Annotated in this window: 43 protein-coding genes, 2 tRNA genes, 3 rRNA genes and 1 pseudogene (1 of these 49 running past the window's edge); 15 read left to right on the top strand and 34 right to left on the bottom strand. The window is 63.5% G+C overall.

All coding sequences use genetic code 11. The features are described 5' to 3' along the window. The 6 genes from pilB to ACTJK4_RS23815 form a co-directional block, all read left to right on the top strand. Positions 1 to 162: the final stretch of a type IV-A pilus assembly ATPase PilB gene (gene pilB, locus ACTJK4_RS23840; RefSeq protein WP_232041069.1), read on the top strand. Its footprint begins 1,566 nt before the window's first position; only the last 162 of its 1,728 coding nucleotides appear in the window; the start codon falls outside the window, past its left edge; its stop codon occupies positions 160 to 162. Positions 163 to 206: 44 nt separating this feature from the next. Continuing rightward, a complete protein-coding gene (locus ACTJK4_RS23835; protein ID WP_433865366.1) occupies positions 207 to 1,484 on the top strand; it encodes a type II secretion system F family protein in 1,278 nt (425 codons plus the stop codon). Then, entirely contained in the window at positions 1,484 to 2,365 is an 882-nt protein-coding gene (locus tag ACTJK4_RS23830) for a prepilin peptidase (RefSeq protein ID WP_440819113.1), read from the top strand. The genes ACTJK4_RS23835 and ACTJK4_RS23830 overlap by 1 nt, the downstream gene beginning before the upstream one ends. 13 nt (positions 2,366 to 2,378) lie before the next feature. Then, complete coding sequence (gene coaE, locus ACTJK4_RS23825) at positions 2,379 to 2,993, top strand: dephospho-CoA kinase (protein ID WP_260802255.1); 615 nt, start codon at positions 2,379 to 2,381, stop codon at positions 2,991 to 2,993. 135 nt (positions 2,994 to 3,128) lie between these two features. Next, complete coding sequence (gene zapD / locus ACTJK4_RS23820) at positions 3,129 to 3,887, top strand: cell division protein ZapD (RefSeq protein WP_232041072.1); 759 nt, start codon at positions 3,129 to 3,131, stop codon at positions 3,885 to 3,887. Positions 3,888 to 3,895: 8 nt separating this feature from the next. After that, complete coding sequence (locus ACTJK4_RS23815) at positions 3,896 to 4,099, top strand: DNA gyrase inhibitor YacG (protein ID WP_232041073.1); 204 nt, start codon at positions 3,896 to 3,898, stop codon at positions 4,097 to 4,099. Here the strand turns inward: ACTJK4_RS23815 and ACTJK4_RS23810 are convergent. From ACTJK4_RS23810 to ACTJK4_RS23790, 5 genes are all read right to left on the bottom strand, one after another. Further along, a complete protein-coding gene (locus ACTJK4_RS23810; RefSeq protein ID WP_316881901.1) occupies positions 4,092 to 4,541 on the bottom strand; it encodes an NUDIX domain-containing protein in 450 nt (149 codons plus the stop codon). The two genes, ACTJK4_RS23815 and ACTJK4_RS23810, sit on opposite strands and share 8 nt — an antisense overlap. Beyond that, entirely contained in the window at positions 4,531 to 5,415 is an 885-nt protein-coding gene (locus tag ACTJK4_RS23805) for an ATP-binding protein (protein ID WP_440819112.1), read from the bottom strand. Before ACTJK4_RS23805 ends, ACTJK4_RS23810 begins: the two co-directional genes overlap by 11 nt. 16 nt (positions 5,416 to 5,431) lie before the next feature. Further along, on the bottom strand, positions 5,432 to 6,661 hold the full coding sequence (gene argJ / locus ACTJK4_RS23800; RefSeq protein ID WP_440819111.1) for a bifunctional glutamate N-acetyltransferase/amino-acid acetyltransferase ArgJ: 1,230 nt from the start codon (positions 6,659 to 6,661) through the stop codon (positions 5,432 to 5,434). A 75-nt stretch (positions 6,662 to 6,736) separates the two neighbouring features. Continuing rightward, a complete protein-coding gene (secA, locus tag ACTJK4_RS23795) occupies positions 6,737 to 9,541 on the bottom strand; it encodes a preprotein translocase subunit SecA (protein ID WP_232041077.1) in 2,805 nt (934 codons plus the stop codon). Between the two features lie 250 nt (positions 9,542 to 9,791). Next, entirely contained in the window at positions 9,792 to 10,754 is a 963-nt protein-coding gene (locus ACTJK4_RS23790) for a M23 family metallopeptidase (protein ID WP_260802228.1), read from the bottom strand. A 69-nt stretch (positions 10,755 to 10,823) separates the two neighbouring features. Between ACTJK4_RS23790 and ACTJK4_RS23785 the strand changes: the two genes are divergently transcribed. After that, positions 10,824 to 11,345, top strand: coding sequence for a DciA family protein (locus ACTJK4_RS23785; protein ID WP_045204768.1), 522 nt, complete (start codon positions 10,824 to 10,826; stop codon positions 11,343 to 11,345). Between the two features lie 48 nt (positions 11,346 to 11,393). Here the strand turns inward: ACTJK4_RS23785 and lpxC are convergent, their stop codons facing one another. The 18 genes from lpxC to coq7 form a co-directional block, all read right to left on the bottom strand. After that, positions 11,394 to 12,311, bottom strand: a complete 918-nt coding sequence (gene lpxC, locus ACTJK4_RS23780) for a UDP-3-O-acyl-N-acetylglucosamine deacetylase (RefSeq protein WP_440819110.1) — start codon at positions 12,309 to 12,311, stop codon at positions 11,394 to 11,396. Positions 12,312 to 12,556: 245 nt separating this feature from the next. Further along, positions 12,557 to 13,057 (bottom strand): peroxiredoxin, encoded by a 501-nt coding sequence (locus ACTJK4_RS23775; protein WP_252690551.1) that lies wholly within the window; start codon positions 13,055 to 13,057, stop codon positions 12,557 to 12,559. A gap of 390 nt (positions 13,058 to 13,447) precedes the next feature. Then, on the bottom strand, positions 13,448 to 14,647 hold the full coding sequence (gene ftsZ, locus ACTJK4_RS23770) for a cell division protein FtsZ (RefSeq protein ID WP_012436466.1): 1,200 nt from the start codon (positions 14,645 to 14,647) through the stop codon (positions 13,448 to 13,450). Between the two features lie 139 nt (positions 14,648 to 14,786). Beyond that, a complete protein-coding gene (gene ftsA / locus ACTJK4_RS23765; protein ID WP_024979178.1) occupies positions 14,787 to 16,019 on the bottom strand; it encodes a cell division protein FtsA in 1,233 nt (410 codons plus the stop codon). Further along, the gene (locus ACTJK4_RS23760; RefSeq protein WP_232041080.1) at positions 16,016 to 16,927 is read right to left on the bottom strand and encodes a cell division protein FtsQ/DivIB; all 912 of its coding nucleotides are present in this window, start codon (positions 16,925 to 16,927) and stop codon (positions 16,016 to 16,018) included. The genes ftsA and ACTJK4_RS23760 overlap by 4 nt, the downstream gene beginning before the upstream one ends. Before the next feature lie 37 nt (positions 16,928 to 16,964). Beyond that, positions 16,965 to 17,960: a D-alanine--D-alanine ligase gene (locus ACTJK4_RS23755; protein WP_260802230.1), complete on the bottom strand. Its 996-nt coding sequence runs from the start codon at positions 17,958 to 17,960 to the stop codon at positions 16,965 to 16,967. After that, positions 17,957 to 19,408 (bottom strand): UDP-N-acetylmuramate--L-alanine ligase, encoded by a 1,452-nt coding sequence (gene murC / locus ACTJK4_RS23750; protein ID WP_232041082.1) that lies wholly within the window; start codon positions 19,406 to 19,408, stop codon positions 17,957 to 17,959. The genes ACTJK4_RS23755 and murC overlap by 4 nt, the downstream gene beginning before the upstream one ends. A 14-nt stretch (positions 19,409 to 19,422) precedes the next feature. Beyond that, on the bottom strand, positions 19,423 to 20,523 hold the full coding sequence (gene murG / locus ACTJK4_RS23745; RefSeq protein WP_232041083.1) for an undecaprenyldiphospho-muramoylpentapeptide beta-N-acetylglucosaminyltransferase: 1,101 nt from the start codon (positions 20,521 to 20,523) through the stop codon (positions 19,423 to 19,425). Next, positions 20,520 to 21,761, bottom strand: coding sequence for a putative lipid II flippase FtsW (gene ftsW, locus ACTJK4_RS23740; RefSeq protein ID WP_232041084.1), 1,242 nt, complete (start codon positions 21,759 to 21,761; stop codon positions 20,520 to 20,522). Before ftsW ends, murG begins: the two co-directional genes overlap by 4 nt. Beyond that, positions 21,758 to 23,257, bottom strand: coding sequence for a UDP-N-acetylmuramoyl-L-alanine--D-glutamate ligase (murD, locus tag ACTJK4_RS23735; RefSeq protein WP_232043054.1), 1,500 nt, complete (start codon positions 23,255 to 23,257; stop codon positions 21,758 to 21,760). Before murD ends, ftsW begins: the two co-directional genes overlap by 4 nt. A 146-nt stretch (positions 23,258 to 23,403) precedes the next feature. Then, entirely contained in the window at positions 23,404 to 24,573 is a 1,170-nt protein-coding gene (gene mraY / locus ACTJK4_RS23730) for a phospho-N-acetylmuramoyl-pentapeptide-transferase (RefSeq protein ID WP_232041085.1), read from the bottom strand. Positions 24,574 to 24,588: 15 nt separating this feature from the next. Continuing rightward, positions 24,589 to 26,025: a UDP-N-acetylmuramoyl-tripeptide--D-alanyl-D-alanine ligase gene (locus ACTJK4_RS23725; protein ID WP_440819107.1), complete on the bottom strand. Its 1,437-nt coding sequence runs from the start codon at positions 26,023 to 26,025 to the stop codon at positions 24,589 to 24,591. After that, positions 26,022 to 27,566 carry a UDP-N-acetylmuramoyl-L-alanyl-D-glutamate--2,6-diaminopimelate ligase gene (locus tag ACTJK4_RS23720; RefSeq protein WP_316871841.1) on the bottom strand — a complete coding sequence of 515 codons (1,545 nt, stop codon included), beginning with the start codon at positions 27,564 to 27,566 and terminating at the stop codon, positions 26,022 to 26,024. The genes ACTJK4_RS23725 and ACTJK4_RS23720 overlap by 4 nt, the downstream gene beginning before the upstream one ends. Beyond that, positions 27,563 to 29,350, bottom strand: coding sequence for a peptidoglycan D,D-transpeptidase FtsI family protein (locus ACTJK4_RS23715; protein WP_232041088.1), 1,788 nt, complete (start codon positions 29,348 to 29,350; stop codon positions 27,563 to 27,565). The genes ACTJK4_RS23720 and ACTJK4_RS23715 overlap by 4 nt, the downstream gene beginning before the upstream one ends. Then, positions 29,347 to 29,691, bottom strand: a complete 345-nt coding sequence (gene ftsL / locus ACTJK4_RS23710) for a cell division protein FtsL (protein ID WP_232041089.1) — start codon at positions 29,689 to 29,691, stop codon at positions 29,347 to 29,349. The genes ACTJK4_RS23715 and ftsL overlap by 4 nt, the downstream gene beginning before the upstream one ends. A 17-nt stretch (positions 29,692 to 29,708) precedes the next feature. Further along, entirely contained in the window at positions 29,709 to 30,668 is a 960-nt protein-coding gene (rsmH, locus tag ACTJK4_RS23705; protein WP_112183567.1) for a 16S rRNA (cytosine(1402)-N(4))-methyltransferase RsmH, read from the bottom strand. 9 nt (positions 30,669 to 30,677) lie between these two features. Next, positions 30,678 to 31,106, bottom strand: coding sequence for a division/cell wall cluster transcriptional repressor MraZ (mraZ, locus tag ACTJK4_RS23700; RefSeq protein ID WP_024979191.1), 429 nt, complete (start codon positions 31,104 to 31,106; stop codon positions 30,678 to 30,680). A 393-nt stretch (positions 31,107 to 31,499) separates the two neighbouring features. Continuing rightward, positions 31,500 to 32,150, bottom strand: coding sequence for a 2-polyprenyl-3-methyl-6-methoxy-1,4-benzoquinone monooxygenase (gene coq7, locus ACTJK4_RS23695; RefSeq protein WP_316871842.1), 651 nt, complete (start codon positions 32,148 to 32,150; stop codon positions 31,500 to 31,502). Between the two features lie 379 nt (positions 32,151 to 32,529). Here coq7 and ACTJK4_RS23690 point away from each other — a divergent pair, with 379 nt between their 5' ends. Both ACTJK4_RS23690 and ACTJK4_RS23685 read left to right on the top strand, forming a co-directional pair. Next, on the top strand, positions 32,530 to 33,711 hold the full coding sequence (locus ACTJK4_RS23690; protein ID WP_232041092.1) for a porin: 1,182 nt from the start codon (positions 32,530 to 32,532) through the stop codon (positions 33,709 to 33,711). 186 nt (positions 33,712 to 33,897) lie between these two features. After that, positions 33,898 to 35,214, top strand: coding sequence for an MFS transporter (locus ACTJK4_RS23685; protein ID WP_232041093.1), 1,317 nt, complete (start codon positions 33,898 to 33,900; stop codon positions 35,212 to 35,214). Between the two features lie 22 nt (positions 35,215 to 35,236). Here ACTJK4_RS23685 and arfB read toward each other — a convergent pair whose 3' ends face one another. Then, positions 35,237 to 35,671 carry an alternative ribosome rescue aminoacyl-tRNA hydrolase ArfB gene (gene arfB, locus ACTJK4_RS23680; RefSeq protein ID WP_232041094.1) on the bottom strand — a complete coding sequence of 145 codons (435 nt, stop codon included), beginning with the start codon at positions 35,669 to 35,671 and terminating at the stop codon, positions 35,237 to 35,239. A 43-nt stretch (positions 35,672 to 35,714) separates the two neighbouring features. Here arfB and trhA point away from each other — a divergent pair, with 43 nt between their 5' ends. Continuing rightward, positions 35,715 to 36,332 (top strand): PAQR family membrane homeostasis protein TrhA, encoded by a 618-nt coding sequence (trhA, locus tag ACTJK4_RS23675; protein WP_232041095.1) that lies wholly within the window; start codon positions 35,715 to 35,717, stop codon positions 36,330 to 36,332. Positions 36,333 to 36,408: 76 nt separating this feature from the next. Here trhA and ACTJK4_RS23670 read toward each other — a convergent pair whose 3' ends face one another. The 4 genes from ACTJK4_RS23670 to ACTJK4_RS23655 all read right to left on the bottom strand — a co-directional run bounded on the left by ACTJK4_RS23670 (position 36,409) and on the right by ACTJK4_RS23655 (position 42,551). Beyond that, positions 36,409 to 38,118 carry a long-chain fatty acid--CoA ligase gene (locus ACTJK4_RS23670; protein ID WP_232041096.1) on the bottom strand — a complete coding sequence of 570 codons (1,710 nt, stop codon included), beginning with the start codon at positions 38,116 to 38,118 and terminating at the stop codon, positions 36,409 to 36,411. Positions 38,119 to 38,268: 150 nt separating this feature from the next. Next, entirely contained in the window at positions 38,269 to 39,366 is a 1,098-nt protein-coding gene (locus tag ACTJK4_RS23665; RefSeq protein ID WP_440819105.1) for an aminopeptidase, read from the bottom strand. 10 nt (positions 39,367 to 39,376) lie between these two features. Next, entirely contained in the window at positions 39,377 to 41,473 is a 2,097-nt protein-coding gene (locus ACTJK4_RS23660) for a molybdopterin-containing oxidoreductase family protein (RefSeq protein WP_260802236.1), read from the bottom strand. An 82-nt stretch (positions 41,474 to 41,555) separates the two neighbouring features. Continuing rightward, positions 41,556 to 42,551 (bottom strand): LacI family DNA-binding transcriptional regulator, encoded by a 996-nt coding sequence (locus ACTJK4_RS23655; RefSeq protein WP_440819104.1) that lies wholly within the window; start codon positions 42,549 to 42,551, stop codon positions 41,556 to 41,558. A 215-nt stretch (positions 42,552 to 42,766) separates the two neighbouring features. Here ACTJK4_RS23655 and ptsP point away from each other — a divergent pair. From ptsP to ACTJK4_RS23635, 4 genes and pseudogenes are all read left to right on the top strand, one after another. Next, a pseudogene (gene ptsP, locus ACTJK4_RS23650) lies at positions 42,767 to 45,307 on the top strand (phosphoenolpyruvate--protein phosphotransferase). Further along, positions 45,304 to 46,257: a 1-phosphofructokinase gene (gene pfkB / locus ACTJK4_RS23645; RefSeq protein ID WP_316871848.1), complete on the top strand. Its 954-nt coding sequence runs from the start codon at positions 45,304 to 45,306 to the stop codon at positions 46,255 to 46,257. Before ptsP ends, pfkB begins: the two are co-directional and overlap by 4 nt. 50 nt (positions 46,258 to 46,307) lie before the next feature. Continuing rightward, on the top strand, positions 46,308 to 48,023 hold the full coding sequence (locus ACTJK4_RS23640) for a PTS fructose transporter subunit IIC (RefSeq protein WP_440819103.1): 1,716 nt from the start codon (positions 46,308 to 46,310) through the stop codon (positions 48,021 to 48,023). Between the two features lie 147 nt (positions 48,024 to 48,170). Next, positions 48,171 to 49,328 (top strand): ABC transporter substrate-binding protein, encoded by a 1,158-nt coding sequence (locus ACTJK4_RS23635; RefSeq protein WP_260802241.1) that lies wholly within the window; start codon positions 48,171 to 48,173, stop codon positions 49,326 to 49,328. A gap of 55 nt (positions 49,329 to 49,383) precedes the next feature. On the opposite strand, the gene argE is transcribed toward ACTJK4_RS23635, so the two are convergent. Then, positions 49,384 to 50,580 (bottom strand): acetylornithine deacetylase, encoded by a 1,197-nt coding sequence (argE, locus tag ACTJK4_RS23630; protein ID WP_440819102.1) that lies wholly within the window; start codon positions 50,578 to 50,580, stop codon positions 49,384 to 49,386. Between the two features lie 266 nt (positions 50,581 to 50,846). Between argE and ACTJK4_RS23625 the strand changes: the two genes are divergently transcribed. After that, a complete protein-coding gene (locus ACTJK4_RS23625; RefSeq protein ID WP_440819101.1) occupies positions 50,847 to 52,037 on the top strand; it encodes a M20 aminoacylase family protein in 1,191 nt (396 codons plus the stop codon). Between the two features lie 176 nt (positions 52,038 to 52,213). On the opposite strand, the gene rrf is transcribed toward ACTJK4_RS23625, so the two are convergent. From rrf to ACTJK4_RS23600, 5 genes are all read right to left on the bottom strand, one after another. Then, positions 52,214 to 52,326, bottom strand: a 5S ribosomal RNA gene (gene rrf / locus ACTJK4_RS23620). A 117-nt stretch (positions 52,327 to 52,443) separates the two neighbouring features. Beyond that, positions 52,444 to 55,322: ribosomal RNA gene (locus ACTJK4_RS23615) — 23S ribosomal RNA — on the bottom strand. A gap of 265 nt (positions 55,323 to 55,587) precedes the next feature. After that, a tRNA-Ala gene (locus ACTJK4_RS23610) sits at positions 55,588 to 55,663 on the bottom strand. Between the two features lie 36 nt (positions 55,664 to 55,699). Then, positions 55,700 to 55,776 (bottom strand) — tRNA-Ile (locus tag ACTJK4_RS23605). A gap of 60 nt (positions 55,777 to 55,836) precedes the next feature. Then, a 16S ribosomal RNA gene (locus ACTJK4_RS23600) occupies positions 55,837 to 57,376 on the bottom strand. Together the 16S, 23S and 5S rRNA genes with 2 tRNA genes alongside form the textbook arrangement of a ribosomal RNA operon. Positions 57,377 to 57,671 lie beyond the last annotated feature (295 nt).

Raw genomic sequence — 57,671 nt, 5'->3', positions numbered from 1 at the left:
ACCGAAGCGATCCAGGAGATCATCCTGACGCATGGCACTGCGCTGCAGATCGCCGAGCAGGCGCGTAAAGAGGGCGTACTGTCGCTGCGCGAGTCGGGCTTGCGAAAAGTGAAGCAGGGGCTGACTTCCCTAGAGGAAGTGCTGGCCACAACAAACCAATAACCTTCTCGATCAATCGTTCCCATACCGGGGGGTAGGAACCAACCATGGCTACACGAGCACCTGCCGCGAGATCGGCCCCAAAGAGCGCGGCCGCCGCGCCAGCGCGAAAGACCGCCAAGACAAAGGCGCCCACGCAGTACATCTTCGAGTGGGAAGGCAAAGATCGCAAAGGCAAGATCTTCAAGGGCGAGATGCGCGCCGAGAGCATCACCGAGGTGAATGCCGTCCTGCGCAAGCAAGGCCTGTCGATCACCAAGTCCAAGCGCCGCCGTGCGGCCCGCGGCAAGAAGATCACGCCGAAGGACATCGCCTACTTCACGCGCCAGCTCTCAACCATGTTGAAGGCCGGCGTCCCGCTGCTGCAGTCGGTCGACATCATCGCGAAGGGCCACGCCAATCCGAATTTCACGCAACTGCTGACGGAAATCCGTTTCGATATCGAGTCGGGCAGCAGCATGGCGCAGGCCTTCCGACGCCATCCGCAGTACTTCGACACGCTGTACTGCAACCTGATCGACGCGGGCGAACAAGGCGGTATTCTGGATGCGCTGCTCGAGCGGCTTTCGCTGTACATGGAGAAGTCGATCGCGCTGAAGGCGCAGATCAAGTCGGCGATGATCTATCCGATCTCGGTGCTGACGGTGGCCTTCTTGGTGACCGTAGTGCTGATGGTTTTCGTGGTGCCGTCCTTCAAGAGCGTATTCTCAAGCTTTGGCGCCACACTGCCCGCGCCGACTTTGGTCGTGATGGGCATTTCCGACTTCTTCGTGCAATGGTGGTACATAATCGTCTTCGCGCCCCTCATTGCCATTACGCTATTCGTCCGGGCATTTAAGCGCTCGGAGAACGTCCAACGCTCCACACATCGCTGGATTCTGCGCATGCCGATCTTCGGCAGCATCATCCGCAAGGCCACCATCGCCCGCTGGACGCGCACCCTGGCCACTATGTTTGCAGCCGGCACGCCGCTCGTGGAATCGATGGAGTCAGTGGCTGGCGCAGCCGGCAACTGGATTTATTACGATGCCACGATCGAGATCCAGCAAGCCGTGCGCATCGGTACCAGCCTGACCAACGCCATGCAAGCCACGCATGTGTTCGACAACATGGTGCTGCAGATGACCCAGATCGGTGAGGAATCCGGTGCCCTCGACAGCATGCTGCTCAAGGTGGCCGAGTTCTACGAGCGCGAGGTCGATGACGCCGTGGCCAACATATCCACGCTGATTGAACCGCTCATCATCGTGATTCTCGGCGTGCTGATCGGCGGCATGGTCGTGGCGATGTATCTGCCGATCTTCAAGCTGGGTCAGGTGGTCTGATGCCGGAGTTGTTTGTCATTCCCACGCTGGCGCAACTGCCGGCGTGGTTTGTCATTGCGGCCGGGGCGCTGGTTGGCTTGCTGGTCGGCAGCTTCCTCAACGTGGTGATCCACCGCCTGCCGCGCATGATCGAGCGAGAGGAAGCCAACTACATCGCCGAGCTGCGCGAAGAGCCGCTCCCTCATCCCGACGCGTACAACCTGATCGTGCCGCGCTCGGCGTGTCCGTCGTGCGGTCATCAGATCAAGGCGATCGAGAATATTCCCGTGATGAGCTGGCTGGCGCTACGCGGCCGCTGCAGTGCCTGCAAGACACCTATCTCGTGGCGCTATCCCGCTGTGGAACTGGTGACCGGCCTGCTGACGGCGGCCTGCCTGTGGCACTTCGGCCCGACCTGGGTGGCGGTCGCGTCGGCGGTGCTGCTGTGGTTCCTGATCGCCGGCACGATGATCGACGCCGACACGCAACTGTTGCCCGACGCCATCACCCAGCCGCTGCTCTGGCTTGGGCTGGGCGTGAATCTGTTTGGCATGTTCACGCACCTGCACGACGCCGTGATTGGTGCGATGGCCGGCTACCTGTTCCTGTGGTCGATCTACTGGGCCTACAAGCTTCTGCGCGGCCGTGAAGGCATGGGCTACGGCGACTTCAAGCTGATGGCTGCACTCGGCGCGTGGTTCGGCTGGCAGGCGCTGCCTCTGCTGGTGCTGCTCTCGTCGGTCGTGGGACTGGTGTTTGGGCTCGTGCGGATTGCGCGGGGTGCGACTAGCGAATCGCCGTTCTCGTTCGGGCCATTCATTGCCGGGGCTGGCGTGATCGCCCTGCTGGCCGGCCCGCAATTGCTCATGATGGCGGGCTTCGGTCCCCTGCTTGCGCCATAGGGGCATGGCCAGCATGCGTGTGATCGGCCTGACCGGCGGCATCGGCAGCGGCAAGAGCTACGTGGCGGACCGCCTGGCGGAGCGCGGCGCCGCCATTGTCGACACCGATGCCATTGCCCACGAGATCACCGCGCCGGGCGGCGCCGCCATTCCCAAGCTGGTCGAGACCTTCGGCGCCGGCATCCTGCGCGCAGACGGCGCCATGGACCGCGATGTCATGCGCGCCCTCGCCTTCTCGGACGCCACCGCCAAATCGCGACTGGAGCAGATCACGCACCCGCTCATCCGCGAGATTGCGCTGGCGCGCGGGGCCGCCGCACAGGCATCGGACGCGCATCCGTACCTTGTCTACGTCGTCCCCCTGTTGGTGGAATCCCTCGCCGGGCATCAAAGTTGGCGCACGCTGGTCGACCGCATTCTGGTGGTCGACTGCCCGGTTGAGTCGCAGATTGCCCGCGTGATGGCCCGCAACGGGTTGCCGCGCGCGCAGGTGGAAGCGATCGTCGCGCGCCAGGCTTCGCGCGAGGCACGCCTTGCCGCCGCCGACGACGTGATCGACAACAGCGGCACGCTGGCCGACCTGCTGCCGCAGATCGATCGTCTGGACCTAACCTACCGGTCGAATTGAAACGATCTGAAAGCGGCCGTCACAGCCCTTTGCATTGTGATGAACGAGGGTCTCGCATAGAATGCGGGCAGATCGAGGCCAAATGGGCTTCGGGGCCGCATATGCCAGCGGGCCAGCACACCGGGCACCCAAGTTTTGATCCTGTACGAATATCCCTTCAACGAACGCATTCGGACGCTGCTGCGCCTCGAAGACCTGTTCGAGCGGCTGGATTTCTTTCTCGTGCAGGAACATCCGCTGCAGCACCATGTAGCGCTGACCACCCTGTTCGAGGTGGTGGACGTAGCCGGGCGAGCCGACCTCAAATCCGATCTGCTGAAAGAACTTGATCGCCAACGCCAGACGCTCACCGCGCTGCGCGCCAACCCGCAGATCGATCAGGACGCGCTCGACGCCGTCATCAGCGAGTTGGAAACCGCCTCGAGCAATCTCACTGCCACGCATGGCAAGGCCGGCCAACTCATCGCCGACAACGAGTGGCTGACGAGCATCCGCAGCCGCGCCATCATCCCCGGCGGTACGTGCGAGTTTGATCTGCCGGCGTATTTTGCTTGGCAGCATCACCCCGCCGAGCGCCGCCGCGCCGACATCATCAAATGGGCCCAACCGCTGGTGCCGCTGCGCGACGCCACGATGATCGTGCTGCGCCTGCTGCGCGAATCAGGCCAGAGTGGCAAGGTGATTGCTAACGCTGGGAGCTATCAGCAGATGCTGTCGGGCCGCGTGTACCAGCTGATGCAGGTGCGCCTGGATGAGTCGGCGCTGGGGTTCATTCCCGAGATCAGCGCCAACAAGTACATGCTCTGGGTGCGCTTCACCCAGCAGGATGGCGACCTGCGACCCAAGCCGGTCGATGCGGATATCCCGTTCCAGTTGAAGCTCTGTAATTTCTGAGCCGCACCATGAATGTGAAGACCGTCAAATGCCCCAGCTGCGGCAAGCCCGTGCCTTGGGTGCCTGAGAGCCGCTACCGTCCCTTCTGCTCCGAGCGCTGCAAGCAGATCGACCTGGGGGCCTGGGCCGCCGAGCAGTACACCATCCCCGTGGTCGAAGAAGACGATCTGCCCGACGCACCTGGCGGGGATACGACCGGCAAGCTCAACTAGCCGTCGCTTCCTCGCGCATCCATTCGAAGACGGGCAACGTTGCCGGCAGCACCGGGTCGACGCTGATCGGCAGCGTCTGCCAGGCGAAATCCTGGCCTTCCAGCGCGCGCAATGTCCCATCCCAAGCCGTTACCTTGCAGAAGTGCAGGCGCACGTACGCGTGCGGGTAGTCGTGCTCGATGGTGTGCCAGGGCACGCAGGCGCGTAGCGTTACGTCCAGCTCTTCCTTCAGCTCACGCGTGAGCGCGGCTTCCACCGATTCGCCCGCTTCCAGCTTGCCGCCAGGAAATTCCCAGTAGCCCGCGTAAGGCTTGCCTTCTGGACGCTGGGCCAGCAAGAACTGGCCGTCCGGCTGCACCAGCACGCCAACGGCCACTTCGGTGATCTTGCGGCCGTCGGGCGTGTGCGTGGGTGGCACTTGCGTCAGATTGTCAGTCGACATGCTGCCGCCCATGCTTGCCGCCCCAGTCGCGGGCAAATTGCCATGCCACGCGGCCCGAACGCGAGCCACGCTCGAGCGCCCAGACCAGCGCGTCGCCACGTGCAGCGGCGATGTCCTCGTCGCTGCAGCCGAAATGCTTGAGCCAGTGGCCAACGATGGTCAGGTATTCGTCCTGCTTGGGCGGGTAGAACGACAGCCACAGCCCGAAGCGCTCCGACAACGAGATCTTCTCTTCCACCACTTCGCCCGGATGGATTTCGCCGTCAGACGTGTGCTGATAGGTCTCGTTGTCCTTCATGTATTCCGGCAGCAGATGGCGCCGGTTGGACGTCGCGTAGATCAGCACGTTGTCTGATTGCGTTGCCACCGAGCCGTCCAGCGCAGACTTCAGCGCCTTGTAGCCCGATTCGCCTTCTTCAAACGAAAGGTCATCGTAGAAGATCGCGAAGCGCTCGGGGCGCGTCGAAAGCTGCTCGACGATATCGCCCAGATCGGCCAGATCATCCTTGTCGACTTCGACCAGGCGCAGCCCGTCTTTCACGAATTCGTTCAGGCACGCCTTGATGAGCGACGACTTGCCGGTACCACGTGCGCCCGTGAGCAGCACGTTATTGGCCGGCAGCTTGCTGACGAACTGGCGCGTGTTGGCGACGATGGCGTCTTTCTGGCGTTCGATGTTGTGCAGATCGCTCAGGTGGATCGGCGGCAGTTGGCGGATCGGCGCGAGATAGCCGATATTGCCGAACAGGCTCTGACGTTTTCGCCAGCGGAAGGCAACGGCCTCGTTCCAATCCGCCTCGGTCAGTTCGGGCGGCAGCCATTGCTCGAGCCGCCCAAGAAAGCGGTCGAGCCGTGCGGAAAGGTCGGACGACATGGAGGCAGACTCCGGATTACGAACGGTAGTCCGCGTTGATCGACACGTAGTCGTGCGAGAAGTCGCACGTCCACACGGTGGCGGTGGCGTCGCCGCGGCCGAGCGCGATGCGCACGGTGATCTCCGCCTGCTTCATCACACGCTGGCCGTCTTCTTCGCGGTACTCGGGGTTGCGGCCACCGTCACGCGCGACCCACACGTCGTCGAGCCACAGATTGACGCCGTTTACGTCAAGGTCCGTCACGCCAGCGTAGCCCACGGCCGCCAGGATACGGCCGAGGTTGGGGTCCGAAGCGTAGAACGCGGTCTTGACCAGCGGCGAGTGCGCGACCGCATAGGCGATCAGGCGACACTCCTCAACATTGCGGCCGCCCTCGACCTGGATGGCCATGAACTTCGTCGCCCCCTCGCCGTCGCGCACGATCTTCTGCGCAAGCTCTTGCGCGAGGCCCGTCAGCGCATCGCGCAGCGCCGCGTAATCAGGGTGCGATTCGGAATCGATGCGCGGCGTGCCGGCGCGGCCCGTCGCGATGACGACGAACGAGTCGTTGGTCGACGTATCGCCGTCCACCGTCACGCTGTTGAACGAATGATCGGCGGCGTGGCGCACCAGACCTTGCAGCACAGCTTCGTCCACATTGGCATCGGTGGCGATGAAGCCCAGCATCGTCGCCATGTTCGGACGGATCATGCCCGCGCCCTTGCTGATGCCCGACATGCGCACCGTCTTGCCCGACAGCGTGCACGTGGCGGATGCCGCCTTGGGTACGGTGTCGGTGGTCATGATGGCCTCAGCGGCGGCCAGCCAGTTGTCCGGCTTGGCGTTCGCCTCAGCCGCAGGCAGTCCGGCGATGATGCGGTCGACCGGCAGCGGCTCCAGAATTACGCCCGTGGAAAACGGCAGCACCTGCTCCGCCGACACGCCCAGCAGCTTGGCCACGGCATCGCAGGTCTGGCGTGCATGCGCGAGGCCCGGCGCGCCCGTGCCGGCATTCGCGTTGCCCGTGTTCACAACGATCGCCCGCGCCCCCTTGCCGCTCGCCAGATGCTCGCGGCACACCTGCACTGGCGCCGCGCAGAAACGGTTCTGCGTGAACACACCAGCCACCGCCGAGCCATCGGCGATACGAACGAGCAGCACATCCTTGCGATTGGCCTTGCGTACACCGGCCTCGGCCCAGCCGAGTTCCACGCCGTCGATCGGCAACAGTGAGTCAGCGGCGGGCGCGACGAGATTCACAGCCATGGAGCACACCTTTCAAAATGAGGATGCCCGCATTGCGGGCATCATGAATCAACAGAAAACAGGTTCTAAGCGGCGTCAGACGAGTTTGCCGTGGCACTGCTTGTACTTCTTGCCCGAACCGCATGGGCACGGGTCATTGCGGCCAACCTTCGGCACTTCGCCGGCCAGTGCGGCAGCAGCGGCAGATGCCGCCGAACGCGGTGCGGCCATAGCCGGCGTTGCGCCATGGATCTCTGCATCGCCGGCGGCCACTTCGGCGAGTTCACTGAACTCGTCGTGCTTGTACTGCAGGTTGCTCAGCGCGGAAAGATCTTCTTCGATCTGCTCGGAAGCCTGCTCCAGCTCTTCCTGCGACTGGATACGCACCGTGAAGACAATACGCGTGACTTCGTTGCGGATGGTATCGAGCAAGCGGCCGAACAATTCGAACGACTCGCGCTTGTACTCTTGCTTCGGGTCCTTCTGCGCATAGCCGCGCAGGTGGATGCCCTGTCGCAGCATGTCGAGCGCAGCCAGGTGCTCACGCCAGTGCGTGTCGAGGCTTTGCAGCATCACCGAACGCTCGAAGCCGGCGAACGACTCGCGGCCCACTTGCGCCACCTTGCCTTCGTACACCGCTTCGGCAGCCTCCAGCACCATCTTGAGCAGGTCTTCGTCTTCGATCGACTGCGCGTCTTCCAGCGTCTTCACCAGCGGCTGGTCGACACCCCAGTCTTCGCGCAGAATCTTCTCCAGGCCGGCAACATCCCACTGCTCTTCCATGGTCTCGGCCGGCACATACGTGCGGAACAGCTCGGTGAACACGGACTCGCGCAGGTTCTTGACCAGATCGCCCACGTCCTGCGCTTCGAGAATCTCGTTACGCAGCTTGTAGAGTTCCTTGCGCTGATCGTTGGAGACGTCGTCGTACTGCAGCAGTTGCTTGCGGATATCGAAGTTGCGGCCTTCGACCTTGCGCTGCGCCGATTCGATCGAGCGCGTGACGATACCGGCTTCGATCGGCTCGCCCTCGGGCATCTTCAGGCGATCCATGATCGCGCGCACGCGGTCGCCCGCGAAGATGCGCAGCAGCTGATCGTCCAACGACAGATAAAAGCGCGACGAACCCGGATCACCCTGACGGCCGGCACGGCCCCGCAACTGGTTATCGATCCGGCGCGATTCGTGGCGCTCGGTACCGACGATGTGCAGACCACCGGCGGCCTTCACCTGCTCGTGCAGCGATTGCCATTCGTCCTGCAGTTGCTTCACGCGTGCGGCCTTCTCTTCATCAGAGAGCGATTCGTCCGCCATCACGAAAGCGGATTGCTTCTCCACGTTGCCGCCCAGCACGATGTCGGTACCGCGACCGGCCATGTTGGTGGCGATGGTGATCGCCTTCGGCCGGCCCGCTTCCGCGATGATGGCGGCTTCGCGCTCGTGCTGCTTCGCGTTGAGCACCTGGTGCGGCAGCTTGACCTGGTTCAGCAGGTTCGACAGCAGCTCGGAGTTTTCGATGGACGTCGTGCCCACCAGCACCGGCTGACCACGCTCGTAGCAATCGCGAATGTCGCGAATGACGGCGTCGTAGCGCTCCTTCGAGGTCTTGTAGATCTGATCCTGCAAGTCCTTGCGCTGCGGCGTGCGGTTGGTCGGGATCACCACGGTCTCAAGGCCGTAGATCTCCTGGAATTCGTACGCTTCCGTGTCCGCCGTGCCGGTCATGCCCGACAGCTTGTTGTACATGCGGAAGTAGTTCTGGAACGTGATGGTCGCCAGCGTCTGGTTTTCCTGCTGGATCTGCACGCCTTCCTTGGCCTCCACGGCCTGGTGCAGACCGTCGGACCAACGGCGGCCCGACATCAGGCGGCCAGTGAATTCATCGACGATCACCACTTCACCGTTCTGCACCACGTAGTGCTGATCGCGGAAGAACAGGCTGTGCGCACGCAGGGCGGCGTACAGGTGGTGCATCAGCGTGATGTTCTGCGGCGCGTAGAGCGACTCGCCCTCGCCAATCAAGCCGGCTTGCAGCAGGATCTGCTCTGCCTTCTCGTGACCGGATTCGGTCAGGTAGACCTGGTGCGATTTCTCGTCGACGTAGTAGTCGCCCGGCTTCTCGACGCCCGTGCCATCCGACTTCTCTTCGCCGATCTGGCGTGTGAGCTGCGCGGGGATGCCGTTCATGCGGCGGTACAGGTCGGTGTGATCTTCGGCCTGGCCAGAAATGATCAGCGGGGTACGCGCTTCATCGATCAGGATCGAGTCCACCTCGTCGACGATCGCGTAGTTCAGCGGACGCTGCACGCGCTGGCCGGCGTCGTACACCATGTTGTCGCGCAGGTAGTCGAAGCCGAACTCGTTGTTGGTGCCGTAAGTGATGTCCGACGCGTAGGCGGCCTGCTTCTGGTCGTGGTCCATGGTGGTCAGGTTGACCCCCACCGACAGGCCCAGCCAGTTGTACAGGCGGCCCATCCACTCGGCATCGCGCTGTGCCAGGTAATCGTTGACCGTCACGACGTGCACGCCCTGGCCGGAGATGGCGTTCAGGTACACGGCCAGCGTCGCGGTCAGCGTCTTGCCTTCACCCGTGCGCATTTCGGCGATCTTGCCGTCGTGCAGCACCATGCCACCGACCAGCTGCACGTCGAAGTGCCGCATCTTCATCACGCGCTTGCTGGCCTCGCGGCACACGGCGAACGCTTCGGGCAACAGCGCATCGAGCGTCTCGCCCTTGGCAAAACGTTGGCGGAATTCCTCGGTCTTGGCCTGCAGCTCGGCATCGGAGAGCGCTTCGAACTTGGGCTCGAGCGCGTTGATCTGCGCCACCTTGCGGCGGTACTGTTTGATCAGCCGTTCATTACGGCTGCCGAAAATCTTCTTGAGAAGGCCCGTGATCATCGATGGCTAGGGCTGGTGAGCCACCCGGAAAGCGCGTCGAGGAGACCGCGAAACATAGGCAGCACAACGGCCCGGAAAGGGTTGGCGCAAAGGCGGGAGTTTAGCATGTGCAAAACTCCCGCTTGATGGCGGCAGACGCGCCGGATGTGGCAGGAACGCCGCACTTTAACGCCGCACCGAACGCCGTTCGGGCGGCTACACACTCACGCTGAACTGGGGACGGGCGCCCCCGATTGCAACCCGGGCCAGATCAATGGCCGGCCGCCGCCATGCTCTTTCCGATATCGGCCGCCGCAACTTTCGGCGCGGGCGCATTGGCCGCCATCTTGGGTTGCCCCGCGTTCTCCAGGAAAGCCACCGGATTCTGCGGGACGTCATTGACATGCACCTCGAAGTGCAGATGCGGGCCTGTGGCGCGGCCTGTGCGGCCGATCAGCGCGATGCGCTCTCCCGCCTTCACGATGTCACCGACCTTCACGAAGACCTTGGACGCATGCGCATAGCGCGTCTTCAGGCCGTTACCGTGGTCGATGTCGATCATGTTGCCGTATTCGTGGTGGAATTCGCTGGCCACCACCACGCCGCCAGCAGCCGCCACGATGGGCGTGCCGACGGGCCCGACAAAATCGACACCATCATGCTGCGTGCGCCGGCCCGTGAACGGATCGATCCGCGTGCCAAACCCGGAGGAATCGTAGCCCGTGGCCACCGGGCGCACGGTGGGCATCATCTTGGCGTGGATCTGCCGGTCCATCAGGGTGCTCTCCAGCACGCTGAGGTAATCGGTGCGCTGGTCGGCCGAGCGCGTCAGGCGGTTCAGCTCGGACTGAATTTCCGGCATCGACATCGGCCGAGAGAATGCACCCTCCGGCCCGCCGCGGCTCGGCTGCGATTTGAAATCGAACTCGCGCGGCGGCACACCTGCCAGCCCTGACACACGGGCGCCCAGGGCGTCCAGGCGCGCGATCTGCGCCTGCATTTCGCCAATGCGCGCAGCCATCAGGTTGAGGTTTTCGCGGGTGACACGCTGGTCAGCGCCGGCAACCGCGGAAGCGGTTGCGCCAGGCAGCAGGCCTTGCTTGGCCGCCAGCCACGTCCCACCGACGGACAGAGCCGCCACGGTCAGCAGTGCCGCACCAATAGCCACGAAGACGCCGCGTCGCGACAGGTGCGTCGCGCCGGCCTTGCGTGGGTGAATCAGGATGATCTGCATCGCTCGTTTTCCGGACAAAAAAGCTGCCCACCGGCACGAAAGCGCGATGAAGCGCCCTACAATGCCGGCATGCGAATCTTTGTTCATCCCGCTCTCAAGACGCCTGTGGCAAAACCCGTCCAGGACTGGCTTTCGGGTGCCGGTTCGGTCGGCCCGCTGATGCAGGCGGCCAGGCAATTGGCGTCGTTGGAAGCGGAGGTGTTGTCGCTGTTGCCGCCCGGCTTGGGCGGCGGTGTGGCCATCGGCGGCATCAAGAACGATGCGCGCGATAGCCGGGAAGCGACTCTGGTGTTGCTCGCCGCACATAGTGCGGCTGCGGCGCGCTTACGGCAGGTGGTACCCACCTTGCTGGAGCGTCTGCAACGCCGGGGATCGCAGATTACCGCAATTCGTGTACGGGTACAACCGCAGGGCGGCAGCGACAGTTTATGGCCACAAGAGACCGAAAAGCCGCCTAAACGCGCCAAGATGACGGCAGTTGGGGTCAATAGCTTGGCGGCGCTGGCCAACGAACTGCCTGATTCGCCACTCCGCCAAGCGTTGGCTGAAATGATTGCCCGGCACGTGCCCCCTGTCGCAGGACCTAAATAAAAAGCGCCCCGTGGGGCGCTTTTTCATGGCGACGATCGCCTCGGCCGGTCAAGAAAACGCTGGTTGCAACTGGGGCAAGAACGCGCGCGGCGCCTCTTCCACCTTGTCGAACGTCACCATCTCGTAGGCCGTTTCGTCCGCCAGCAGCGCGCGCAGCAGCGCGTTGTTCAGGCCGTGGCCCGACTTGTGCGCCGTGTACGCGGCAATCAGCGGATGGCCGACCACATACAGATCGCCAATCGCGTCGAGAATCTTGTGACGGACGAACTCATCGCCATAGCGCAGTTCGTCGTTGTTCAGCATGCGGTGCTCGTCGAGCACGATGGCGTTGTCGAGGCTGCCGCCGCGTGCCAAGCCGACCTCGCGCAGCATTTCAACTTCGTGCGCGAAACCGAACGTGCGGGCGCGGGCAATTTCGCGCGTGTAGCTGGTATCGGCAAAGTCGATTTCGAACGTCTGGCCGGTTTTATCGACGGCCGGATGGCGGAACTCGATGGTGAACGACAGCTTGAAGCCGAAGTATGGGTCGAGGCGGGCAAGCTTGTCGCCCTCGCGGATTTCCACCGGCTTGATCACGCGGATGAACTGCTTGGCTGCGCCCTGCTCTTCAATGCCCGCCGATTGCAGCAGAAACACGAACGAGGCTGCACTGCCGTCCATGATGGGAATTTCTTCGGCGTCGACGTCGACATAGAGGTTGTCGATGCCGAGGCCGGCGCACGCGGACATCAGATGTTCGACGGTCGACACACGTGCACCGTCCTTCTGCAGCACAGACGCCAGGCGTGTATCGCCGATGGCGCTGGCGGTGGCGGGAATCTCGACGGCCGGGTCGAGGTCAACGCGCGTGAAGACGATGCCGGTGCCTGCGGCTGCCGGGCGCAACGTCAACGTCACCTTACGGCCCGAGTGCAACCCGATACCGACGGTCTTGACGAGGGACTTGATGGTGCGTTGTTTCAACATGGCCGCCCTCAACTCACGAAATTTCTACGATTGTTTTTATCTATGCAGTCTGCATAGGTGATAACCCTAAGCATACCATTTTCACATCCCTGCCTTCAAAACGACTTTTGTATCGGGATGTTAGGCGTCCTCATACTTTGCTCAACCTTAGCCCACGCACATTCAGCGCCACGGACCAGTCAGTTGCGTGGCGAGGCGGCATAGCGGGCGGTACTCCGCCATTCGGGGGAGCCGCGCGGGTGGCGTCAGAGTATCGCCAGGATCGATTCGGCGCTGCTGACGGCGAACTGTCCGGGCGCTTCCACCTGTAGCGCTGTTACCACACCGTCCTTCACGACCATCGCGTAGCGCTGTGAACGCACGCCCATGCCGCGCTTGGAGAGGTCCTGCTCCAGGCCGAGCTTGCTGGTGAACTCAGCACTACCGTCACCCAGCATGCGGATTTTGTCGTCCGTGCCCTGCGCGCGGGCCCAGGCCCCCATCACGAAGGCATCGTTGACGGACACACACCAGATCTCGTCGACGCCCTTGGCGCGCAACGCGTCGAAGTGGGCAAGGTAGCCGGGCACATGCCGCGCCGAGCAGGTCGGCGTGAACGCGCCAGGCAGCCCGAAGATGACGATCGTCTTGCCCTCGGCCAGGTGCTGGACGGAGAAAGCGTTGGGGCCGAGCGCGCAGCCGTCCTTTTCCACTTCAAAGAACTCGTAGAGCGTTGCGTCGGGCAGCGGTTGACCAGGCTGGATCATGATCGTCAGGGAGCGTGCGCGGATATCGCGATCATAGAACTTGCCACGCGAGCGCGCAGCCGGTTCGAAAAAACAAGACCGCCCGCGTGAACGAATCACGCGGGCGGTCTTGGGAGACAACACCATCAGGCAGCTTGGGGCGGAACGCACCGCGCGCGGCACAACGAACGGATACACCCGCCGGGCGGGGTGAACCCTTCCGGGGAGGCGGCCAGAGGCCAACCTGCCCGGCGGCAACGACTGTGTCCGGTTCGTCGAGCGCTGTCGACTGGCGAGCGGCGGGCCATCACACAACGGCGATCACGGGAGGGGAGCCGTGAATCGCGCGCGGCGTGTGGTGCCGCAGGCAGTCGGACGTGCGCGAGCGCTATCGAACCAACGCAGGCCCGATCAGTCCGCCTGCTTGCGCAGGAATGCCGGAATGTCGTACGTGTCGACGCCCTTCTCTTGCAGTGCTGCCACGTGAGCCGATGCCGACTCACGCGAGCTGCGCCACACGGCCGGGGTGTCGAAATTGCTGTAGTCCGGCGCAGCTGCCACCGAGTGACCGGCGCCACCGCCGAAAGCCACTGGCTGGTTGTCGGTACCGGTCTTCAGCAGCGTCATCGTCTGCTGCTGTTGTTGCTTGTTGCGAGCGGCGCGGCCCAGGCCCGTGGCAACCACGGTCACGCGCAGCGCGTCGCCCATGGCGTCGTCGTAGACCGTACCGAAAATGACGGTGGCATCTTCCGCGGCATAGCTGCGGATGGTGTTCATCACTTCCTTGGTCTCGGACAGCTTGAGCGAGCGGCTGGCCGTGATGTTCACCAGCACGCCACGCGCACCCGACAGGTCCACGCCTTCCAGCAGCGGGCTGGCCACGGCTTGCTCAGCGGCCAGACGCGCACGGTCGACGCCGGACACGGTGGCCGTGCCCATCATCGCCTTGCCTTGCTCGCCCATCACGGTCTTCACGTCTTCAAAGTCGACGTTCACCAGACCATCGACGTTGATGATTTCCGCAATGCCGGCCACCGCGTTGTGCAGCACGTCGTCGGCGCACTGGAAGCACTTGTCCATCTCGGCGTCGTCGCCCATGACTTCGAAGAGCTTTTCGTTCAACACGACGATCAGCGAATCGACGTTGCCTTCGAGGTCGTTCGCGCCATGTTCGCCAACCTTCGAGCGGCGTGCGCCTTCGAAGTCGAACGGCTTGGACACCACGCCCACGGTCAGGATGCCCATTTCCTTGGCCACCTGTGCAACCACCGGTGCTGCGCCCGTGCCCGTACCGCCGCCCATGCCGGCAGTGATGAAGACCATGTGCGCGCCACGCAGTGCGTCGGCGATCTGCTCACGGGCTTCCTCTGCGCAGTGCTTGCCCACTTCCGGCTTGGCCCCAGCGCCCAGGCCGGTGCTGCCGAGTTGCAGCACGCGCGATGCGGTCGAGCGCTTGAGCGCCTGCGCATCGGTGTTCATGCAGATGAATTCCACGCCTTGCACGCCGCGGTTGATCATGTGCTGCACGGCATTACCGCCCGCGCCGCCGACGCCGACCACCTTGATGATGGTGCCGTCCTGCATTTCCGTTTCAATCATGTCGAAGTCCATCATTGCCTCCAGAAGTGATCAGTCCCAGACGATGCAGCCTCCCCGCCGCAACTCCTGGTTCCTGAACAAAAAACATCAAAACAAGAAACTCAACTTGCCCCCCCAGGGAGCACATCGTCAACGCCTGGCACACGCGTGCTCAGAAGTTGCCGATGAACCATTCCTTCATGCGCGTCCAGATCTGCTTGGCCGACCCGGACTGCACGACGACCTTGCGCCCGCGCACGCGCTGCACGCGGCCTTCCTGCAGCAGGCCCATCACCGTGGCGTAACGCGGGCTCTTCACCACTTCGTGCAGATTGCCGCGGTACTCGGGCACGCCCACACGCACGGGCTTCAAGAACATGTCTTCACCCAGCTCGACCATGCCCGGCATCATTGCGGTACCGCCAGTGAGGACCACGCCGCTCGAGAGCAGTTCCTCATAGCCGGATTCGCGCACCACTTGGTGCACGAGCGAGAACAGCTCTTCCACACGCGGCTCGATCACGGCAGCCAGCGCCTGGCGCGAAAGCGTGCGAGGGCCGCGATCACCGACGCCCGGCACATCGATCATCTCGTCCGGATCGGCCAGCACCTGCTTAGCGATGCCGTACTGGATCTTGATGTCTTCAGCATCCGGCGTCGGCGTGCGCAGGGCCATGGCGATGTCGTTGGTGATCTGGTCGCCGGCGATGGGGATCACGGCCGTGTGGCGGATCGCGCCTTCGCTGAAGATGGCGATATCGGTGGTGCCGCTGCCGATGTCGACCAGCACCACGCCGAGTTCCTTCTCGTCTTCGGTCAGCACCGCCAGGCTCGACGCCAGCGGCTGCAGGATCAGGTCGTGCACTTCCAGGCCGCAGCGGCGCACGCACTTGACGATGTTCTGGGCGGCACTCACCGCGCCCGTCACGATGTGCACCTTCACCTCAAGCCGGATACCGCTCATGCCGATCGGCTCGCGCACGTCTTCCTGGCCGTCGATGATGAATTCCTGCGTGAGGATGTGCAGGATCTGCTGATCGGTCGGGATGTTGACGGCCTTGGCGGTCTCGATCACGCGCGCCACGTCGGTGGAGGTGACCTCCTTGTCCTTGATCGCCACCATGCCGCTCGAATTGAAGCTGCGGATGTGGCTGCCCGCGATGCCGGTGAAGACCTCGCTGATCTTGCAGTCGGCCATCAGCTCCGCTTCTTCGAGCGCTTTCTGGATCGACTGGACGGTCGCCTCGATGTTGACGACCACGCCCTTTTTCAGCCCCTTCGATTCGGTCTGGCCCATGCCGATGACCTCGTAGGCGCCGTCGGGGCGAAGCTCGGCCACCACCGCCACCACCTTGGAGGTGCCGATGTCCAGGCCGACCAGAAGATCCTTGTATTCCTTGCTCATCGCGTTTTCTCTGTGCTTCGCGTTGCTTTGTTGTTGGCCGCCGGCTTACCCCCCAGCGTGGCTTTCGGCTTTGCAGCACTGCTGGTGCCATTCGCGGTGCCAGGTAGCTTGCCCCCCTTGGCCAGCACCGCAGCCTGCGCATCGGTCAGGAAGCGCACACCCGCCGCCCGAACTGCGAATCCGTTGGGATACCGCAGATCGGCGTATTCGATCTGACCGCCCCAGCGCTTGGTTACCTCGGGCCAGGCACGCACAAAGCGGCGGGCACGCGCGGCCAACGCGGTGCGGTCATCGTCATTCAGTTCTCGGCCCAGCTCGATGACCGTGCCGTTGGACAACCGCGCGCGCCAGGCGTAGCGGTCGGTGAGCGTCACGCTCAGCGGCTCGACATTCATCGGCTTGAACCACTCGGTCATGGTCTCCAGCTTGTCGACCACGTCCTGCTCGGTTCCTTCGGGGCCAGCCAGCGCAACCAGGTCGGTGTCGTCTTCAGCTTCGGCTAGGTTGGCCACGAAGACTTCGCCATACGTGTTGACCAGCTTGCCGGACTCATTGCCGCCCCAGGTGCCGAGCGCTTCGTGTTCCTGCACTTCCACCAGCAGCCCGTTGGGCCACACGCGACGCACGCTCGCACGCCGCACCCACGGCACCGATTCGAACGCGGCACGTGCCTCATCCAGATTCAGCGAGAAGAAATTGCCGCGCAGCTTGGGCAACGCGTTAGCGCGCAGACTCGGTACGTTCACGTGGCGCAACTCGCTGCCAGCCATCGGCATTACCCGCACCTGCTGCAGCTGGAACATCGGTCGCTGCATCAGCCAGACCGCCCCAACGCCCAACGCGCCAAGCGCGAGCAGCGCATACAGCGCACTCGCGACGGCGTTGAGGAGACGGGTGTTGTGCCACATAACGTTGTGTTGTCCGGTTTCGCTGACGTTGCGTTGATTACTCGGGTTTCCAGTCGGTGCTCGCGTGCAGCTCCAGCGATGCGCTCGCCGCCAGTTGCAACACGAAATCTTCATAGCTGATGCCGGCAGCGCGTGCCCCCATCGGCACCAGCGAATGGCCGGTCATGCCCGGCGACGTGTTCATCTCCAGCAGGAACGGCGCGTTGTCCGCCTTGCGCAGCATGATGTCGGCGCGGCCCCAGCCACGGCAGCCCAGCCCGCGATATGCCTGCACCACCAGCGCCTGCACGCGCGCGGCCACGTCGGCGGGAATCGGAGCCGGACATTCGTAGCGCGTGTCGTCGGTGAAGTACTTGTTCTGGTAGTCGTAGTTGGCCTGCGGTGCAACGATGCGGATGAGCGGCAATGCCGTAGCGCTCTCGCCCTCGCCGATGATCGGGCAGGTCAGTTCGTCGCCTTCGATGAACTGCTCGGCCATCACATCGCGGTCCAGGCGCGCAGCCTTTTCGTAAGCGGCGGGCAGCTCGGCGGCGCTCGCGACCTTGGTCAGGCCGATCGACGAACCTTCGCGCGCCGGCTTGACGATCAGCGGCAGGCCAAGGCGGTCGGCCACGGCCTGCCAGTCGGCGCCGGCATGCAGCATCACGAAATCGGGCGTGGGCAGGCCGTGGGTCTGCCATTGGCGCTTGGTGGCTTCCTTGTCCATCGCCAGCGCAGACGCGAGTACGCCGCTGCCGGTGTACGGAATGCCGAATTGTTCGAGCAGGCCCTGGATCGTGCCGTCTTCACCAAAGCGGCCGTGCAGCGAGATCACCACGCGGTCGAATCCTTGCTTGGCCAGATCGGCCACGGCCTGCAGGCCCGGGTCGAACGGGTGCGCATCGACGCCGCGCGCGCGCAGCGCAGCGAGCACGCCGTTGCCGGACATCAGCGAGATTTCGCGCTCGGCGGAACGGCCGCCCATGAGCACGCCCACCTTGCCGAGAGACTTCGGGTCGATCGTCGGATTTGGAACAAACGGACCGGTCGTCATGCTGCGGCGCCTCCGTTCAGATCCACGACGTTGGCGGTGCGCACCTGCGCCTGCAACGCAACCACTTGACCGGGCACCTGCCCGATCGACCCAGCGCCCATGGTGATGACCACGTCGCCGTCCTGCGCCGCATCCAGAATCGCTTGCGGCATGTCTTCAATCTGTTCCACGAATACCGGCTCGATCTTGTTGGCCACGCGCAGCGCACGCGTCAGCGCGCGCCCGTCGGCGGCAACGATGGGCGGTTCACCGGCGGCGTACACCTCGGCCAGCAGCAGCGCATCTACGGTGCCGAGCACCTTCACAAAATCTTCGAAGCAATCGCGCGTGCGGGTAAAGCGGTGCGGCTGGAACGACAGCACGAGGCGGCGACCGGGGAACGCACCGCGCGCCGCGGCCAGCGTGGCGGCCATCTCGACCGGGTGATGGCCGTAGTCGTCGATGAGCGTGAAGCGGCCCTTGCCGTCCGCGGTCGGCACTTCGCCGTAGCGCTGGAAGCGACGGCCCACGCCGTTGAACTCGGCCAGCGCCTTGACGATGGCCTCGTCCGGCACTTCCAGTTCGGTAGCGATGGCGATGGCGGCCAGCGCGTTCTGCACGTTGTGCATGCCCGGCAGGTTGAGCGTGATCGACAGCGGCGGCTCGGCATGACCGTTGAGCTGGCGGATCACGGTGAATTCCATGCGGCCATCGACGGCGCGCGCATTGACGGCGCGCACCTGCGCGTCTTCGGCAAACCCGTAGCGCACGACAGGCTTGGAGACGAACGGCAGGATTTCGCGCACGTTGGGGTCATCCACGCACAGCACGGCAATGCCGTAGAACGGCAGACGCTGCGTGAACTCGATGAACGCCTGCTTCAGACGCGCGAAGTCGTGCCCGTAGGTGTCCATGTGATCGGCATCGATATTGGTGATGACCTCGATCACGGGGAACAGGTTGAGGAACGACGCGTCGGATTCGTCGGCCTCGGCGACGATGAAATCGCCCGTGCCCAGCCGCGCGTTGGCGCCGGCCGAGTTCAGGCGGCCGCCGATCACGAAGGTCGGGTCCAGGCCGCCTTCGGCCAGCACAGACGCGACCAGGCTGGTGGTGGTTGTCTTGCCGTGCGTGCCCGCAATGGCGATGCCCTGCTTCAGGCGCATCAGCTCGGCCAGCATCACCGCACGCGGCACGATGGGGATGCGCTTGGCGCGCGCGGCCAGCACTTCGGGGTTGTCGCCGCGCACGGCGGTGGAGACCACCACGGCATTGGCGCCGATCACGTGCTCCGGCGCGTGGCCCTGCATGATCGTTGCGCCCAGCGATGCCAGACGCTGCGTAGTCGCGCTGCTGCCCAGATCCGAGCCTGTCACGCGGTAGCCCAGATTCAGCAGCACCTCGGCGATGCCGCTCATGCCTGCGCCGCCGATACCTACAAAATGGATGTTCTTGACGATGTGCTTCATATCGATTCGATTCCCTATGCCCGTGCCACCGCTACACACACGTCGGCGACACGCTCGGCCGCTTCGGGCCGTGCCTGCTCACGTGCTTTAGCCGCCATATCGGCCAATTGCGCACGCGTCAGGGACGCGAGTGTATCTGCCAGCGATGCCGGACCCAGTTCCTGCTGCGGCACCAACAGCGCTGCGCCGCGCTCGGAGAGGAAGCGCGCGTTGGTGGTCTGGTGATCGTCCACGGCATGCGGGAACGGCACGAACAGCGCCGCGACACCCGCCGCGGCCACTTCTGAAACGGTCATTGCCCCCGCGCGGCAGATCACGAGATCGGCGTGCGCATACGCAGCCGCCATGTCGTCGATGAAGGGCACGGGCTGCGCGTGGGCATCGTCAATGCCGGCGGCGGCATAGTTGGCGCGCAGCGTGTCGATCTGCTTGGCACCCGCCTGGTGAATGACGATCGGGCGCGTATCGGCCGGCAGCAACGCCAGCGCCTTGGGCACCACGTCGTTGAGGGCCGCGGCGCCAAGGCTACCGCCCACGACCAGCACGCGCAGCGGGCCGGTTCGCTCGGCATAGCGCGCTTGCGGCGAAGCCAGCATGGCCAGGTCAGCGCGGATCGGGTTGCCAACCCACTCGGCGCCAGACAGCGCATTCGGAAACGCGCACAGCACGCGATCGGCCACGCGCGCGAGCACGCGGTTGGCCAGACCTGCGATGGAATTCTGTTCGTGCAGCACCAGCGGGCGCCCCAGCAGCACGCTCATCATGCCGCCCGGGAACGTGATATAGCCGCCCATGCCCAGCACCACGTTCGGACGCACACGGCGGACCACGCCAAGGCTCTGCCAGAACGCGCGCAGCAGATTGAGCGGCAGCAGAAACTTGGTGACCAGGCCCTTGCCACGCAAACCACCAAACTGCACCGACTCCAGCGGAAAGCCGTGCTTGGGTACGAGTTGGCCCTCCATGCCATTGGCGTTACCAAGCCACACCACCCTCCAGCCGCGCCCGGCCAGCAGCTTGGCCACCGACAGCGCGGGGAAGATGTGACCGCCCGTACCGCCGGCCATGACGAGGAGCGTGCGCGGCGCCAGATCGGCCGAAACGCGTGCCGTCATACCTTGCCCCCACGCATCAGCACGCGGTTTTCATAGTCGATACGCAGCAACAGCGCGAGCGCCACGCAGTTCATCAGGATGCCCGAGCCACCGTAGCTGACCATCGGCAGCGTCAGACCTTTGGTCGGCAGCAGACCGAGGTTCACACCCATGTTGATGAAGGCCTGCCAGCCGAGCCAGATACCCAGGCCCTTTGCGACCAGGCCGGCAAACGTGCGGTCTAGCTGCAGCGCAGTGCGGCCGATCTCGAACGAGCGGCGCACCATCCAGTAGAACAGCAGGATCACGATCAGCACGCCGACAAAGCCCAGCTCCTCGCCGATGACGGCCAGGATGAAGTCGGTATGCGCCTCGGGCAGGTAATGCAGCTTCTCGATGCTGCCGCCCAGACCAACGCCGGTCCACTCGCCACGGCCGAAGGCGATGAGCGAGTGCGTGAGCTGGTACGCCTTGCCTTGCGCGTATTCCTCTTGCCACGGGTTGAGGTACGCGAAGATCCGCTCACGCCGCCAGGGCGACGCCACGATCAGCAGCGAGAAGGTCGAAATTGCCGTCAGCACCAGTCCGCCGAACAGCTTGCCGTTCACGCCGCCCAGGAACAGGATGCCCATGGCCACGGCCGCGATCACCAGGAACGCGCCCATGTCCGGCTCCAACAGCAGCAGCGAGCCGACAAACGCCACGGCCACGCCCATCGGCAGGAAGCCCTTGCGCACGCTCTGCATCCAGTCCTGCTTGCGCACGGTGTAGTTGGCGGCGTACAGCACCACCGCCAGCTTCATCAGTTCGGACGGCTGGAAGTTCATGACGCCCAGCGGCAGCCAGCGCCGCGCGCCGTTCACGCCCTTGCCCACGTGCGGCACGAGCACGATCACCAACAGCACCAGCGCGATGATGAAAAGCTTCGGCGCGTACTTGTCCCAGAACTTGACCGGAATCTGGAATGCGACGATCGCGCCGATGAGCCCGATCACCAGCGAGAAAATGTGGCGAATCAGGAAGTGCCCGTTGCTGTAGTTGGCGTACTTGGGCGAATCGGGCAACGCGATCGACGCCGAATACACCATCACCAGCCCGAGGCCGAGCAGCACGATCGCCACCCACATCAGCGGCTGGTCGTACTCCATCATCTTCGAGCGCGTGGGCTTGACGCCCGAAACCGCATCGCGCAAACCCTCCCACGCATTGCCGATGGTCGCGCCGATGAAGCCGCTGCGCTTGATCTGGGTGTCGCTCATAGGAGGACTCCTCGGTCTGCCGCCAATGCGGCCACGGCCTCGTGGAACACCTGGGCGCGGTGTTCGTAGTTGCGGAACATGTCAAAGCTGGCACATGCCGGCGACAACAGCACGGCATCGCCGGGTTGAGCGATCGCCGCGGCTTCTCGCACCGCAGCTTCCAGCGTCGGGGCATCGACCAGCGTGACGCCGGTATTCGCCAGCGCCTCACGAATCAGCGGCGCATCGCGACCGATGAGCACGACGGCACGCGCGTATTGCCCGACCGGCTCGGCCAGCGGCGAGAAGTCCTGACCCTTGCCGTCGCCACCTGCGATCAGCACAACATGCTTGGACAAGCCCGAAAGCGCAGCCACCGTCGCCCCGACGTTGGTGCCCTTGCTGTCGTCGAAGAATTCGATGTCGTCAAACGCGGCGATCAGCTCGACGCGGTGTGGTTCGCCGGCGTAGTCGCGCAGGCCGTGCAGCAGCGCGCTCACGGGCAGGCCGATCGCGCGGCACAGTGCCAGCGCAGCCATCGCGTTGGTCGCGTTGTGCAAGCCGCGGATGCGCAGTGCATCAGCTGGCATCAGGCGCTTGAGGCGCACCGGCACCGGCGCGGCGGGCGCGGTGTCACCCTTCTTGCGGCGCGTGGGCTTGGGCAGATCGTCCTCGTCGGCTTCGGCCAATACGATCCAGGGCATGCCGCCATCGCGCAGCAGGCCGAGCGCATCAGGCGTGCCCGGCTCGTCGATGCCGAACGTGACATCGCGACCGGTCTTGCTGGCGAATGCCATCACGCCGGCGTCCTGACGATTCAGCACCCGCACGGTGTTGGCGCCGAAGATGCGGCCCTTGGCTGCGGCATAGGCGTCCATCGTGCCGTGCCAGTCGAGGTGGTCCTGCGTGATGTTCAGGACGGTGGCGGCGTCTGCGTCCAGCGTATGCGTGGTTTCGAGCTGAAAACTCGACAGCTCAAGCACCCACACGTCGGGCAGCGTGTCGGCATCCACGCATTCGCTCAGCTTGTCCAGGGCCGATGGGCTGATGTTGCCTGCCACGCCGACGGTCTTGCCGGCGCGCTCCACCAAGGCACCCGTGAGCGCCGTAGTGGTGGTCTTGCCGTTGGTCCCGGTGATGGCCAGCACGCGGGGCGCATAGCCTTGCGCGGCCTTGAGACCCGCCAGCGCGCGCGCAAACAATTCGATCTCACCCCACACCGGCACGCTGTGCGTATTGGCGGCGCTCAGTAGCGCAGCGACGTTGGCATCCAGCGGCGACAGGCCCGGGCTGATCGCCACCAACGTCACACCGTCCAGCAGAGACACGGCGAACGGGCCGCCCACGAATTCGGCGTCCGGCACATGCGCGCGCAGCGCCGGTAGGTTGGCCGGGGCCTCGCGCGTATCAGCCACGCGCACTTGGGCGCCGTGACGGGCGCACCAGCGCGCCATTGCCAGCCCGGATTCACCGAGGCCGAGCACCAGCACCACCGGCGCGTCGAAGTCGCCGAACATGCGCGGCTCCTGCGCGGTTTCAGCAGCGGGCATCGGCTCGGCGGAATCGAGCGTCGCGATCACGGCGTCCACGGCGGCTTCAGGCTGCGTGGCGGCCACGTCGTCGTCCGGGTTGATGGATTCGGTCACGTCGGTCATGTCCGTGCTCACCGCAGCTTCAGGGTCGACAGGCCGATCAGCACCAGCATCATGGTGATGACCCAGAAGCGCACGACCACTTGCGTTTCCTTCCAGCCGGAGAGCTCGAAATGGTGATGCAGCGGCGCCATGCGGAACAGGCGCCGGCCTTCGCCATAACGTTTCTTGGTGAATTTGAACCACGTGACCTGCAGCATCACGGAGACGGTCTCGGCTACGAAGATGCCGCCCATGATGAAGAGCACGATTTCCTGGCGCACGATCACGGCGATGGTGCCCAGCGCCCCGCCCAGCGCCAGCGCGCCGACGTCACCCATGAACACCTGGGCCGGATGTGCGTTGAACCACAGGAAGGCAAGCCCCGCCCCGGCCATCGCCGAACAGAAAATGAGCAGTTCGCCCGCGCCCGGAATGTGCGGGAACAACAAGTACTTGCTGTAGACGGCACTGCCCATCACGTAGGCAAACACGCCCAGCGCGCTGCCCACCAGCACGACCGGCATGATGACCAGGCCATCGAGGCCGTCGGTCAGGTTCACCGCATTGCTGGAACCGACGATCACGAGGTACGTCAGGATGATGAAACCGAATACGCCCAGCGGGTAGCTGATCTCTTTGAAGAACGGCACGATCAGGTGCGACTTGGCCGGTAGGTTGAGTGACAGGCCGCTGCGCACCCAATCCATGAACAGCTCGAGCACGCGAATGTTGCTAGTCTCCGATACCGAGAACGCCAGGTATGCCGCTGCAAAGAGGCCGATCACGGTCTGCCAGAAGAACTTCTCGCGCGAAGACATGCCCTTCGGATCACGGTGCACGACCTTGCGGTAGTCATCCACCCAGCCGATCGCGCCATAGCCGAGCGTGACCAGGAGCACGATCCAGATAAAGCGGTTGCCCCAGTCGGCCCACAGCAGCGTCGACACGGCAATGCCGATGAGCACCAGCACACCACCCATGGTGGGCGTGCCGGCCTTGACCAGATGCGTCTGCGGACCATAGCTGCGCACAGCCTGGCCGACTTTCAGTTCCGTCAGGCGACGGATCACAAACGGCCCGAACCCGAGGCCGATCACCAGCGCCGTGAGCGATGCCATCACGGCGCGGAACGTCAAATAGTTGAAGACGCGCAGGAAGCCGTAATCGTTCTGCAACCATTGCGCCAATGCCAATAACATGGGTTCTTGCTTCCCTTAATGCTGCTGTTGTGTGCTGGAACCGGTCGGCAAATCCGCTACCGGGTCTTTCAAGACCAGCGCTTCCACAATGCGTTCCATCCGCATGAAGCGCGATCCCTTCACCAATACCGTCGCGGCCGGCGCAATGGCGGGCACGCCGTGTTCAATCAAATCCTCTGCCGACGCAAAATGCTGGGCGCCCGCGCCGAATGCGTCGACCGTGTGCCGCGCAAGCTCGCCGGTTGCCAGCACCGCGTCGATGCCGTGCGTGCGCGCATAGGCGCCGATTTCTTCGTGGAATGCCGGACCCTGCGAGCCAACTTCGCCCATGTCGCCCAACACCAAGCATCGCGGCGCCGGCAGCGTGACGAGCGCGTCGATCGCCGCGCGCATCGAATCGGGGTTCGCGTTGTACGTGTCGTCGATGACAAGGCCGCCGTGTCTGCCCTGCTTGCGCTGCAACCGCCCCTTGACCGGAGCAAAGTTGCTCAACGCGCGTGCGATGACCTCGGGAGCAACGCCCGCAGCCAGCGCGCATGCCGTCGCAGCCAGCGCATTGCGCGCGTTGTGCAAACCCAGCAACGGCAAGGTGATGACGAAGCGCTGGCCTGGGGCCTGCACATCGATGCGTTGCCCGTCGGCAGTGTCCACCACCGTGCCAGTCACAGCCCCGGCCTCGATACCGAAATCGAGCACGCGGCGCGCACCGGCCGCTGCTTGCCACACCGGCGCATATTCGCCACCGTTGGCCGCATCACGCGGAAACACCGCAACGCCATCGGCCGGCAACGCGGCCAGCACAGCGGCGTGTTCTTCAGCCACCGCTTCCACGCTCACCATGAATTCCTGGTGCTCGCGCTGGGCGTTGTTGATCATCGCGACGGTGGGCTGGGCAATGGCGGCCAGTACGGCCGTCTCGCCCGGGTGGTTCATGCCCAGTTCGAGCACGGCCAGCTTGTGTTGCGCATTCAGGCGGAACAGCGTGAGCGGCAGGCCGATGTCGTTGTTGAAGTTGCCGGCAGTCGCCAGGCGGGCGTCTTCACCCACGGCCTGCGCGAAGATCGCCGAGATCATTTCCTTGACCGTCGTCTTGCCGTTGCTGCCGGTCACGGCGACAACCGGAATCGGGAACTGACGGCGCCACCCGGCGGCGAGTTGGCCGAGCCCGACACGCGTATCGGCAACGGTCAGCACAGCCACTTTGGTCACGTCCAGCGTGGCGGCCGGTGCGCGCGACACCAGCACGGCGGAAGCGCCACGCGCCACCACCTCGGGCAGGAAATCGTGCGCATCGAAACGCTCGCCGATCAGCGCGACGAACAGGTCGCCGGGCTGCACTGCGCGGCTGTCGGTTGTCACGCGCAGGATGGCCGCGTCGGGGCCCGCCAGATGGGCGCCCGCCATCCAGGCAGCGGCGTCGGTGGCGTGCATCATCACGGTCGGGGCGATCATGCGTTCACCCCGCGGGCGGCAAGCGCAAGACGCACATGCTCCTGATCGGAGAACGGCCGCTTGCGACCCGCAATTTCCTGCGTCGATTCATGCCCCTTGCCGGCCACGACGATCACGTCATGCGCATCGGCGTGCCGCACGGCATGCAGGATGGCGGCCGCGCGGTCTTCGATCTGGGTGGCGGCACGCGGGTTGTCCATGCCGTCGGCGATCTCGTCGAGGATGTGCTGCGGATCTTCGCTGCGCGGGTTGTCGGAGGTCAGCACAACGTGCGGCGCCAGGCGCTCGGCGATAGCGCCCATCTGCGGACGCTTGCCGGGGTCGCGGTCACCGCCGCAGCCGAACACGGCCCACAGTTTCCCGCCGCGCGCCTCGGTAATCGGCGCGAGTGCGCGCAGCGTCTGCTCCAGCGCGTCCGGCGTGTGGGCGTAATCCACCACCACCAACGGACCGTCTTCGCCGCCGAAACGCTCCATACGGCCGCTCACGGGTTGCAGTTTTTCCAGGCGTGCGATGGCGTCCTGCCACGGCACGCCGGCCGCCAGCAGTGCGCCCAGCACACCGAGCAAATTCGATACGTTGAACAAACCCACCGTAGGCGCATGGACGGTCGCGTGGCCAAAGCTGCCATCTACGTCGAATGTCGTGCCGGTGCGGTGCGCGCGCACGTTGCTGGCGCGCAGCCATTGCTTGGCACCGTGCTGCGCCGCGGCTTCGCCGTCGATGCCGTATTCGATGGTTTCGACATCGGCGCGGGCGTTCTGCAGCAAGCGCACACCGGCAGCGTCGTCGCGGTTGATGACCGCGGCGCGCAGGCCCGGCCAGCCGAACAGGCGCGCCTTGGCGAGTTCGTACTCGGCCATCGTGCCGTGGTAGTCGAGGTGATCCTGCGTCAGGTTGGTGAACACCGCGATATCAAAGCAAGTGCCATCGACGCGGCCTTGCTCAAGGCCATGCGACGAGACTTCCATGGCGATGGCGCGGGCACCCGCACGGTGCAGATCGGCGAGGCTGCGCTGGAGCTGGATGGCGTCCGGCGTGGTGAAGCCGGTAATGGCCAGCGCATCGACAAACCCGGTGCCAAGCGTACCCACCACTGCGCAACGCTGGCCGTGTTTGGTCAGCGCCTGCGCGATCCATTGCGAGCACGATGTCTTGCCGTTGGTACCCGTCACGCCAATCACACGCAATGCGTCCGGGCCGGGCACGCCGTACCACTGCGCGGCAAGCGGCCCGGCCAGTTCAGCCAGGCCGTCCACCGGCAGGATGCGCACGGGCGCGTCGGCGGGCATTGCGTAACCATGGGCTTCGGCCAGCACGGCGGAAGCGCCAGCCTCGATGGCTTGCGGAATATGCGGACGGCCATCGCCACGCTGGCGCACATTGCCGAGCACATAGGCGACGAACACATCGCCGGTCTTGAGCTTGCGCGTGTCGCTGGTGAGGTCGGCGCCTGCCGGCGCCTGGGCGCGCAGCCAATCCACCACGGGCGCAAGACGCGCGGCGATGGTCGGGCGGTCAGAAGTGGGCTTGGCTGTCATTGCAAGCCCCCGACCGGCTCTTCCGGCACGTCCGGCGTCATCACGAGCTGGCGCACCGGCGAATCCGGCGGCACGTTCAATGCCCGCAGGGTGCCGCCCACGATTTGAGAGAACACGGGGCCGGCCGCGCCGCCGCCATAGCGGTTGCCCACGGTCGGCTCGTCCACGCTCACCGCCACGATGATGCGCGGGTTCGACATGGGCGCCAGACCAATAAACGAGGCGCGATATTTGGAGCGGTCATAGCCGCGCCCGGTGTGCTTCCACGCCGTGCCGGTCTTGCCGCCGACACGGTAGCCCATCACCTGGGCCTGCGGTGCGGTGCCGCCGGGCGCCGTCACCGTCTCGAGCATTTGGCGGACCTGCCGTGCCACCTCCGGCGAGATCACGCGCTCGCCCTGCGGCGGCTGGCCGTCGGTGCGGTACATCGTGATCGGAATCAGCTCGCCATCGTGCGCGAAGATGGTGTACGCATGCGCAATCTGGAACAACGACACCGACAGGCCGTAGCCATATGACATGGTCGCCTGCTCGATGCGACGCCATTTGTTTGCCGGGCGCAGCCGCCCAGCCACCGCGCCCGGGAAGCCGATCTTCGGCGCCTGCCCCAAGCCAACGCTGGTGAACATGTCCCACATTTCCTGGGGCTTGAGCATCATCGCGATCTTGGTCGTACCGATGTTGCTGGAGTGCTGGATCACCTGGGCGACCGTCAACGTGCCGTAGTTGCCGGTATCGGAAATGGTCGCGCCTTCAAAGCTGTATTTGCCGTTGGTCTGCACCAGCGTGGTCGGCGTCACGCGCTTGAGCTGCAGGGCCAGGCTGATCGTGATCGGCTTCATCATCGAGCCTGGCTCGAAAGTGTCGGTCAGCACGCGGTTGCGCAGTTGCTCGCCCGAGAGGCGGCTGCGGTCGTTCGGGTTGTAGGTCGGGTAGTTGGCGAGCGCCAGCACCTCGCCGGTCTGGGCATCCAGCACGATCGCACTGGCGGCCTTTGCGCGGGTACGCTCGATGGCGGCCTTCAATTCGTTGAAGGTCAGGTACTGGATCTTGGCGTCGATCGACAGCGTTTGATCATGCCCATCACGCGGGGCCTTGAGCACGCCAACGTCTTCCACAACGCGGCCCAACCGATCCTTGATCACCTGACGCTGGCCGGCGGCACCCGCGAGGTCGGACTCACGCGCCAGCTCCATGCCTTCCTGGCCTTTGTCCTCGACGTTGGTGAACCCGACGATGTGCGCCATCGCCTCGCCTTCCGGGTAGAAACGCTTGTACTCACGCGTCTGATAGATACCTTCGATCTTCAGCGCGGCGATCTGATCGGCTACCTCGGGCAGCACCTGGCGCTTGAGATACACGAAGCCCTTGTCTTCGCCCAGCTTGCCCGAAAGCTCCTTGTCGCTCATGCCGAGCAGCTTGGCGAGCTTCTTCATGTCTTCGCCAGGCACGTTGTTGGGCACGTCTTCGGGCACGGCCCAGATAGCCTTCACCGGCAGGCTCGTGGCCAGCACCAGGCCATTGCGATCGAGAATCTTGCCGCGCGTGGCCGGCAACTCCAGCGTGCGCTGGAAGCGCTTCTTGCCCTCGGCCTCATAAAAGCGGTTGCCAGGGCCTTGAATCCACAGCGCGCGGCCGATCAGCGCCAGGAACGCCGCGAACATCAGGAACACAACCAGCTTCGAGCGCCACATCGGCAGGCGCAGGCCCAGCACCGGGCTGGCGGAAAACTGGCCCGGACGCGCCCGCGCCGTGGTGCCGTTGGACTTGCGTGCGCCACTCATGGCTGTACTCCGGAAGCCGTGGGTGCGCTGGCCGCCACCGAGGAAGCCCCGGAGGCTCCCCCTGCTGCCGGCAAATCGGCAAACCCCTGCAGATACTGCGTGCGCCCCGCCTGCGCGGGCGACATCTTCAATTGCTTGCTCGCGATATCGGCAATGCGAGCGCTCTTGCCCAGCGCGCTCTGCTCATATTGCAGACGCGACCAGTCGGTGTTGAGTTGCTTCTCTTCCGCCTGCGCGCGATCCAGCTCGACAAACAGCTGTCGCGCCTGATGCTGTGCGTTGACCAGCGACAAGGCGCACAGCACCAGCGCGGTCAGCAGGAACATGTTCAGGCGGTTCATGGAGGCGGCCCCGTCGGTCAGCAGCGTTCGGCCACGCGCATGATGGCCGAGCGCGCACGCGGGTTGGCCGATACCTCGGCCTCCGACGGCTTCACGCGGCCAAGCAGGCGCAACTGCGGCGCCGGCAGCTCATGCGCACGCAGCGGCGCCCGACGCAGTTCCGGCGCGGCGGATTGCTCCGGGCGCGCCAGGGCCTGCATGAAGCGCTTGACGATGCGGTCTTCCAGCGAATGGAAGCTGATCACGACGAGACGTCCCCCCTGCTCCAGGCGTTCAAAGGCGGCCTTCAGACCGGTTTCGAGGTCCGCAAGCTCTTGATTGACGTGAATCCGTAAAGCTTGAAAGGTGCGGGTCGCAGGGTCTTGACCCTTCTCGCGTGTTTTGACGGCTTGCGCCACGAGCGCGGCAAGCTCGGATGTGCGATCGAGAGGACCTCGATCCCCGGATTGGCCCCGGCGAGCAACAATCGCCTTTGCAATCTGTACAGCAAACCGTTCTTCCCCATAGTCCCGTATCACCCTCGCAATGTCGCGCTCATCAGCCTCGGCCAGCCATTGGGCTGCGGTGATGCCGCGCGTGGTGTCCATCCGCATGTCGAGCGGGCCATCCATCCGGAACGAGAAGCCACGTGCGCCTTCGTCGATCTGCGGCGAGCTGATGCCGAGATCGAGCAGCACGCCGGCCACCCGTTCAATGCCGCGCGCATCCAGGGCCGAGGCCATCTGCGCGAAGCTGTCATGCTCAATAGCGAAGCGGGCATCCTCTACGGTGCCCGCTTCGGTGATTGCTGCTGGGTCCTTGTCGAAGGCGACAAGTCTGCCGCCGGGCCCCAGCCGTTCCAGGATGAGCCGGCTGTGCCCGCCTCTCCCGAAGGTTCCATCGATATAGATGCCGTCGTCGCGCCAGATGAGCGCATCGACCGCTTCGTCTAAGAGCACCGTCTGATGGCGCAGTCCCGTACTGGCTTGGGTTGTCATCGCGCGTCATCAAAAGGAGAAATTCTTGAGGGCGTCGGGCATGCCTTGCGCCATGGCGGCTTGCTCCTTCGCGGTGTACGTGGCGGCGTCCCAGACTTCGAAGTGGCTGCCCATGCCGAGCAGCATCACGTCACGTTCAAGGGAGGCAGCCGTGCGCAGTTCTGGGGTGATGAGGACGCGGCCGGCGGTATCGAGTTCGACATCGGCGGCGCTGCCCAGGAAGATCCGTTTCCACCAGTGGGCTTCCATCGGCAGCGCAGCGATGCGCTCGCGAAAGCGTTCCCACTCGGGGCGCGGAAACAGCATGAGGCAACCGTCCGGGTGCTTGGTCACAGTCACCCGGCCCTCGGCCTGCAGCTGGAGCGCTTCGCGGTGCCGCGACGGAATGGACATCCGCCCTTTGGCATCCAGCGTCAGCGCCGACGCACCCTGGAACACGTTGGTTTCTCTCTCCGTGCGGCGACTTGATCGCCACTTACCTTGCCGTCAACTGGCCCCGAAAACGGCCTCTTTGAACCACAAAACTACACTTTCTGACACTGTTTCCCACTTTAGAGGAACGACTTTAGACGGTCAAGGCTTGCGGAGGCCTGGGAGACGGAAAATTTGCAATCAGAACAATGACTTAGCGCACCCCGCCGGAGGCGCCACCTCACTTTTCCCAATCAAATGAAGGAGATAGCGTGGTTTATGTAGAAACCACGTGAGAGAACGGCAAGCGGCCAGCGCCCCGGTTCGAGGCGCAGACCGCAGGCGGCAGAGGTCGGGCGAATGGAGGAGCGTGCGCCGTGTCGGCGGGCCGATCGACCCGCGCGACACCCGACACGCCCATCAGATGCGGTAGGCGGCGGTGGTCATGACGCGTGACGCGGCACGCATGGCTTGGCGGATCGGCGCAGGCAGATCAATGCCACCGGCCTGGCGCGCGTTGTCGCCGTGGCGGATTTCGTCGTCGCGCATCTGGGCGACGATGGCGCGCGACCGGGTGTCCTGCTCGGGCAATGTATCGAGATGGCCATCGAGGTGATGCTCGACCTGGCGCTCGGTCTCGGCGACGAAGCCAAGGCTGATCTTGTCGCCGAGGCGTCCAGCCACCGCGCCGATGGCGAAAGCGCCGGCATACCACAGCGGATTGAGCAGGCTCGGGCGGTCGTTCAATTCCTGAAGGCGCTGGGCGCACCAGGCGAGGTGGTCTTCTTCTTCGCGTGCGGCTTCGTCGAGCTGAGCGCGGATGGCGGGGTCCCGGGCAAATAGCGCTTGCCCCTGATACAGAGCCTGGGCGCAAACCTCGCCGACATGATTCACGCGCATCAGGCCGGCTGCATGGCGGCGGTCGGCCTCGGAAAGCTTGGTCGCGCTGTCGGCCTTATCCGCGGAGGTGGCCACGATAACGGCGTCAGCAGGGTTCGGTCGGCTGGCGCGGGTGACGCCTGCCACAGCGCGCAAGGCGCGGTCGAATTCGGGGATGAAGCGGTCGAACATGATTGCGGGCGCCGCCGGCAATGGCGTGCGGCGCGATCGTCATTGTAAGGCCGACACCGCGCGGGACATTGCGTCCGGTCAGAACCCGGCCGACCAAACACTACTGTACGGGATAACCCTGTTGGCGCGCGGATCGCATCTAAAACCGCAAGGAATCGAGCCTGCCTATCGCCGATCTATTTCAAATTTGGAAACAGCCTGTTGCCGGGATCAGACAGCAAACGCGCGTTTACGAACATTCGTTCGCAAATTTCGACCGAGCCCAGTACCGCGTTGCTACATTAGTCAGCGACTTCGTTTGAAAGTCATGGGGCGGGAAGACGAGAACGGAGGGTCTGCCTGCCACTGAACTCAAAATTAAAGATCTGGAGACCGACCGATGAAGAAATCGCTGCTGGCATTGGCAGTGCTGGGCACGTTTGCGGGTGTTGCGCAGGCTCAGTCGAGTGTGACGCTGTACGGCGTGGTCGACGCGAACGTCGAATACGTCAACCATGAGCAGGCCGTAACTGCGGCGGGGGTTGCCATTCCGGGCAGCAGCGGATCGCGCCTTGCGATGCAGGCGGGCGGCCTGTCTTCCAACCGCTGGGGCTTGCGCGGCGTTGAAGACATCGGCGGCGGCCTCAAGGGCCTGTTCGTGCTGGAATCGGGCTTCGGCATGGATACCGGCACGCTGCAGCAAGGTGGCCGTCTGTTCGGCCGGCAGGCGTTTGTGGGCCTGCAGGGCAACTGGGGCAAGATCACGCTGGGTCGTCAGTACACGACGATCTTCGACATGATGGCGAACTTCTCGCCGAGCGGTTACGCCACGCAGTGGGAGCCGGTGGTCGGCCTGCTGGGTGCGAACTTCCGCGAAGACAACATGATCAAGTACGGCGCTGCATTCGGGCCGCTGACGGTCGAAGCCCACTGGGCGTTCGGCGAGCGCACGGGCAGCACCACGGCCAACTCGGCCTACGGCGCCGGGGCGAACTACTTCGCTGGCCCGTTTGGCGTGGGCATCGCGTATGACGAAGTGAAGGTGCTGACGGCCGCAGAAGCCCTGGGCCTGTCGGGCGGCAACGAATATGCCCGGGACAAGCGCGCTGCCATTGCAGCGAGCTACACCACGGGCCCCGTCAAGGTGATGGCAGGCTTCCGCTATGGCAACACCGAAGCGCCCTCCAGCGGCGCCACGGCAGCACTGACGCCGCACCGCGACGACCTCTACTGGCTGGGCGTGAATTACCAGGCCACCCCGGCACTGGGCCTGACGCTGTCGTACTACTACGACAACATCAAGGAAGCGACCATCGGCGGCGCCACGATCAACCCACGCAATCCGCAGCAGTGGAACTTCATTGCCGATTACAACTTCTCGAAGCGTACCGACGTGTACCTGACCGCAGCGTATTCGCGCAATGGTTCGCTGAACTGGGATTCGATCGGCTACGTGACGAACCCGGCAACGGGTGCACAGACGTCGGTGGGTTATCTGCCCGCAGCATCGCAGACGTACTTCATTACGCCGAACTCGGAAAACCAGGTCGGTGTGGCAGTGGGTGTGCGCCACAAGTTCTGACGCACGCTTTGGTTTTTGCCCGCCGCCCCTCTCCTTGGCGGGCGCAGAAAGGCACCTTCGGGTGCCTTTTTGCATGGCCGCACGCTATGCTCCTGCGATCAAGCGCGCCGCCGGCCAGCAGAACATCGGCACGACAACGAGCGGCAATTCATAACGACAACAACGCCAACCTAACCGGAGACCCGCATGTCCTCTTCGACTTCTCCAACCATGGCGCCCGCCGCCCCCGGCGCGGCCGCCGACGCCAGCCGCTCGCGCATCGTCTTTGCGAGTTTCATCGGCACGGCCATCGAGTTCTACGATTTCTATGTCTACGCGACAGCCGCGGCACTGGTCATCGGCCCGGTGTTCTTTCCGCATGGCTCTGCTGCGGCACAAGCGCTCTCGGCGTTCGTCACATTCGGCATCGCGTTCATTGCGCGGCCGATCGGCTCGTTCCTGTTCGGCCACTTTGGCGATCGCATCGGGCGCAAGTCGACGCTGGTGGCCTCACTGCTGGTCATGGGTATTTCCACCACGCTGATCGGGCTGGTGCCGGGGTACGACAGCATCGGCACCCTTGCACCGATCCTGCTGTGCGTGCTGCGCTTTGGCCAGGGCATTGGCCTGGGTGGTGAATGGGGTGGCGCGGCCCTGCTGGCTACCGAGAACGCGCCGGCGGGCAAGCGCGCGTGGTTCGGCATGTTCCCTCAGCTCGGCCCGTCGGTCGGATTCCTGGCATCGAACGGCCTCTTCTTCGGACTGGCGATCGCACTATCGGACGAGCAGTTCCGCAGCTGGGGCTGGCGCGTACCCTTCCTGGTAAGCGCAGTACTCGTGGCGCTGGGCCTGTATGTGCGATTGAAGATCGCCGAGACCCCGGCCTTCCAAGCCGCCATCGACCGGCAGGAGCGCGTGAAGGTGCCGGTCGCCACACTGCTGGCGCACCACTGGTGGCCGACGCTGCTGGGCGCGCTGGCCATGGTGGTCTGCTACACGCTGTTCTATATCTCGACGGTGTTTTCGCTGTCGTACGGCGTGAGCACGCTGCATTTCTCGCGCCCGAGCTTCCTGGGATTGCTGTGCCTGGCGGTGGTCTTCATGGGGCTGGCGACGCCGCTGTCAGCGTGGGCGTCGGACCGCTTCGGGCGCAAGCCGGTGCTGATCGTCGGCATCATCGCGGCCATCCTGTCGGGCTTTACGATGGCGCCGCTGCTGGGTAGTGGCCAAACGCCGCTGGTAGCGCTGTTCCTCATCATCGAGCTGTTCCTGATGGGCGTGACCTTCGCGCCGATGGGCGCACTGCTGCCAGAGTTGTTCCCAACCAACGTGCGCTACACCGGCGCGGGCGTGTCGTACAACCTGGGCGGCATTCTGGGCGCGTCGATTGCGCCGTATATCGCGCAGAAGCTGGCCGAGCAAGGCGGCCTGAGCTGGGTAGGCATGTATGTGTCGGCGGCCGCGGTGGTCAGCCTGATCGGCGTGCTCTGCATGCGCGAGACGCGCGATACCCGGCTGATGTAAGGGGCTGTGCCTATCGGCGCGATTAATCCCACGAGTGGCGACCCGAGCGACCCCGCTTGACGTCGCCACGCGCGCGCTTGCCTTCCAGACGGCGCGTCTTGGAAGCGCGCGTGGGCTTGGTGGCGATGCGCGACTTTGGCACCGAAAGCCCCGTCGCAATGAATGCGGCCAGACGTTCACGGGCATCCTGGCGGTTGCGGTCCTGCGTGCGAAAGCGTTGTGCATCAATCACAATCACGCCCTCAGCAGTCAAGCGGCGGTCGCGCTTGCCCAACAGGCGAGCCCGCAACGCCTCCGGCAACGACGGCGATTGGGCGATGTCAAAGCGCAACTCCACCGCCGTCGATACCTTGTTGATGTTCTGCCCACCCGGTCCACTTGCGCGCACAAAGCGCTCGACCAGCTCGGACTCCGGAATGGACAATTGGGGGGTGATGGTGAGGTCAATGCCAGGCATTGGGGCATTGTAGGAAGAACCGGGTTTTTCTGGAGATCAGTGTATGTATCGTGGAGAACGATTCAACGGCTTCAGCCACCTGGCCGGGGCCATCCTTGCCGCGGGGGGCATGGCCGTTCTGGTAACGTCGTCCGCCCTGCACCACGACGCTTGGAAGGTGGTCAGTTCCGTGGTCTACGGCACGACGCTGGTCCTGCTCTACACAATCTCTACGCTTTATCACAGCCTGCGAGGCCCGGCCAAAAGCATCTTCCAGCGGCTGGACTATTGCGCCATCTACCTGTTGATCGCCGGTAGCTACACACCGTTTGCGCTGGTGACGCTGCGCGGCCCATGGGGCTGGGCGCTGTTTGGCATCAACTGGGCACTGGCAGCCATCGGCATTGCGCAGGAACTCTGGATCGGCCACCGCACGCGCCTGTTCTCACTGCTGATTTACGTGGTGATGGGCTGGCTGGTGCTGATTGCCATGGGGCCGCTGGCGGCCGCGTTGCCCGCACCAGGCCTGTGGTGGCTGGTTGCGGGGGGCGCGCTTTATACGACGGGCATCGGCTTCTTTCTCTTTGACGAGAAGGTGCGGCACTTCCACGGCATCTGGCATCTGTTTGTGCTGGCTGGCAGCGCTTGTCAGTTCGTCAGCATCCTCCTGTACGTGGGCTGACCGGCCACGACTTGCTTGTACCGGACCAAAAAAAAGCCGCGACGAATCGCGGCTTTTTCTTTGCAGCTACGCAGACTCAGGCACGCTTCTTCATCGCCTCGTCGCGTAGTTCCCGGCGCAGGATCTTGCCGACGTTGGTCTTCGGCAGCTCGTTGCGGAACTCGATGAACTTCGGGCGCTTGTACCCCGTGAGCTGATCCTTGCAGAACTCCTGCAGCTTCTGCTCGGTCAGCGTCGGGTCGCGGCGCACCACGAACAGCTTGACCACCTCGCCCGAATGCACGTCGGGTACGCCCACGGCGGCCACTTCCAGCACGCCCGGGCACATCGCCACCACGCCTTCGATCTCGTTCGGATACACGTTGAAACCCGACACCAAAATCATGTCCTTCTTGCGATCGACGATCTTGGTGTAGCCGCGCTCGTCCATCACCCCCACGTCGCCGGTCTTGAAGAAGCCGTCGGCATACATGACCTTGGCGGTCTCGTCCGGGCGCTTCCAGTAACCGGCCATGACCTGCGGGCCACGGATGCAGATTTCGCCAGCCTGACCGATCGGCAGATCACGCCCCTCGTCGTCGCGGATGGCGATTTCCGTGGACGGGATCGGCAACCCGACCGTGCCCGAAAACTTGTCGGTATTCGTCGGATTGCAGATGGCCGACGGCGAGGTTTCCGACAGGCCGTAGCCCTCGATGATCGGACACCCTGTCACTTCGAGCCATTTCTTGGCAACGGCTTCCTGCACCGCCATGCCGCCGCCGTTGGCCACGCGCAGATTGGAACAGTCGACATCCTTGAATTCGGGATTGTTCAGCAGCGCGTTGTACAGCGTGTTCACGGCCGGGAACATGTGGAAGCGGTACTGCTTGAGCACCTTGATGAAACCCGGGATATCGCGCGGGTTCGGGATCAGTACCGCCAGCCCGCCCTTGCGCATCGACAGCAGGCAGCAAACCGTCAGCGCGAAGATGTGATACAGCGGGAGCGCGGTGATGGTGATGATCTCTTCGTCGGCGGCCAGCATGCGGCCGTCGCGGCCGGGCTTGGTGAGCGCCGGGTTCATCCACGCTTCGGACTGGAGCACGTTGGCGACGATGTTCCGATGCAGCAGCGTCGCGCCCTTCGATACGCCGGTCGTCCCACCCGTGTATTGCAGGAAGGCGACGTCGTCGGGGCCCACGGAGGTGGGCTTGAGCGTCTGCTTGGCACCCTCTTGCAGCGCGGTGTTGAAGCGGATGCAGCTGGGCAGTTCCCACGCCGGCACCATCTTCTTGACGCTGCGCACGACGAAATTGACCAACATGCCTTTGAGCCCGCCGAGCATGTCGCCCATGCTGGCCACCACGATGTGCTTGATCGGCGTATTGGGCAGCACCTGCTGCAGCGTCGTCGCGAAGTTCTCCAGGATGATGATGGCTTCGGCGCCGCTGTCCTTGAGCTGGTGTTCGAGTTCGCGCGGGGTGTAGAGCGGATTGACGTTGACGACCACATAGCCGGCGCGCAGCACGGCGGCCAGCGCCACCGGGTACTGCAGCACGTTGGGCATCATCAGCGCGACGCGTGCGCCGGGTGCCAGACCGCGCGATTGCAGCCACGCCGCCAGTTGGCGCGAGAGCGTATCCAGCTCGCCGTAGGTCAGCACCTTGCCCATGCATTCAAATGCACGGCGGTTGCGGTTCTTCTGGAAAGAATCCTCAAGCAGATGGGCCAGCGATCGATACTGCGATGCATCGATCTCGGCCGGCACCCCAGCGGGGTACTGCTTCAGCCACGGCTTATCCATGGGTGTGTCTCCTGGCGATTGTCGATTTTTTCGAATGGTCGTTCGTTTTTTTCGGCATCCTACGCGGATGTCTGTGTCAAAACAATAACTTAGACAGTTCCCTCAGCCGGTCCAGACTGCTTGAAACTGGTGCAGAAAACGATCTTGGCATCACTTTTGCGTGATGCCCTCCGACTTGGCCATCGCCGCAGGCGCGAGCACCCGCAGTGCTACCTCGCGCTGTTGCTTCGATTCACGCGCCATGGCCTTGACGTCGGCATAGAAGCGCGCCCAGTCGCCGCCATCGCGGTGGTATAGCGCCGTAAACGCCGGCACCCATTCCAGGTAGCTCGCGACTGCCCCCAGATGCGCGTTCGACAGAGGCTGCGCAAACCAGCGGTCGTAACCGGTATAGCCGCCCCAGCTTGCTTTGAGCTTGGCGTAATCGGCCTGCAGGCTCGCGAAGATGGCGCGTTTTCCGGCGCGCTTCTCGTCGTCCGATACGGGGCTTGCATACAGCGTCTCAAGCCGGTTGCGGTACACCAGCAGCAGGGCGCGGAATTGTACGCGCCGGGCGTCGTACGTGGCGTATTCCGCGCGAATTTCCGGGGTGGCGGCATCGGCCAGCCACCGTTCGACGCCAATGGTTTCCACCGTGGTGGCGAACGATTCGTTGAACGCCGTATCGCCCTTGGCGTAGACGACCTGATGCGCCAGCTCATGAAAAATCAGCCGCGCCAGCTCGCCTTCGGGCAGGCCGACGAAGGTATTGAGCAGCGGGTCGTCGAAATAGCCCAGTGTGGAATACGCAGGAATGCCGGCCACATCTACATCCAGTCCCTGGGCGCGCAGGGTGTCGGCATAGGCCATCGCGGCGTTGCGATCGTAGTACCCGCGATACGTCACGCAGCCTACGACGAGGAAACACCATTCCTTGAGCTTGACCGACAGCTCAGGCGCGGCAAACACGTTCCACACCGCGAATGGCCGCTTGAGATTGGCGTAGACGCGATAGCTGCCGTTGTCGGGCAAGCCCAGCTCGCGCGAGGCATAGATGCGAATGCTGCGCGCATCTTCCAGGCGCTTGGCGAGCTTGTCGTTGTGGGCCTGCCGCGCGTTGTCGATGGCCTGGTCGATCGACTCGCGCTGCGCCATCAGCGAGAGATGTCCACTGACCGACTGGTAGTAATAGCCGACCGTGTCGCAGCCGGCCAGCAATGCCGAACCGGCTACCGACAGCGCAAGGCACAGCGCGCGTGCGGCACGCATGATGGCCTCGTCAGGCGGCCTGTGCCAACGGCGCCACCTCGACCAGGCAATCGTAGAAGGTGGGCGCGCGGCCCATGTCGGTCAGGCGCTGACTGGTCAGCTCGTTGGCGTTGGTGCCGTCGGGCGCGAGCTTCTTCCACCAGATCGACAAGCCGACGACCACGCCGCGGCGCGCGCGATCCGTCACGCGGGCGCGCGCCTGCATGGTGCCGCGATCGTTGAAGATGCGGACAAGCTCGCCATCGACGACGCCACGCGCATTCGCATCGTCGGGATGGATATCGAGATGCGGCTCGCCTTCGGTGTTGCGCAGGCTGTCGACGTTGACGAAGGTGGAGTTGAGGAAGTTACGCGCCGGCGGCGAGATCATCGACAGCGGATAACGCTTGGCCAGCTCAGGCGTGCTGATCGCCGACTCATGCGGTGGCACATAGCCGGGCAGCGGGTCAAGACCGTCCTTGGCCATCTGTTCGGAATAGAACTCGCAGCGGCCGGACGGCGTGCGATAGCCGCCGCGTGCCAGCGGCGCGGCCGGGTGTGACAGCTTCTGCCAGCCCTCGCGCTTGAGCGTCGCCCAGTCGATGTGCGCGGCGGCCGGGTCGTCACGGCGCACGGCCTGGGCGGCGATGTCGTCGTCCGAGTCGGCAAAACAGGTGTCGTTAAAACCCATGCGTTGCGCGAGACGGCGAAAAATCTCCGTGTTCGGCAACGACTGCCCCATCGGCGCAATGGCAGCGTTGTTGGCCAGCACGTAGGTGTGGCCGTAAGCCTTGTGCACATCGACGTGTTCGAGCTGCGTGGTGGCGGGCAGCAGGATGTCGGCGTAGTCGGCGGTATCGGTCTGGAAATGTTCCAGCACCACGGTGAAGAGGTCTTCGCGCGCAAAGCCGGCGGCGACCTTGCGCGAGTCCGGCGCCACCGCCACGGGGTTGCTGTTGTAGACGACCACCGCCTCGACCTTGGGGCCGAACGATGCGTCGCCCGTATGCAGCAGCGCATCGCCGATGGTGCTCATGTTGATCGTGCGCGGCATGTTGGGCCAGCTCGGCAGCAGGTCAGGACGCTGCAGCTTTGCGATGTCGATGGGGAAGAAACCGGACGTCGACAGTTGAAGCCCGCCCGCCGCATCGCGCCACGCGCCCACCAGCGACGGCAGGCACGCGACCGCGCGCACGCCCTGCCCGCCGCCATGCGCGCGCTGCATGCCGTAATTCAGGCGAATCGCCGCCGGCTGTTTGTCGCGCACGACGGTCGTGCCGTACAGATTTGCGAGCCACTCGATGTCGGCCGCGTCCACCCCACACAGCGTCGCCGCATATTCCGGCGTGTATTGCTGCGCGCGCTCACGCAACGCCTCGAAACCGAGCGTGTGATTGGCGATGTAATCGTGGTCGAGCAAGTCATCACGGATCAGCACGTGGATCATCGCCAGCGCCAGCGCCGCATCGGTACCGGGGCGCACCGCCAGATGGCGATGGCACTTCTCGGCCGTCAGCGAGCGATACGGATCGATGGCGACGAGCGTGGCGCCGCGCCGTTTCGCCTCCTGCGCGCGCGTCCAGAAATGCAGGTTCGACGCGATCGGATTGGCGCCCCAGATCAGGATCAGCTTGGCGTCCTGCACGTGCTCGATGTCCATGCCGAGGCTCGCGCCGTACGTATAGCGCAGCGCCGTCGCACCGGCCGATGCGCAGATCGTGCGATCGAGCAGCGACGCCCCGAGCTTGTGAAAGAAGCGCGCAGCCATGCTCTCACCCTGCACCAGGCCCATCGTGCCGGCGTAGCTGTACGGGAGGATGGCCTCTGGGTTGCGCGCCGCAATATCGCCCAGGCGCGTGGCGATGGTGTCGATGGCTTCGTCCCACGAAATCGGTTCGAACTTGCCCTCGCCCTTGGCGCCCACGCGCTTCATCGGCGTCAGCAGGCGGTTCGGGTGGTACGTGCGTTCCGCATACCGATTGACCTTGGTGCACAGCACGCCAGCCGTCGTCGGGTGGTCCGGATCGCCCTGCACGCGGGTGGCGCGGCCGTCCTCGACGGTGACGAGCAAGGCGCAGGTGTCGGGGCAATCGTGCGGGCAGGCGGCACGGATGACTTGGGTGGACATCAAGGGGCTCCGGAGTGGGTGGCGGCTGGCGCATGTCGGTGTCTTCGCACCGCCGCGGGCATCCGGAAATTGTAATCGCCCGCTAGTGGCTTCGCAGCGGCGTGGAGCCGCGCATGACAAGCCGCCCCGTGAGCAACACGCGACGCGTCGGCAGGGCGGGCTGTGCGAGGCGATCCTGCAGCATTGCCATCGCCATGCGGCCGATGTCATAGACCGGCTGTTCGATCACGGTGATGCCCGGGCCGGCGAGTTCCGTCCAAGGCTCATTGTCAAAGCCCGCCACGGCGATGTCGCGCGGCACATCCAGCGAGAGCTTGCGCAACGCACGCAGCACGCCCAGCAGCGATTGCGCGTTACTCGCGACGAGCGCGTCGGGGCGATCACGTTCCGTACCGGACAGCCATGCCAGCGTCTCGGCCTCTGCGGCCTCGGCGGTCGGCAGGATGAAACGTGCCTCGGCGGCAATGCCGTGACGTGCCAACGCCGTCGCGAATCCGGCCTGACGCTCAGCGCCCGTGCTGCTGGTCCGCCCGAACAGGCCGCCGATGCGCCGATAACCCTGCGTGGCGAGGTGCTCAGCCAATGCTTGCGCGGCCTGCTGGTTGTCGAGCACCACGGCATCGGTCCCACAGGTCGGGCCCGCTCGGTCGATCAGCACGACCGGGTAGCCAAGGTGCACCGGTTGCTGCGCTTCAGCAATGGCGCGCGTCGGCGAGAGGATCACACCGGTCACGCGCTCCTCTTCCATCAAGCGCAGGTACATCGCCTCCTTCTCAGGGTCTTCGTCGGAATTGCACAGGATGACGCGCAGGCCGGCGGCGTAGGCCGCGTCTTCCACCGCCCGGCTGACGCTGGTGAAGAACGGGTTGCGGATGTCGGAGACGATCAGCCCGACGGTCTGCGCCTGCTGTGAGCGCAGCCGCCGTGCCGACAGGTTCGGCCGATACCCGGACGCCGCCACCGCCGCATCGACGCGTCGGCGCAGTTCTGCGCTCACGGGGCCGCCGGCGAGCGCGCGTGACACCGTTGCCACCGACACGCCCGCTGCCGCCGCCACGTCTTTGATTCGAACCGTCATGCTGAAATCGTTTCCAAAGAAAGCGCCATCATAGCGAAGGGCAGCCTCGTCACTAAAGCCTGACCACCCTAGGGAAAACCCCGTAAATACCGGAAGATACGTCACTTTGTGTCGCGCCGCACATTGACACTCCAACTGTAATCGATTTCAATTCGCGATCATCGACGACACCATGCCGGGCCTTGGAGCGCGGCAGCCGCAGGAGACCCCGCCGCATGGCTTCCGCCCTGATCTGCGCCGAACGCATACGTCTGCAGCAACGCGCCACCGACAAGGAAAGCGCTATCCGCGCCGCCGGCCAATTGCTGGCCGACGCAGGCTGCATCGACCCGGCCTATATCGACAGCCTTCTACGCCGCGAGACCGTGGCCAACACGTTTCTCGGCCATGGCGTCGCCATTCCGCACGGCATGGGCGAGGACCGTCACCTGATCCGCCAGACGGGCATTGCGGTGCTGCAATTTCCCGACGGGCTGGAGTGGCACCCGGGGCAGACGACGCACCTGGTGTTTGCCATCGCCGCGCAGTAGGACGAGCACATCACTTTGCTGCGCCGGCTGACACGGCTACTGAATGACGACGCACGCCTGCGGCAGCTCTTCACCACGCAGAACGCCGAAGAGCTTGTCGCCGCGCTCTCGAGCGACGCACCCGCGCCCGCCGCCAGCACGCCCGGCGCCGACCTCGCCGAGCAGCGCACCTTGACGCTGGAATACCCGAGCGGCCTGCACGCCCGTCCGGCCGCGCAGTGGGTGGAAGCCGCCCGCCGCTTTGCCGCGCGCGTGCAAGTGCGCCATGGCAATGAAACCGCCGACGCAAAGAACCTGGTGGCGTTGCTGCAATTGGGGCTTGCGGCGGGCGCCAAGCTCACGCTCTCTGCGGAAGGCCCCGACGCCGGCGCCGCGCTCGACGCCCTGATGCAGACCATCCGAGGCCTGACGGCGCAGGAACGCGCGCAGGCCGCACGCGACACGCAAGCAGCGCGCACGCGCCAGACCGCGCACGGGTGGCAAGCCGACGCGGCGTTGCCGGCCATCGGCGGCATTGCGGCGAGCCCCGGCTTGGCGATCGGCCCCATCCATGTGTTGCAGCACGGTGCGTCAACCGTGCCCGATCACCCGGTCGCGCTGACCACCGGCGGCGACATGCTGGACCAGGCGCTGGCCAGCACGCGCGCCGAGCTGGACGCCCTGGCACGCGACACCGCCGCCCGCCTGGGCGAAGCCGAAGCGGGCATCTTCAAGGCCCAGGCCGAACTGCTGGGCGACACCGATCTCATGACGCTGACGTGCCAGGCGATGGTCGAGGGCCACGGCGTGGCGTGGTCCTGGCATCAGGCCGTCGAACGCCTGGCCGAGCGGCTGGGGGCGCTTGGCAATCCGCTGCTGGCCGCGCGCGCGGCCGACTTGCGCGACGTGGGGCGGCGGGTGCTCGGCCATATCGATCCGTCGCTGCGCAGTGCCGCGCAGACACTGCCGGACACGCCCTGCATCCTGGTTGCGGCAGATCTGTCGCCTTCGGATACGGCGGCACTCGATACGCGACGCATCATCGGCATCGTCACGGCGCAAGGCGGTCCGACCTCGCACACGGCCATCCTGACGCGCACGCTGGGCATCCCGGCCGTCGTGGCCGCCGGCCCCGCGGTGCTCGATGTGGCGACGGGCACACAGGCCATCATCGACGGCACGGGCGGCCGTCTGGTGCTTGATCCGGACGCTGCCAGCATCGCCAGCGCCCGGGCATGGCTGCAGGAAGACGCCAGCCGCGCTCAGCGTGAGCAGGCAGAACGCGGCTTGCCCGCCCGCACACGTGACGGCCACACGGTGGAGATCGCCGCCAACGTCAACCTGCCCGCGCAGGCGGTCGAAGCCATCACGCTCGGCGCGGAAGGCGTTGGCCTGATGCGCACCGAATTCCTGTTCCTCGAACGCGACCACACGCCGGACGAAGACACGCAATATGCCGTCTACGCCGACATGCTGAAAAGCCTCGGCGGCCGCCCGCTGATCGTGCGCACCCTGGATATCGGCGGCGACAAGCAGGTCCCGCATCTGAACCTGCCGACAGAAGACAACCCCTTCCTCGGTGTGCGCGGTGCGCGCCTGCTGCTGCGCCGGCCCGACCTCATGGAGCCGCAACTGCGAGCGCTCTATCGCGCCGCCCGCGATGTCGGCAAGGGCGGCGCGTTGTCGATCATGTTCCCGATGATCACCGCCTTGGAGGAAGTGATCGCCCTGCGCACCGCGTGCGAGCGCATCCGCGCTGAACTGGACGCGCCGGCGGTGCCGCTGGGCATCATGGTGGAGGTGCCGGCCGCCGCGCTACTGGCCGATCGCCTGGCCGAGCATGTCGACTTCTTTTCCATCGGCACGAACGACCTGACGCAATACACGCTGGCGATCGACCGCCAGCATCCCGACCTCGCCGCCGAGGCCGACAGCCTGCACCCGACGGTGCTCCGTCTGATCCAGCAGACCGTGCAAGGCGCCGCACGCCACGGGCGCTGGGTAGGCGTATGTGGCGGCTTGGCGGGAGACCCGTTCGGCGCGCTGCTGCTCACGGGGCTTGGCGTGCATGAACTGTCGATGAGCCCGCGCGATATCGCGCCGGTCAAGGCGCGGTTGCGCGAGGCACATGCCGGCACGCTGTCACAACTCGCGGAGCGCGCGTTGGCCTGCGCGTGCGCCCAGGACGTGCGCGACCTTGAAGCGACCTTGACGATCCTGGTACCGGGCAAGGAGATGGCGGCATGAGCGACGCGCGCATCGTCACCATCACGCTCAATCCGGCCATCGACATGACCATCGGGCTGGAGCGCCTCGAACGCGGGCGCGTCAACATCGGCCGCAGCGTCACGCAACAGGCCGGCGGCAAGGGCGTCAACGTGGCGGCCTGCCTGGCCGATTGGCAGGTGCCGGTAATCGCCACGGGCCTCCTGGGCGACGCCAACGCCGAGCTGTTCGAGGCGCTGTTTGCGCGCAAGGGCGTGCTCGACGGCTTCTGCCGCGTGCCCGGCACCAATCGCACCAACATCAAGATCAGCGACCAGGCAGACGGACAGACCACCGACATCAATCTGCCAGGCATTGACGCCACGTCTGCCGAGTTCGACGCGCTGTGCGACCGCATTGACGCGTTCGCCGACATTGCGGGCGCGGCGCTGTGCGGCAGCCTGGCCGGGGGCTTGCAGCCCGATACCTACGTGAGATTGCTGGCGCGGCTGAACCGCCGCGGCATACCCACGTTGCTGGACACCAGCGGCGCACCGCTCACACAGGTGCTGGCGGCCCCGCGCGAGTCCCTGCCGACGGCAATCAAGCCAAACCGGCACGAACTGGAACTGTGGGCGGGTACGTCGCTGCCCACGCTGGCTGAAACGGTGGACGTGGCGCGCGCCATCCATGCGCGTGGCGTGGCGCAAGTCATCGTATCGCTGGGCGAGGACGGCGCGCTGTTCGTCACAGCGCAAGGCACATGGCAGGCCAGCCTGCCGCCGGTACGCGCCGCCAGCACTGTCGGTGCGGGTGACGCCATGGTGGCCGGCGTGCTGGCCGGCTGGCATGCCGGTGCCGGCATGGAAGAGACTGTGCGCCTTTCGGTTGCCTTTGCCGCATGCAAGTTGCAGCGCCTGGGCCCGCACCTTCCGCCCCCGGGGCAGGTACGCGAACGCGCGGCCGCCGTCCAGATGCAGCGCGTGGCCTGACGCCGCGACCATTGCATCGCCACACGCTCAACGCATTCAAGGAGCCGATCATGGCAAACCTGCTGGCAATTCTCGGTGCGGATGGCCGCACCACCCGTGCGATGCTCGCCGGTGCGGCCCTGCGCCATGCGGCGCGCGAATCGGGCTGCAAGCTCGACGTGGACGTGCGCGGCCCCGACACCGCCTCGGTGGTCGACACTGCTGTGCTGGCCACCGCCGATGCCGTCGTCTGGGCAGGCCTCTCGCCCGACGCGGCGGCTCGCCACGCCAATCCGCGCACGCTTGAAGTCACGCTCGATGAAGTGCTGGCGGACGCCCGGGCCGTGCTGGCCCGCATGATGCACAACGCCCCGCCCGCACCGAAAGCCGGCACGCAAGCGCAACGCATCGTCGCCATCACATCGTGCCCAACCGGCATCGCCCACACCTTCATGGCTGCCGAGGCGCTCACGCAGGCCGCCGCCGCGCTCGGTCACACGATTCACGTGGAAACGCAGGGCTCGGTGGGCGCACAGAACACGCTGTCGGCCGATGCCATCGCGCGTGCGGATCTCGTGTTGATCGCCGCCGACACGCAGGTGGACCTGTCTCGCTTTGCCGGCAAGCGCGTCTTCCGCGCGGGCACCAAGGCCGCCATTCACGATGGGCAAGCGCTGATCCGCCGCGCCTTCGATGAGGCGTCCGTGGAAGGCGGCGGAACGGCGCAATCGGGAGGCACCGCAGCCGGCGCTGCGGAACAGCAGCGCACCGGCCCGTACAAACACCTGATGACCGGCGTGTCGTTCATGCTGCCCTTCGTGGTGGCGGGGGGCATCCTGATTGCACTGGCGTTTGCCCTGGGCGGCATCTACGTGACGGACCCGTCGGCCAGCCACACGCTGGGCGGCGTGCTGTTCCAGATCGGTGCCAAGTCGGCCTTTGCGTTGATGGTGCCGGTGCTCGCCGGATACATCGCCTATTCGATCGCCAGCCGGCCGGGTATTGCCCCCGGTATGGTCGGCGGCATGCTGGCCGCCAGCCTAGGGGCAGGATTCCTCGGCGGCATCGTCGCCGGGTTCGTTGCAGGCTATGGCACCGAGGCGCTCAACCGTTGGCTGAAGTTGCCGCGCAACCTGGAAGGGCTGAAGCCGGTGCTGATCCTGCCGGTGCTCGGCTGCCTGCTGACGGGCCTGGTGATGCTGTATGTGGTCGGCGCGCCGGTTGCCGCGTTGCTCGCCTCCCTTACAACTTGGCTGCGCGGCATGCAAGGCGCCAACGCGGTACCGCTGGGCGCACTGCTGGGCGGCATGATGGCCTTTGACATGGGCGGCCCCATCAACAAGGCGGCGTATGCCTTCAGCACCGGGCTGATCGACGCACAGGTCTACACGCCGATGGCGGCCACCATGGCCGCGGGCATGACGCCGCCGCTGGGCATTGCACTTGCAGCATGGCTTTTCCCGTCGCGCTTCACGCGAGACGAGCGCCAAGCGGCAAGGGCCACGGCCGTGCTCGGCCTCGCCTTCATCAGCGAGGGGGCGATCCCTTATGCGGCCCGAGACCCATTCCGCGTGATTCCTGCGCTCGTGGTGGGATCCGCATGCGCGGGTGCCCTATCGATGCTGTTCGGGGTGGAATTGCGCGTGCCGCACGGCGGGGCATTTGTGCTGCCGATCCCGAACGCGGTGACGCATCTGGGCGGCTATGTGGTGGCGTTGGTGGCCGGCACCGTTGTTACCGCCGTGCTGCTTGCTGTGATGAAGCGCCGGGTGACTGAAGCCGCCTGAAACGGCGCCCCGTGTGAAGGACGCCGTGCACATCGCGCGGCTTCTTTGTCTCAAAAACGCTCAAAAGCGACGTTGCCCGCCCGATTCTGTTTGCCTCCCCAGCCCGTTTAGCTATGATGCCGGCAAATCAACTCTCGGGGGAGAGCAATGCAATCTCGCAAAATCACCGGGCTGATGGCGATGTTCGCAGCGGGCATCATCGGCATGGCGTCAAGCGGCGCGAGCGCCGAGACGGGCGTGACCAACGACGCGATCATCGTCGGCCAATCGGCGCCCATGAGCGGACCGGCGGCACAGCTCGGCCAGCAGATGAACCGCGGCGCCCAGTTGTACTTCAATGCCGTCAACGCGGCAGGTGGCGTCAACGGACGCAAGATCGAGCTGAAAGTGCTCGATGATTTCTACGAGCCCGATGCCGCTGCCCGCAACACCAAGACTCTCATCGAAGACACCAAGGTCTTCGCCTTGTTCGGCTATGTCGGTACACCCACGAGCCTGGCAGCGCTGAAGATCGCCAACCCTGCAGGCGTGCCGTTCTTTGCGCCGTACTCGGGCGCCGCAGCGCTGCGCGAGCCCTTCGCGCGTAATGTGTTCCACGTGCGCGCCAGCTACAACGATGAAACCGCCGCCATCGTCCAGCAGATTCACACCACGGGGCTGAAGCGCATTGCCGTGGTCTATAACGACGACGCCTACGGCAAGGCGGGCCTCGACGGTGTACAACGCGCGCTCAAGCTGCCGGCAAACCAGGGGGTGACGCTCGTCGCGCAAGCCAGCGTCGTCCGTAACACCACCGACGTGAAGGGCGCGATCTCGACCGTGCTCGCGCAGAAGCCGGATGCCGTTGTTGTCATCAGTGCGTACCAAACCGTGGCAGCCCTGGTGAAGGGCGCACAAGATCAGGGCTACGCAGGCCAGTTCTATAACGTCTCGTTTGTGGGCACCAAGGCACTCGCCAACGCACTCGGCAAGGCTGGCGGCGGCGTGATCATCTCGCAGGTGATGCCGTATCCGTATAGCGGTGCATCGCCCGTGGTGCGCGATTACCAGAAGCTGCTCAAATCCGATGGCATTACCGATTTCGACTACGGAAGCATCGAAGGCTACGTCGCGGCGCGCGTCTTTGTTGAAGGCCTCAAGCGTGCCGGCCGTGACCTGACACGCGAGAAGTTCATCGGCGCGCTGGAGTCGATGGGCAACTACGACGTTGGCGGCTTCAACGTGAACTTCTCGCCCGCCAACCACGTAGGCTCCAAGTTTGTCGAGATGACCATCATCAACTCGAACGGCCAAGTGATCCGCTGAACGCGCATTACTCATCAGAAAAAAACCGGGCCACGTGCCCGGTTTCTTTTTGCGCTCAAGCCGGCTGCATGTGCCGCTGCGCGAGCCGCCGCATGAACGCTTCGCACTGCGCAATCTGCGCAAGCTCGATGTACTCGTTAGGCTTATGCGCCTGCTCGATATTGCCCGGACCGCACACCACAGTCGGGATGCCCTCGCGCGCGAACAGTCCCGCTTCCGTCCCATAGTCGACCTTGCCGACCGTGCCCCGGCTATCGGCCAACGCTTGCGCGAGTGTCACCAGCTCATGCGACGGGGCAATCGACAGGCCCGGCGTGTTGGCTTTCATGGCGAAGCTGATGTCGGCATCGGCAGAAATCTCTTGCATTTGAGGCAGCAACATCTGCTGCGCATAGCGCTCGACCTCGCCGAAAAGCCAATCCGGATCGGTGCCTGGGAGATAGCGGAAGTCAAAGGTGAATTCGCAATCGCGGGGCACCACGTTGGTGGCAATGCCGCCCTTGATCGTACCCGTGTTCAACGTGGTGTGCGGCACGACAAAGGCGGCATCGCGCGCCTCTTCCGCCGCCAGACGTACGGCCAGCGAGCGAATATGCGCGATCAGCAGCGCAGCAAACTCGATCGCATTCACCCCCTGCGGCGTCAACGCGGAATGGGCTTCCTTCCCGCGCACGCAGCATCGGTATTCGCGCTTGCCCTTGTGCGCAATGATGGCGCGCATCGACGTGGGTTCGCCGACGATACAGCCTGCGGGCTGAATGCCGTTGGCCTCCAGATCACGCAGCAGGCTGCGCACGCCCACGCAGCCGATCTCTTCGTCGTACGACAGCGAAAGATGAAAGCTGGCATCGCCCTCCGCCGCCATGAACGCGGGCACATTCGCTAGTGCCACGGCAATGAAGCTCTTCATGTCGGCCGTGCCGCGCCCGTACAGGCGACCATCGCGGATCTGCGCTTCGAATGGGTTCGACTCCCAAGACTGGCCGTCGACGGGTACCACATCGGTATGCCCTGACAGCACCAGCCCCGGCTTGCGGCCTGGCGACAGCGTCGCAAACAGGTTCGCCTTGCCGCCCGCTGCGTCATATGTCAGTCGACAGTCCGCACCCTGCGCTCGCAAGCGATCGCGCACCCATTCGATCAGGCCAAGATTGGAATTGCGGCTGACCGTATCGAACGCCACCAGGGTGCGAATCAATTGCAGAACTTCGTCGGAAGGTTGCGATGCAGTAGCAATGGGGTCGGCAGACATGATGGGTTCGTGTCGTTCACGTAGCGCTCGGCCAGCCCCGGCGGGAAGCGCAAAGGGCGGCGCGCGGCCAATTGGCGAGCCTCCAGTGTAGGCGTTTCGGGTGCGCTGGGCTTTGGCCGCAGATGGCGGCGCACAAGCCATCGCGTGAAGAATCCATACGAGACTGCATGGACGGATCAAGCAATTGGCGGATAGCCGGTCGGAAATCGCCCTTCGGCGTATGATCGAACGTGATTCCGAACCTTCAGCCAGAACACGAGCGTCTCATGAAGCTGATCCCAGAAATTCAAGCCGCGCAGTCCGAGATCCAGGCGCTGCGACGCGATATCCACGCGCACCCCGAACTCTGCTTCGAAGAACAGCGCACCTCCGATCTGGTCGCCGCGAAACTCGCCGAATGGGGCATCGAAGTGCATCGAGGCCTGGGCAAGACCGGCCTCGTCGGCGTTATCCGCAACGGTGAGGGCAAGAGCATCGGCCTGCGCGCTGATATGGACGCACTACCGCTCGCGGAGGCCAACCAGTTTGAGCATCGCTCCAAACACGACGGCAAGATGCACGCATGCGGCCACGACGGCCACACGGCGATGCTGCTCGGCGCTGCGCATTACCTGTCCAAGCACCGCAATTTCAGCGGAACCGTGAACCTGATCTTCCAGCCCGCCGAAGAAGGCGGTGGCGGCGCACGCGAGATGATCAAGGACGGCCTATTCGATCGCTTTCCGTGCGATGCCGTCTTCGGCTTGCACAACTGGCCGGGCGTACCGGTCGGCGCATTCGGGACGCGCGCCGGGGCGCTAATGGCATCGAGCAACGAGTTCCGCATCACGATCAAGGGAAAAGGTGCGCACGCCGCGCTGCCGCACAACGGCAACGATCCAGTGTTTGTCGGCGCTCAGGTGGTATCGGCACTGCAAGGCATCATCACACGCAACAAGCGCCCGATCGACACCGCAGTCCTCTCCGTCACACAGTTCCATGCCGGCGATGCGACCAACATCATCCCCAACGAAGCCTGGATTGGCGGCACGGTACGCACCTTCTCCACCGAAGTCCTCGACTTGATCGAGCGCCGCATGGAAGAAGTTTCAAGGGGCATCGCCGCCGCATACGATTGCACGATCGACTTCGTCTTCCACCGCAACTATCCGCCGACTGTGAACACGGAAAAGGAAACGCAGTTCGCGGCGGCAGTCATGCGAGAGCTCGTCGGCGCAGATAACGTGGAAGCGAGTATCGACCCGACCATGGGCGCCGAAGACTTTTCGTTCATGCTGATCGAGAAGCCTGGCTGCTTCGCCTTCATCGGCAACGGCGACGGCGACCACCGGGAACAAGGGCATGGCCTGGGCCCGTGCATGCTGCACAACCCAAGCTACGACTTCAATGACGAGTTGCTGCCGCTCGGTGCGACATATTGGGTTCGCCTAGTCGAGAAATTCTTGGCACGAAACTAGTCAGCCCGTTCGCGAGCACATAGAGGCCTCCGTTGGGAGGCCTTTTGTTTTTGCGTGAGGGAGGGGGTTGTTGCCGGGAAGTAGTTGGCAGATCGATGCAGCAAGCCGGGTGCGATCCGTTCGCGCAAAGACAAACACCCCAGCTCTTTGAAGGGAGCTGGGGTGTTGAAGGGAGAGCCTGGCGATGACCTACTTTCACACGGGAATCCGCACTATCATCGGCGCGGAGTCGTTTCACGGTCCTGTTCGGGATGGGAAGGGGTGGTACCGACTCGCTATGGTCACCAGGCTATGACTTGTTGCCACGTTGACGAGGTCAACGCGACCAATATGGGAATGTAGATTTGGGGTTGTGATGTGTGAGTATCAGGCACAAGGCAGACCCAGCCGGAAACATACCGGTTATAGGATCAAGCCGCACGGGCAATTAGTACTGGTTAGCTGAACGCATTACTGCGCTTCCACACCCAGCCTATCAACGTCCTGGTCTCGAACGACCCTTCAGGGAGATCAAGTCTCCAGGGAATCCTCATCTTCAGGCAAGTTTCCCGCTTAGATGCTTTCAGCGGTTATCTCTTCCGTACATAGCTACCCTGCGATGCCTCTGGCGAGACAACAGGTACACCAGCGGTACGTCCACTCCGGTCCTCTCGTACTAGGAGCAGCCCCCGTCAAGATTCCAACGCCCACGGCAGATAGGGACCAAACTGTCTCACGACGTTTTAAACCCAGCTCACGTACCTCTTTAAATGGCGAACAGCCATACCCTTGGGACCGGCTACAGCCCCAGGATGAGATGAGCCGACATCGAGGTGCCAAACACCGCCGTCGATATGAACTCTTGGGCGGTATCAGCCTGTTATCCCCAGAGTACCTTTTATCCGTTGAGCGATGGCCCTTCCATACAGAACCACCGGATCACTATGTCCTGCTTTCGCACCTGCTCGACTTGTCGGTCTCGCAGTTAAGCACGCTTTTGCCATTGCACTTTAGGTACGATGTCCGACCGTACCAAGCGTACCTTCGAACTCCTCCGTTACACTTTGGGAGGAGACCGCCCCAGTCAAACTGCCTACCATGCACTGTCCCCGACCCGGATTCACGGGCCAAGGTTAGAACCTCAAACAAACCAGGGTGGTATTTCAAGGACGGCTCCACCGAAACTAGCGTCCCGGTTTCAAAGCCTCCCACCTATCCTACACAGATCGGTTCAAAGTCCAATGCAAAGCTACAGTAAAGGTTCATGGGGTCTTTCCGTCTAGCCGCGGGGAGATTGCATCATCACAAACACTTCAACTTCGCTGAGTCTCGGGAGGAGACAGTGTGGCCATCGTTACGCCATTCGTGCAGGTCGGAACTTACCCGACAAGGAATTTCGCTACCTTAGGACCGTTATAGTTACGGCCGCCGTTTACCGGGACTTCAATCAAGAGCTTGCACCCCATCATTTAATCTTCCGGCACCGGGCAGGCGTCACACCCTATACGTCCACTTTCGTGTTTGCAGAGTGCTGTGTTTTTATTAAACAGTCGCAGCCACCATTTTATTGCAACCCCTTCGTCCTTCTAGCGCGAGCTAGTCAAACTACAAGGGCGTACCTTATCCCGAAGTTACGGTACCAATTTGCCGAGTTCCTTCTCCCGAGTTCTCTCAAGCGCCTTAGAATACTCATCTCGCCCACCTGTGTCGGTTTGCGGTACGGTCTCGTATGACTGAAGCTTAGAGGCTTTTCTTGGAACCACTTCCAATTGCTTCGCGACCTAAAGTCGCTCGCCCCACACCCTTGAATCACGCACCCGGATTTGCCTAAGTGCCATCTCCAATGCAGGGACCGGGACATCCAACACCCGGACAACCTTCCGCGATCCGTCCCCCCATCGCATCATACGACGGTGCAGGAATATTAACCTGCTTCCCATCAGCTACGCATCTCTGCCTCGCCTTAGGGGCCGACTCACCCTACGCCGATGAACGTTGCGTAGGAAACCTTGGGCTTACGGCGAGGGGGCCTTTCACCCCCTTTATCGCTACTCATGTCAGCATTCGCACTTCTGATACCTCCAGCATCCTTTACAAGACACCTTCACAGGCTTACAGAACGCTCTCCTACCATGCACTTACGTGCATCCGCAGCTTCGGTATATTGCTTAGCCCCGTTACATCTTCCGCGCAGGACGACTCGATCAGTGAGCTATTACGCTTTCTTTAAAGGGTGGCTGCTTCTAAGCCAACCTCCTGACTGTTTTAGCCTTCCCACTTCGTTTCCCACTTAGCAATATTTAGGGACCTTAGCTGGCGGTCTGGGTTGTTTCCCTCTTGACACCGGACGTTAGCACCCGATGTCTGTCTCCCGTGATTGCACTCTTCGGTATTCGGAGTTTGCTATGGCGGGGTAATCAGCAATAGACCCCCCAACCATGACAGTGCTCTACCCCCGAAGGTGAGACACGAGGCACTACCTAAATAGTTTTCGGAGAGAACCAGCTATTTCCAAGTTTGTTTAGCCTTTCACCCCTATCCACAGCTCATCCCCTAACTTTTCAACGTTAGTGGGTTCGGTCCTCCAGTACGTGTTACCGCACCTTCAACCTGGCCATGGATAGATCACTTGGTTTCGGGTCTACACCCAGCGACTGAACGCCCTATTCGGACTCGCTTTCGCTACGCCTTCCCTAATCGGTTAAGCTTGCCACTGAATGTAAGTCGCTGACCCATTATACAAAAGGTACGCCGTCACCCGTTTCCAGGCTCCGACTGTTTGTATGCATGCGGTTTCAGGATCTATTTCACTCCCCTCCCGGGGTTCTTTTCGCCTTTCCCTCACGGTACTGGTTCACTATCGGTCGATTACGAGTATTTAGCCTTGGAGGATGGTCCCCCCATCTTCAGACAGGATTTCACGTGTCCCGCCCTACTTGTCGTACACCTAGTTCCACAATACTGTTTTCGCATACGGGGCTATCACCCACTATGGCCGGACTTTCCATTCCGCTTTGCTAACAATACTGCTAAAGAGTACAAGGCTGATCCCATTTCGCTCGCCACTACTTTGGGAATCTCGGTTGATTTCTGTTCCTGCAGCTACTTAGATGTTTCAGTTCACTGCGTTCGCTTCTGTTACCTATGTATTCAGTAACAGATGACCCATGCGGGCCGGGTTTCCCCATTCGGATATCTGCGGATCAAAGCTCGTTTGCCAGCTCCCCGCAGCTTTTCGCAGGCTACTACGTCCTTCATCGCCTGTAATCGCCAAGGCATCCACCACATGCACTTATTCGCTTGACCCTATAACGAGTATGTCTCGCTATAGGCTGAGTTCTCGCGTTGTGCCGTATTCCAAGACAATCTTTCGATTGCTCTGGTAATACTGGTTGATACAATCACAACCCAGTGTCGCGTTTTGATTGTGCGTCTCATCAACGCACCGCGACACCTTTACTACATTCCATATTGTTAAAGAACAGCCGAACTTTTACGCTCGTCTTGGCTAGGCCAAACGCAAACACCATCGACACAGCGTCGATGCTTGCGTTTGGCAACCAAAAGGTAATGGTGGAGGATGACGGGATCGAACCGACGACCCCCTGCTTGCAAAGCAGGTGCTCTCCCAGCTGAGCTAATCCCCCAGTCACGGCAGAGAACAACTTCCACCGTCCGTAACTTGGTGGGTCTGGTAGGACTTGAACCTACGACCCCCGCCTTATCAAGACGGTGCTCTAACCACCTGAGCTACAGACCCTTGGCTGTAACATCAAACAAACCGATAAGTGTGGACGCCTAACGTCGGATGCACGCTCTTAAAGGAGGTGATCCAGCCGCACCTTCCGATACGGCTACCTTGTTACGACTTCACCCCAGTCATGAACCCTACCGTGGTAATCGCCCTCCTTGCGGTTAGGCTAACTACTTCTGGTAAAGCCCACTCCCATGGTGTGACGGGCGGTGTGTACAAGACCCGGGAACGTATTCACCGCGGCATGCTGATCCGCGATTACTAGCGATTCCAGCTTCACGTAGTCGAGTTGCAGACTACGATCCGGACTACGATGCATTTTCTGGGATTAGCTCCACCTCGCGGCTTGGCAACCCTCTGTATGCACCATTGTATGACGTGTGAAGCCCTACCCATAAGGGCCATGAGGACTTGACGTCATCCCCACCTTCCTCCGGTTTGTCACCGGCAGTCTCTCTAGAGTGCCCTTTCGTAGCAACTAGAGACAAGGGTTGCGCTCGTTGCGGGACTTAACCCAACATCTCACGACACGAGCTGACGACAGCCATGCAGCACCTGTGTCCACTTTCTCTTTCGAGCACCTAATGCATCTCTGCTTCGTTAGTGGCATGTCAAGGGTAGGTAAGGTTTTTCGCGTTGCATCGAATTAATCCACATCATCCACCGCTTGTGCGGGTCCCCGTCAATTCCTTTGAGTTTTAATCTTGCGACCGTACTCCCCAGGCGGTCAACTTCACGCGTTAGCTACGTTACTAAGGAAATGAATCCCCAACAACTAGTTGACATCGTTTAGGGCGTGGACTACCAGGGTATCTAATCCTGTTTGCTCCCCACGCTTTCGTGCATGAGCGTCAGTGTTATCCCAGGGGGCTGCCTTCGCCATCGGTATTCCTCCACATCTCTACGCATTTCACTGCTACACGTGGAATTCTACCCCCCTCTGACACACTCTAGCCGTGCAGTCACCAATGCAATTCCCAAGTTAAGCTCGGGGATTTCACATCGGTCTTGCACAACCGCCTGCGCACGCTTTACGCCCAGTAATTCCGATTAACGCTTGGACCCTACGTATTACCGCGGCTGCTGGCACGTAGTTAGCCGGTCCTTATTCTTCCGGTACCGTCATCGACCCCAGGTATTAACCAGAGCCATTTCTTTCCGGACAAAAGTGCTTTACAACCCGAAGGCCTTCTTCACACACGCGGCATTGCTGGATCAGGCTTTCGCCCATTGTCCAAAATTCCCCACTGCTGCCTCCCGTAGGAGTCTGGGCCGTGTCTCAGTCCCAGTGTGGCTGATCGTCCTCTCAGACCAGCTACTGATCGTCGCCTTGGTGGGCCTTTACCCCACCAACTAGCTAATCAGACATCGGCCGCTCCTATAGCATGAGGCCTTGCGGTCCCCCACTTTCACCCTCAGGTCGTATGCGGTATTAGCTAATCTTTCGACTAGTTATCCCCCACTACAGGGCACGTTCCGATGTATTACTCACCCGTTCGCCACTCGCCGGCAGGAGAAGCAAGCTTCTCCCCCGCTGCCGTTCGACTTGCATGTGTAAGGCATGCCGCCAGCGTTCAATCTGAGCCAGGATCAAACTCTTCAGTTCAATCTGCTGTTTTCGCTCTTTACGAGCGGTCGCTCACTCTCAGAATCTGACTTGAACTTTCGTTCAAACCTTACTTCTGTGCGAGCACTTCATTACTTGTAAGCTAACGAACTTGCGTTCGTCGCATCCAGTATTAAGCGCCCACACTTATCGGCTGTTTGCTTGTTAAAGAACTTCGCGATCAACTTTGTTTATCGCGTCGCTGCGTTGTCTGCAGCAGAGAAACGAGATTATGCAGAGCTTTTTCGTCGCTGTCAACAACTCGTCGAAGAATTTTTATCCGTCAACTCGCTGC

Source organism: Ralstonia sp. 22111 (genome assembly GCF_052045895.1).
Classification (GTDB): Bacteria; Pseudomonadota; Gammaproteobacteria; order Burkholderiales; family Burkholderiaceae; genus Ralstonia; species Ralstonia wenshanensis.
This window is presented reverse-complemented; position numbering and strand designations above follow the sequence as displayed.

What these genes read in the sequence shown, in the direction of transcription:
- lpxC (WP_440819110.1), bottom strand. Translation starts at nt 12,311, where the DNA reads ATGTTGAAACAACGCACCATCAAGTCCCTCGTCAAGACCGTCGGTATC.
- ACTJK4_RS23755 (WP_260802230.1), bottom strand. Translation starts at nt 17,960, where the DNA reads ATGACGACCGGTCCGTTTGTTCCAAATCCGACGATCGACCCGAAGTCT.
- argJ (WP_440819111.1), bottom strand. Translation starts at nt 6,661, where the DNA reads ATGGCTGTGAATCTCGTCGCGCCCGCCGCTGACTCACTGTTGCCGATC.
- ACTJK4_RS23635 (WP_260802241.1), top strand. Translation starts at nt 48,171, where the DNA reads ATGCAATCTCGCAAAATCACCGGGCTGATGGCGATGTTCGCAGCGGGC.
- ftsW (WP_232041084.1), bottom strand. Translation starts at nt 21,761, where the DNA reads ATGAGCGACACCCAGATCAAGCGCAGCGGCTTCATCGGCGCGACCATC.
- ftsZ (WP_012436466.1), bottom strand. Translation starts at nt 14,647, where the DNA reads ATGGACTTCGACATGATTGAAACGGAAATGCAGGACGGCACCATCATC.
- arfB (WP_232041094.1), bottom strand. Translation starts at nt 35,671, where the DNA reads ATGCCTGGCATTGACCTCACCATCACCCCCCAATTGTCCATTCCGGAG.
- trhA (WP_232041095.1), top strand. Translation starts at nt 35,715, where the DNA reads ATGTATCGTGGAGAACGATTCAACGGCTTCAGCCACCTGGCCGGGGCC.
- murG (WP_232041083.1), bottom strand. Translation starts at nt 20,523, where the DNA reads ATGACGGCACGCGTTTCGGCCGATCTGGCGCCGCGCACGCTCCTCGTC.
- coaE (WP_260802255.1), top strand. Translation starts at nt 2,379, where the DNA reads ATGCGTGTGATCGGCCTGACCGGCGGCATCGGCAGCGGCAAGAGCTAC.
- ACTJK4_RS23715 (WP_232041088.1), bottom strand. Translation starts at nt 29,350, where the DNA reads ATGAGTGGCGCACGCAAGTCCAACGGCACCACGGCGCGGGCGCGTCCG.
- ACTJK4_RS23665 (WP_440819105.1), bottom strand. Translation starts at nt 39,366, where the DNA reads ATGCGTGCCGCACGCGCGCTGTGCCTTGCGCTGTCGGTAGCCGGTTCG.
- mraY (WP_232041085.1), bottom strand. Translation starts at nt 24,573, where the DNA reads ATGTTATTGGCATTGGCGCAATGGTTGCAGAACGATTACGGCTTCCTG.
- ACTJK4_RS23790 (WP_260802228.1), bottom strand. Translation starts at nt 10,754, where the DNA reads ATGCAGATCATCCTGATTCACCCACGCAAGGCCGGCGCGACGCACCTG.
- ACTJK4_RS23725 (WP_440819107.1), bottom strand. Translation starts at nt 26,025, where the DNA reads ATGATCGCCCCGACCGTGATGATGCACGCCACCGACGCCGCTGCCTGG.
- ACTJK4_RS23640 (WP_440819103.1), top strand. Translation starts at nt 46,308, where the DNA reads ATGGCAAACCTGCTGGCAATTCTCGGTGCGGATGGCCGCACCACCCGT.
- ACTJK4_RS23785 (WP_045204768.1), top strand. Translation starts at nt 10,824, where the DNA reads ATGCGAATCTTTGTTCATCCCGCTCTCAAGACGCCTGTGGCAAAACCC.
- ACTJK4_RS23720 (WP_316871841.1), bottom strand. Translation starts at nt 27,566, where the DNA reads ATGACAGCCAAGCCCACTTCTGACCGCCCGACCATCGCCGCGCGTCTT.
- murC (WP_232041082.1), bottom strand. Translation starts at nt 19,408, where the DNA reads ATGAAGCACATCGTCAAGAACATCCATTTTGTAGGTATCGGCGGCGCA.
- murD (WP_232043054.1), bottom strand. Translation starts at nt 23,257, where the DNA reads ATGTTCGGCGACTTCGACGCGCCGGTGGTGCTGGTGCTCGGCCTCGGT.
- ACTJK4_RS23810 (WP_316881901.1), bottom strand. Translation starts at nt 4,541, where the DNA reads ATGTCGACTGACAATCTGACGCAAGTGCCACCCACGCACACGCCCGAC.
- ACTJK4_RS23685 (WP_232041093.1), top strand. Translation starts at nt 33,898, where the DNA reads ATGTCCTCTTCGACTTCTCCAACCATGGCGCCCGCCGCCCCCGGCGCG.
- coq7 (WP_316871842.1), bottom strand. Translation starts at nt 32,150, where the DNA reads ATGTTCGACCGCTTCATCCCCGAATTCGACCGCGCCTTGCGCGCTGTG.
- ftsL (WP_232041089.1), bottom strand. Translation starts at nt 29,691, where the DNA reads ATGAACCGCCTGAACATGTTCCTGCTGACCGCGCTGGTGCTGTGCGCC.
- ACTJK4_RS23775 (WP_252690551.1), bottom strand. Translation starts at nt 13,057, where the DNA reads ATGATCCAGCCTGGTCAACCGCTGCCCGACGCAACGCTCTACGAGTTC.
- pfkB (WP_316871848.1), top strand. Translation starts at nt 45,304, where the DNA reads ATGAGCGACGCGCGCATCGTCACCATCACGCTCAATCCGGCCATCGAC.
- ACTJK4_RS23660 (WP_260802236.1), bottom strand. Translation starts at nt 41,473, where the DNA reads ATGTCCACCCAAGTCATCCGTGCCGCCTGCCCGCACGATTGCCCCGAC.
- ACTJK4_RS23690 (WP_232041092.1), top strand. Translation starts at nt 32,530, where the DNA reads ATGAAGAAATCGCTGCTGGCATTGGCAGTGCTGGGCACGTTTGCGGGT.
- ACTJK4_RS23805 (WP_440819112.1), bottom strand. Translation starts at nt 5,415, where the DNA reads ATGTCGTCCGACCTTTCCGCACGGCTCGACCGCTTTCTTGGGCGGCTC.
- ACTJK4_RS23655 (WP_440819104.1), bottom strand. Translation starts at nt 42,551, where the DNA reads ATGACGGTTCGAATCAAAGACGTGGCGGCGGCAGCGGGCGTGTCGGTG.
- ACTJK4_RS23815 (WP_232041073.1), top strand. Translation starts at nt 3,896, where the DNA reads ATGAATGTGAAGACCGTCAAATGCCCCAGCTGCGGCAAGCCCGTGCCT.
- ACTJK4_RS23760 (WP_232041080.1), bottom strand. Translation starts at nt 16,927, where the DNA reads ATGTGGCACAACACCCGTCTCCTCAACGCCGTCGCGAGTGCGCTGTAT.
- ACTJK4_RS23670 (WP_232041096.1), bottom strand. Translation starts at nt 38,118, where the DNA reads ATGGATAAGCCGTGGCTGAAGCAGTACCCCGCTGGGGTGCCGGCCGAG.
- ACTJK4_RS23625 (WP_440819101.1), top strand. Translation starts at nt 50,847, where the DNA reads ATGAAGCTGATCCCAGAAATTCAAGCCGCGCAGTCCGAGATCCAGGCG.
- ACTJK4_RS23835 (WP_433865366.1), top strand. Translation starts at nt 207, where the DNA reads ATGGCTACACGAGCACCTGCCGCGAGATCGGCCCCAAAGAGCGCGGCC.
- ftsA (WP_024979178.1), bottom strand. Translation starts at nt 16,019, where the DNA reads ATGAGCAAGGAATACAAGGATCTTCTGGTCGGCCTGGACATCGGCACC.
- secA (WP_232041077.1), bottom strand. Translation starts at nt 9,541, where the DNA reads ATGATCACGGGCCTTCTCAAGAAGATTTTCGGCAGCCGTAATGAACGG.
- ACTJK4_RS23830 (WP_440819113.1), top strand. Translation starts at nt 1,484, where the DNA reads ATGCCGGAGTTGTTTGTCATTCCCACGCTGGCGCAACTGCCGGCGTGG.
- argE (WP_440819102.1), bottom strand. Translation starts at nt 50,580, where the DNA reads ATGTCTGCCGACCCCATTGCTACTGCATCGCAACCTTCCGACGAAGTT.
- rsmH (WP_112183567.1), bottom strand. Translation starts at nt 30,668, where the DNA reads ATGACAACCCAAGCCAGTACGGGACTGCGCCATCAGACGGTGCTCTTA.